General features: G+C 43.4%; 67 protein-coding genes and 2 pseudogenes (2 of these 69 running past the window's edge). 51 read left to right on the top strand and 18 right to left on the bottom strand.

Going from position 1 to position 54,727, the window contains the following annotated elements; genetic code table 11:
- The 3 genes from FZD51_RS00950 to FZD51_RS00945 form a co-directional block, all read left to right on the top strand.
- On the top strand, positions 1-716 hold the 3' portion of the coding sequence (locus FZD51_RS00950) for a DUF2268 domain-containing putative Zn-dependent protease (protein WP_148973031.1). 163 nt of this gene lie to the left of the window's left edge; only the last 716 of its 879 coding nucleotides appear in the window; the start codon falls outside the window, past its left edge; the stop codon is at positions 714-716.
- Between the two features lie 23 nt (positions 717-739).
- Positions 740-916, top strand: coding sequence for a hypothetical protein (locus FZD51_RS25980; RefSeq protein WP_009793391.1), 177 nt, complete (start codon positions 740-742; stop codon positions 914-916).
- A gap of 145 nt (positions 917-1,061) precedes the next feature.
- Complete coding sequence (locus FZD51_RS00945; RefSeq protein ID WP_262380595.1) at positions 1,062-1,901, top strand: GNAT family N-acetyltransferase; 840 nt, start codon at positions 1,062-1,064, stop codon at positions 1,899-1,901.
- A 193-nt stretch (positions 1,902-2,094) separates the two neighbouring features.
- On the opposite strand, the gene FZD51_RS00940 is transcribed toward FZD51_RS00945, so the two are convergent.
- Positions 2,095-2,292: a hypothetical protein gene (locus FZD51_RS00940; RefSeq protein ID WP_022543968.1), complete on the bottom strand. Its 198-nt coding sequence runs from the start codon at positions 2,290-2,292 to the stop codon at positions 2,095-2,097.
- A 654-nt stretch (positions 2,293-2,946) separates the two neighbouring features.
- Between FZD51_RS00940 and FZD51_RS00935 the strand changes: the two genes are divergently transcribed.
- Both FZD51_RS00935 and FZD51_RS00930 read left to right on the top strand, forming a co-directional pair.
- Positions 2,947-3,501, top strand: coding sequence for a GNAT family N-acetyltransferase (locus FZD51_RS00935; protein ID WP_148973029.1), 555 nt, complete (start codon positions 2,947-2,949; stop codon positions 3,499-3,501).
- 146 nt (positions 3,502-3,647) lie between these two features.
- A complete protein-coding gene (locus tag FZD51_RS00930) occupies positions 3,648-4,034 on the top strand; it encodes a hypothetical protein (protein ID WP_148973028.1) in 387 nt (128 codons plus the stop codon).
- Between the two features lie 177 nt (positions 4,035-4,211).
- On the opposite strand, the gene FZD51_RS00925 is transcribed toward FZD51_RS00930, so the two are convergent.
- Positions 4,212-4,724: a CBO0543 family protein gene (locus FZD51_RS00925; protein WP_262380593.1), complete on the bottom strand. Its 513-nt coding sequence runs from the start codon at positions 4,722-4,724 to the stop codon at positions 4,212-4,214.
- 171 nt (positions 4,725-4,895) lie between these two features.
- Between FZD51_RS00925 and FZD51_RS00920 the strand changes: the two genes are divergently transcribed.
- Both FZD51_RS00920 and FZD51_RS00915 read left to right on the top strand, forming a co-directional pair.
- A complete protein-coding gene (locus FZD51_RS00920; RefSeq protein WP_148973026.1) occupies positions 4,896-5,396 on the top strand; it encodes an NUDIX domain-containing protein in 501 nt (166 codons plus the stop codon).
- Between the two features lie 195 nt (positions 5,397-5,591).
- Positions 5,592-6,245 (top strand): hypothetical protein, encoded by a 654-nt coding sequence (locus FZD51_RS00915; RefSeq protein WP_148973025.1) that lies wholly within the window; start codon positions 5,592-5,594, stop codon positions 6,243-6,245.
- Positions 6,246-6,288: 43 nt separating this feature from the next.
- Here FZD51_RS00915 and FZD51_RS00910 read toward each other — a convergent pair whose 3' ends face one another.
- Positions 6,289-6,714, bottom strand: a complete 426-nt coding sequence (locus FZD51_RS00910) for a hypothetical protein (RefSeq protein ID WP_148973024.1) — start codon at positions 6,712-6,714, stop codon at positions 6,289-6,291.
- 96 nt (positions 6,715-6,810) lie between these two features.
- Between FZD51_RS00910 and FZD51_RS00905 the strand changes: the two genes are divergently transcribed.
- From FZD51_RS00905 to FZD51_RS00890, 5 genes are all read left to right on the top strand, one after another.
- Entirely contained in the window at positions 6,811-7,254 is a 444-nt protein-coding gene (locus FZD51_RS00905) for a hypothetical protein (protein WP_148973023.1), read from the top strand.
- A gap of 228 nt (positions 7,255-7,482) precedes the next feature.
- Complete coding sequence (locus tag FZD51_RS00900) at positions 7,483-7,665, top strand: hypothetical protein (RefSeq protein WP_022543964.1); 183 nt, start codon at positions 7,483-7,485, stop codon at positions 7,663-7,665.
- Positions 7,666-7,691: 26 nt separating this feature from the next.
- On the top strand, positions 7,692-9,359 hold the full coding sequence (locus FZD51_RS00895) for a ribonuclease J (RefSeq protein ID WP_148973022.1): 1,668 nt from the start codon (positions 7,692-7,694) through the stop codon (positions 9,357-9,359).
- A 70-nt stretch (positions 9,360-9,429) separates the two neighbouring features.
- A complete protein-coding gene (locus FZD51_RS25975; RefSeq protein ID WP_009793403.1) occupies positions 9,430-9,588 on the top strand; it encodes a hypothetical protein in 159 nt (52 codons plus the stop codon).
- A gap of 54 nt (positions 9,589-9,642) precedes the next feature.
- Positions 9,643-9,996, top strand: a complete 354-nt coding sequence (locus FZD51_RS00890) for a hypothetical protein (protein WP_148973287.1) — start codon at positions 9,643-9,645, stop codon at positions 9,994-9,996.
- A gap of 95 nt (positions 9,997-10,091) precedes the next feature.
- Here the strand turns inward: FZD51_RS00890 and FZD51_RS00885 are convergent, their stop codons facing one another.
- Complete coding sequence (locus FZD51_RS00885; RefSeq protein WP_148973021.1) at positions 10,092-10,943, bottom strand: pentapeptide repeat-containing protein; 852 nt, start codon at positions 10,941-10,943, stop codon at positions 10,092-10,094.
- A gap of 231 nt (positions 10,944-11,174) precedes the next feature.
- Between FZD51_RS00885 and FZD51_RS00880 the strand changes: the two genes are divergently transcribed.
- From FZD51_RS00880 to mgrA, 9 genes are all read left to right on the top strand, one after another.
- Positions 11,175-11,783 (top strand): alpha/beta hydrolase, encoded by a 609-nt coding sequence (locus FZD51_RS00880; RefSeq protein ID WP_148973020.1) that lies wholly within the window; start codon positions 11,175-11,177, stop codon positions 11,781-11,783.
- Positions 11,784-11,892: 109 nt separating this feature from the next.
- Positions 11,893-12,474, top strand: coding sequence for a GNAT family N-acetyltransferase (locus tag FZD51_RS00875; protein ID WP_148973019.1), 582 nt, complete (start codon positions 11,893-11,895; stop codon positions 12,472-12,474).
- Positions 12,475-12,600: 126 nt separating this feature from the next.
- Positions 12,601-14,040: a glycoside hydrolase family 1 protein gene (locus tag FZD51_RS00870; protein WP_148973018.1), complete on the top strand. Its 1,440-nt coding sequence runs from the start codon at positions 12,601-12,603 to the stop codon at positions 14,038-14,040.
- Positions 14,041-14,395: 355 nt separating this feature from the next.
- Positions 14,396-15,706, top strand: coding sequence for an ABC transporter substrate-binding protein (locus FZD51_RS00865; RefSeq protein ID WP_148973286.1), 1,311 nt, complete (start codon positions 14,396-14,398; stop codon positions 15,704-15,706).
- A gap of 67 nt (positions 15,707-15,773) precedes the next feature.
- Positions 15,774-16,739, top strand: coding sequence for a carbohydrate ABC transporter permease (locus tag FZD51_RS00860; RefSeq protein WP_148973017.1), 966 nt, complete (start codon positions 15,774-15,776; stop codon positions 16,737-16,739).
- On the top strand, positions 16,736-17,578 hold the full coding sequence (locus FZD51_RS00855) for a carbohydrate ABC transporter permease (protein WP_148973016.1): 843 nt from the start codon (positions 16,736-16,738) through the stop codon (positions 17,576-17,578). The genes FZD51_RS00860 and FZD51_RS00855 overlap by 4 nt, the downstream gene beginning before the upstream one ends.
- Positions 17,579-17,669: 91 nt before the next feature.
- On the top strand, positions 17,670-18,686 hold the full coding sequence (locus tag FZD51_RS00850; protein WP_148973015.1) for a LacI family DNA-binding transcriptional regulator: 1,017 nt from the start codon (positions 17,670-17,672) through the stop codon (positions 18,684-18,686).
- Positions 18,687-18,733: 47 nt separating this feature from the next.
- On the top strand, positions 18,734-19,657 hold the full coding sequence (locus FZD51_RS00845; RefSeq protein ID WP_148973014.1) for an ROK family protein: 924 nt from the start codon (positions 18,734-18,736) through the stop codon (positions 19,655-19,657).
- Between the two features lie 127 nt (positions 19,658-19,784).
- A complete protein-coding gene (gene mgrA, locus FZD51_RS00840) occupies positions 19,785-20,777 on the top strand; it encodes an L-glyceraldehyde 3-phosphate reductase (RefSeq protein ID WP_148973013.1) in 993 nt (330 codons plus the stop codon).
- A 32-nt stretch (positions 20,778-20,809) separates the two neighbouring features.
- Here mgrA and FZD51_RS00835 read toward each other — a convergent pair whose 3' ends face one another.
- The 4 genes and pseudogenes from FZD51_RS00835 to FZD51_RS00820 all read right to left on the bottom strand — a co-directional run bounded on the left by FZD51_RS00835 (position 20,810) and on the right by FZD51_RS00820 (position 24,189).
- The gene (locus FZD51_RS00835) at positions 20,810-21,370 is read right to left on the bottom strand and encodes a DUF2238 domain-containing protein (RefSeq protein ID WP_148973012.1); all 561 of its coding nucleotides are present in this window, start codon (positions 21,368-21,370) and stop codon (positions 20,810-20,812) included.
- Positions 21,371-21,988, bottom strand: coding sequence for a DUF421 domain-containing protein (locus tag FZD51_RS00830; RefSeq protein WP_148973011.1), 618 nt, complete (start codon positions 21,986-21,988; stop codon positions 21,371-21,373). It lies immediately after the preceding gene.
- 282 nt (positions 21,989-22,270) lie between these two features.
- Positions 22,271-23,483, bottom strand: a pseudogene (locus tag FZD51_RS00825) (Bcr/CflA family efflux MFS transporter).
- 226 nt (positions 23,484-23,709) lie between these two features.
- Positions 23,710-24,189, bottom strand: a complete 480-nt coding sequence (locus FZD51_RS00820; protein WP_148973285.1) for a DinB family protein — start codon at positions 24,187-24,189, stop codon at positions 23,710-23,712.
- 146 nt (positions 24,190-24,335) lie between these two features.
- Here FZD51_RS00820 and FZD51_RS00815 point away from each other — a divergent pair, with 146 nt between their 5' ends.
- The 6 genes from FZD51_RS00815 to FZD51_RS00790 all read left to right on the top strand — a co-directional run bounded on the left by FZD51_RS00815 (position 24,336) and on the right by FZD51_RS00790 (position 29,909).
- Positions 24,336-24,806: a GNAT family N-acetyltransferase gene (locus FZD51_RS00815; RefSeq protein WP_148973010.1), complete on the top strand. Its 471-nt coding sequence runs from the start codon at positions 24,336-24,338 to the stop codon at positions 24,804-24,806.
- Positions 24,807-24,842: 36 nt separating this feature from the next.
- Positions 24,843-25,412, top strand: coding sequence for a GNAT family N-acetyltransferase (locus tag FZD51_RS00810; RefSeq protein WP_148973009.1), 570 nt, complete (start codon positions 24,843-24,845; stop codon positions 25,410-25,412).
- Positions 25,405-25,980 carry a histidine phosphatase family protein gene (locus FZD51_RS00805; protein ID WP_148973008.1) on the top strand — a complete coding sequence of 192 codons (576 nt, stop codon included), beginning with the start codon at positions 25,405-25,407 and terminating at the stop codon, positions 25,978-25,980. The genes FZD51_RS00810 and FZD51_RS00805 overlap by 8 nt, the downstream gene beginning before the upstream one ends.
- A gap of 56 nt (positions 25,981-26,036) precedes the next feature.
- Entirely contained in the window at positions 26,037-26,237 is a 201-nt protein-coding gene (locus tag FZD51_RS00800) for a hypothetical protein (protein WP_009793428.1), read from the top strand.
- Positions 26,238-26,476: 239 nt separating this feature from the next.
- Entirely contained in the window at positions 26,477-28,090 is a 1,614-nt protein-coding gene (locus FZD51_RS00795) for an aminotransferase class V-fold PLP-dependent enzyme (RefSeq protein ID WP_148973007.1), read from the top strand.
- On the top strand, positions 28,047-29,909 hold the full coding sequence (locus FZD51_RS00790) for an LTA synthase family protein (protein ID WP_262380586.1): 1,863 nt from the start codon (positions 28,047-28,049) through the stop codon (positions 29,907-29,909). Before FZD51_RS00795 ends, FZD51_RS00790 begins: the two co-directional genes overlap by 44 nt.
- A gap of 17 nt (positions 29,910-29,926) precedes the next feature.
- On the opposite strand, the gene FZD51_RS00785 is transcribed toward FZD51_RS00790, so the two are convergent.
- On the bottom strand, positions 29,927-30,784 hold the full coding sequence (locus FZD51_RS00785; protein ID WP_148973006.1) for a hypothetical protein: 858 nt from the start codon (positions 30,782-30,784) through the stop codon (positions 29,927-29,929).
- 111 nt (positions 30,785-30,895) lie between these two features.
- On the opposite strand from FZD51_RS00785, the gene FZD51_RS00780 reads away from it, so the two are divergent.
- Positions 30,896-31,375, top strand: coding sequence for an NUDIX hydrolase (locus FZD51_RS00780; RefSeq protein WP_148973283.1), 480 nt, complete (start codon positions 30,896-30,898; stop codon positions 31,373-31,375).
- Between the two features lie 292 nt (positions 31,376-31,667).
- Here the strand turns inward: FZD51_RS00780 and FZD51_RS00775 are convergent, their stop codons facing one another.
- Both FZD51_RS00775 and FZD51_RS00770 read right to left on the bottom strand, forming a co-directional pair.
- Positions 31,668-31,991 (bottom strand): hypothetical protein, encoded by a 324-nt coding sequence (locus FZD51_RS00775; protein ID WP_009793433.1) that lies wholly within the window; start codon positions 31,989-31,991, stop codon positions 31,668-31,670.
- Between the two features lie 784 nt (positions 31,992-32,775).
- On the bottom strand, positions 32,776-33,891 hold the full coding sequence (locus FZD51_RS00770) for a serine hydrolase (RefSeq protein ID WP_148973005.1): 1,116 nt from the start codon (positions 33,889-33,891) through the stop codon (positions 32,776-32,778).
- A 126-nt stretch (positions 33,892-34,017) separates the two neighbouring features.
- On the opposite strand from FZD51_RS00770, the gene FZD51_RS00765 reads away from it, so the two are divergent.
- From FZD51_RS00765 to FZD51_RS00755, 3 genes are all read left to right on the top strand, one after another.
- Entirely contained in the window at positions 34,018-34,440 is a 423-nt protein-coding gene (locus tag FZD51_RS00765; RefSeq protein WP_148973004.1) for a cytidine deaminase, read from the top strand.
- Positions 34,441-34,640: 200 nt separating this feature from the next.
- The gene (locus tag FZD51_RS00760; protein ID WP_148973003.1) at positions 34,641-35,294 is read left to right on the top strand and encodes a prolyl hydroxylase family protein; all 654 of its coding nucleotides are present in this window, start codon (positions 34,641-34,643) and stop codon (positions 35,292-35,294) included.
- Positions 35,295-35,476: 182 nt separating this feature from the next.
- Entirely contained in the window at positions 35,477-36,253 is a 777-nt protein-coding gene (locus tag FZD51_RS00755; RefSeq protein WP_148973002.1) for a sulfotransferase family 2 domain-containing protein, read from the top strand.
- A 51-nt stretch (positions 36,254-36,304) separates the two neighbouring features.
- Here FZD51_RS00755 and FZD51_RS00750 read toward each other — a convergent pair whose 3' ends face one another.
- From FZD51_RS00750 to FZD51_RS00735, 4 genes are all read right to left on the bottom strand, one after another.
- Positions 36,305-37,582: an FtsW/RodA/SpoVE family cell cycle protein gene (locus tag FZD51_RS00750; RefSeq protein WP_187445575.1), complete on the bottom strand. Its 1,278-nt coding sequence runs from the start codon at positions 37,580-37,582 to the stop codon at positions 36,305-36,307.
- Positions 37,583-37,586: 4 nt separating this feature from the next.
- Positions 37,587-37,994 carry a PadR family transcriptional regulator gene (locus FZD51_RS00745; RefSeq protein ID WP_148973282.1) on the bottom strand — a complete coding sequence of 136 codons (408 nt, stop codon included), beginning with the start codon at positions 37,992-37,994 and terminating at the stop codon, positions 37,587-37,589.
- Positions 37,994-38,530 (bottom strand): sigma-70 family RNA polymerase sigma factor, encoded by a 537-nt coding sequence (locus FZD51_RS00740; protein WP_148973000.1) that lies wholly within the window; start codon positions 38,528-38,530, stop codon positions 37,994-37,996. Before FZD51_RS00740 ends, FZD51_RS00745 begins: the two co-directional genes overlap by 1 nt.
- A 134-nt stretch (positions 38,531-38,664) precedes the next feature.
- Positions 38,665-38,853: a DUF4083 domain-containing protein gene (locus FZD51_RS00735; RefSeq protein WP_187445574.1), complete on the bottom strand. Its 189-nt coding sequence runs from the start codon at positions 38,851-38,853 to the stop codon at positions 38,665-38,667.
- Between the two features lie 76 nt (positions 38,854-38,929).
- Between FZD51_RS00735 and FZD51_RS00730 the strand changes: the two genes are divergently transcribed.
- From FZD51_RS00730 to ltrA, 7 genes and pseudogenes are all read left to right on the top strand, one after another.
- Positions 38,930-39,136 carry a hypothetical protein gene (locus FZD51_RS00730; protein ID WP_148972998.1) on the top strand — a complete coding sequence of 69 codons (207 nt, stop codon included), beginning with the start codon at positions 38,930-38,932 and terminating at the stop codon, positions 39,134-39,136.
- A gap of 63 nt (positions 39,137-39,199) precedes the next feature.
- A complete protein-coding gene (locus FZD51_RS00725) occupies positions 39,200-39,619 on the top strand; it encodes a VOC family protein (RefSeq protein WP_148972997.1) in 420 nt (139 codons plus the stop codon).
- A gap of 53 nt (positions 39,620-39,672) precedes the next feature.
- Positions 39,673-40,227: an AAA family ATPase gene (locus tag FZD51_RS00720; RefSeq protein WP_148972996.1), complete on the top strand. Its 555-nt coding sequence runs from the start codon at positions 39,673-39,675 to the stop codon at positions 40,225-40,227.
- 17 nt (positions 40,228-40,244) lie between these two features.
- Positions 40,245-40,694 carry an NUDIX hydrolase gene (locus FZD51_RS00715; protein WP_148972995.1) on the top strand — a complete coding sequence of 150 codons (450 nt, stop codon included), beginning with the start codon at positions 40,245-40,247 and terminating at the stop codon, positions 40,692-40,694.
- A 114-nt stretch (positions 40,695-40,808) separates the two neighbouring features.
- Positions 40,809-41,626 (top strand): annotated as a pseudogene (locus FZD51_RS00710) (YitT family protein).
- A gap of 279 nt (positions 41,627-41,905) precedes the next feature.
- Positions 41,906-42,490: a GNAT family N-acetyltransferase gene (locus tag FZD51_RS00705; protein WP_148972994.1), complete on the top strand. Its 585-nt coding sequence runs from the start codon at positions 41,906-41,908 to the stop codon at positions 42,488-42,490.
- 878 nt (positions 42,491-43,368) lie between these two features.
- Positions 43,369-44,802 (top strand): group II intron reverse transcriptase/maturase, encoded by a 1,434-nt coding sequence (ltrA, locus tag FZD51_RS00700; RefSeq protein WP_148972993.1) that lies wholly within the window; start codon positions 43,369-43,371, stop codon positions 44,800-44,802.
- Between the two features lie 89 nt (positions 44,803-44,891).
- Here ltrA and FZD51_RS00695 read toward each other — a convergent pair whose 3' ends face one another.
- The gene (locus tag FZD51_RS00695) at positions 44,892-45,272 is read right to left on the bottom strand and encodes a hypothetical protein (protein WP_148972992.1); all 381 of its coding nucleotides are present in this window, start codon (positions 45,270-45,272) and stop codon (positions 44,892-44,894) included.
- Between the two features lie 329 nt (positions 45,273-45,601).
- Here FZD51_RS00695 and FZD51_RS00690 point away from each other — a divergent pair, with 329 nt between their 5' ends.
- The 7 genes from FZD51_RS00690 (at position 45,602) to FZD51_RS00660 (ending at position 48,536) form a co-directional block, all read left to right on the top strand.
- Positions 45,602-46,078: a DUF2975 domain-containing protein gene (locus tag FZD51_RS00690; RefSeq protein WP_148972991.1), complete on the top strand. Its 477-nt coding sequence runs from the start codon at positions 45,602-45,604 to the stop codon at positions 46,076-46,078.
- A 9-nt stretch (positions 46,079-46,087) separates the two neighbouring features.
- Positions 46,088-46,300, top strand: coding sequence for a helix-turn-helix domain-containing protein (locus FZD51_RS00685; RefSeq protein WP_009793451.1), 213 nt, complete (start codon positions 46,088-46,090; stop codon positions 46,298-46,300).
- A 122-nt stretch (positions 46,301-46,422) separates the two neighbouring features.
- Complete coding sequence (locus FZD51_RS00680) at positions 46,423-46,629, top strand: helix-turn-helix transcriptional regulator (RefSeq protein WP_022543949.1); 207 nt, start codon at positions 46,423-46,425, stop codon at positions 46,627-46,629.
- Complete coding sequence (locus FZD51_RS00675) at positions 46,626-47,063, top strand: hypothetical protein (protein ID WP_148972990.1); 438 nt, start codon at positions 46,626-46,628, stop codon at positions 47,061-47,063. Before FZD51_RS00680 ends, FZD51_RS00675 begins: the two co-directional genes overlap by 4 nt.
- 64 nt (positions 47,064-47,127) lie before the next feature.
- On the top strand, positions 47,128-47,595 hold the full coding sequence (locus FZD51_RS00670) for a nucleoside 2-deoxyribosyltransferase (protein ID WP_148972989.1): 468 nt from the start codon (positions 47,128-47,130) through the stop codon (positions 47,593-47,595).
- 166 nt (positions 47,596-47,761) lie between these two features.
- Complete coding sequence (locus FZD51_RS00665) at positions 47,762-48,217, top strand: DUF4064 domain-containing protein (protein WP_187445573.1); 456 nt, start codon at positions 47,762-47,764, stop codon at positions 48,215-48,217.
- A gap of 40 nt (positions 48,218-48,257) precedes the next feature.
- Positions 48,258-48,536, top strand: coding sequence for a hypothetical protein (locus FZD51_RS00660; protein WP_148972987.1), 279 nt, complete (start codon positions 48,258-48,260; stop codon positions 48,534-48,536).
- Between the two features lie 119 nt (positions 48,537-48,655).
- Here FZD51_RS00660 and FZD51_RS00655 read toward each other — a convergent pair whose 3' ends face one another.
- Positions 48,656-49,297 (bottom strand): cupin domain-containing protein, encoded by a 642-nt coding sequence (locus FZD51_RS00655; protein WP_148972986.1) that lies wholly within the window; start codon positions 49,295-49,297, stop codon positions 48,656-48,658.
- A gap of 192 nt (positions 49,298-49,489) precedes the next feature.
- Between FZD51_RS00655 and FZD51_RS00650 the strand changes: the two genes are divergently transcribed.
- The 6 genes from FZD51_RS00650 (at position 49,490) to FZD51_RS00625 (ending at position 54,021) form a co-directional block, all read left to right on the top strand.
- Complete coding sequence (locus FZD51_RS00650) at positions 49,490-50,002, top strand: SRPBCC family protein (RefSeq protein WP_148972985.1); 513 nt, start codon at positions 49,490-49,492, stop codon at positions 50,000-50,002.
- 147 nt (positions 50,003-50,149) lie between these two features.
- Positions 50,150-51,154 (top strand): DUF3231 family protein, encoded by a 1,005-nt coding sequence (locus tag FZD51_RS00645; protein WP_148972984.1) that lies wholly within the window; start codon positions 50,150-50,152, stop codon positions 51,152-51,154.
- Between the two features lie 252 nt (positions 51,155-51,406).
- The gene (spxA, locus tag FZD51_RS00640) at positions 51,407-51,802 is read left to right on the top strand and encodes a transcriptional regulator SpxA (protein WP_148972983.1); all 396 of its coding nucleotides are present in this window, start codon (positions 51,407-51,409) and stop codon (positions 51,800-51,802) included.
- 59 nt (positions 51,803-51,861) lie between these two features.
- Positions 51,862-52,278, top strand: a complete 417-nt coding sequence (locus FZD51_RS00635; protein WP_148972982.1) for an RrF2 family transcriptional regulator — start codon at positions 51,862-51,864, stop codon at positions 52,276-52,278.
- A gap of 401 nt (positions 52,279-52,679) precedes the next feature.
- A complete protein-coding gene (locus tag FZD51_RS00630) occupies positions 52,680-53,252 on the top strand; it encodes a CBO0543 family protein (RefSeq protein WP_148972981.1) in 573 nt (190 codons plus the stop codon).
- Positions 53,253-53,430: 178 nt separating this feature from the next.
- Positions 53,431-54,021 carry a hypothetical protein gene (locus FZD51_RS00625; protein ID WP_148972980.1) on the top strand — a complete coding sequence of 197 codons (591 nt, stop codon included), beginning with the start codon at positions 53,431-53,433 and terminating at the stop codon, positions 54,019-54,021.
- 178 nt (positions 54,022-54,199) lie between these two features.
- Here FZD51_RS00625 and FZD51_RS00620 read toward each other — a convergent pair whose 3' ends face one another.
- Positions 54,200-54,727 carry the final stretch of a metal ABC transporter solute-binding protein, Zn/Mn family gene (locus FZD51_RS00620; RefSeq protein ID WP_148972979.1) on the bottom strand. The gene runs 657 nt beyond the window's last position, so the window shows 528 of its 1,185 coding nt (coding positions 658-1,185); its start codon lies beyond the right edge, outside the window; it ends in the stop codon at positions 54,200-54,202.

The raw sequence follows: 54,727 nt of genomic DNA, 5'->3' as shown, positions 1-54,727 counted from the left end.
TTGTCGGGCACTTGAATTTTCAGGATCTGCTCTTACAGTCTGAAAAAGGGCGGATACAATTTCCACTCAAAAAAATAGAGGCGATTTTAAAGAAATGCTGTACCTATTTTGACTTTCACGAGGATTTTACTGTCTACCTGCTGACTGGGGTTGGTTACAGCGACGGTGCAGCTCTCCCGTCCAGTGATCCGTTTATTTACCTTGGACTTGAGCTCCTGGAAGAAAAAGATCCCGAAATCCTCATACCGCATGAATTCAGCCATATGGCCCGCTTTTACCGTCTGAAAGGCAAAGAAGATTTCAATGCACTGACTGCAGGGCAGCTGGCGGCTGCTGAAGGTCTGGCTGTGTGGGCATCCTTGGAATTATCAGGAAGGGATCCTGATGATGCATCAATTGCCGAAGCTTTGATGATGAGTCCATATCATTATCGGACCTTGCAATTATCTTTGCCAGAATTAGAAGAAGAAATTCTTAATGATTTGGACCGACCTCTCGATAGGAGGATGCTTGAGAAATACTTCACAGGTACAGAGGCTGAGGGCAGGAGCGGCTATTTCGCCGGGGCTCAAATCATCAATAGCCTGATGTCAGGCGGGATGAGCCTTAAGGATTTGAATTTTATGGAAACCGACAAGATTATGAAGGCTTTTTATTCTTACAAAAAATCTCATTGTTTTAAAGGAATGATGGCTGAAACAGAGAATAATATGTAGAAAGAGCGAAGGGGGATGGCATAATGGCTGGAAAAGAACCGATGAATGATGCAGTGGATCATATGAAAAAGATTGAGGGGCTGCCGGATGCAGCAGATGTGCGCAGCCTTCCGAAACCGATTAAGATCATAAAATATGTCATTATCGGTTTTTTCCTGTTTTCAATTGCTGCCGTCATCATTATGTCCTTCTTTAACTGATGGCTTGGTGAAGGGTGAAGCAGAGTTTAATAAGACTGAATCCAGCATTCACATGAACACTATTCAAAGCCTGACTGAAAGATAAGCAGCTTAGAAAGAAGGTAGGGAAAAGGAAATGAAGCAAATTGCAGGAGATATTTCCCTCATGCAACTGAGTGAAGATGATATTCAAGGGTTGATCACGCTTTCCGCAGGGGTCGGCTGGGACTATGAACAGGAAGAAGTCTTAACGGTCCTTAAATCTGGAACTGTTCTGGGCCATAAGACTATGGCAGGGAAGCTTGTTTCCTGTGCCGCACTGATCTCATATGATAAAAGCCTGGCATGGCTCGGGCTGGTGATTACAGATCCCGGCTTCAGGGGAAAAGGTCTCGCCAAAAAGGTGGTGCAGGGCTGCCTGGAATTGGCCGCTGATGAAACAAGCATTTTGCTTATTGCCACTGAAGAAGGCAGGCCTTTATACCTTAAAATGGGCTTTTCAGAAGTTGACACCATACATAAATATCTATGCCGGGATTATAATCAGCCATCAGTCTCTGAGAAAGCGAAAGTTTCGGTCATCAAGGGATTCAGCACTGATTATTTTAATAGTCTAATAGAGTTCGATAAACCAGCCTTTGGGGACGGGAGGACGGTTTTTCTGAAAAATAGAATAGCACAGGCTAAACAATGCCTGCTTGCTTTTGATTCAGAAGGAAAGCTGATTGGTTATGGTCTTTCGATTCAGGGCCCAGTCAATCTCATTATTGGCCCCATTGCAGCAGATGATCCTGAAACTGCCTCCCTTTTGCTTGACCGGCTTGCCAACGGCCATCAGGGACAGCTGAGGATTGATTTGCCGTCAGGTCAGGATGATTTTATGGAAATGATTGAAAACAGAGGGTTTACGCTTTCTGCTTCACCTCCTGTCATGGTGTTACATGCGGAAGCCATGCCTGCAAGAAATGGCCGTTTGTTTGCTTTGGCGGCACAGGCATTTGGTTGAGGGATAGAGAAAAAGCAAACAAACAATAGAACATGAAGCAGGATGGCCTGTACAATAAGAGAATATCATGTCAGGCGGAGAGTAAGAGGAAATAATGTTCCGTTTTAGTAAGGGGAACGGTAAACTCTTGTCAGTGATCCTTTACTGTATAAAGAAAGGTGGAGAGTCAAATACGGCTCTCCACCTTTTTTATTTATTTTTTTCCGATTAACCGGATCGATTTATGTCCGCTGTGGGGATGTGAAGAGGCAGAGAAAAGCTGGCTTAAATACAGCCCCTCAAGCTCTGTGCAAGTCATTTCCCCCAGTTCTTTATTGTCCTGGAATGGTGCAAGTGCCATCAATTTATCGAGAATAAGGTTTCTGCGAGATTCTTCCTTTGTCATCATCAAAATGCTCATCCCCCTCAATTATTCTGCTATGGCTAAAGAATGTGAATTAACATATTATGTACAACTATAATCCCTATATATCCGATTTGTCAAGTTGGTATTAAAACTCTTTTAAAGAGGCTATTTCGTAAAGGTTGTTGATTCAAAATATAATACGGAATTATTTACTTTATTTGATATTTTATAAGAAGAGGTTTACTCAGCTAAGGGTATTGAAGGAAAGGTATTGAAGAAACAGGTTGGCGAATCCTTATTGAAGTGTATGACCAGGAGCATTAAAATAAGCGGAGAATTTCCGGTTAAGCTGCTAGATATGGCTCTGGCGGGTGTAAATAAGGGTAGATTTTCCGGTTAAGGAGAGCGAAATTGCTCATTTTCCTTTTTTTTGAATTCATAGCCGGAATTTCTCCGTCTATTTGAGCTATTTTTAGAGATTTTTCGAGTTTAGGGGGAATTTCTCCGCTTATTTTTTCCCTGTCATAGATTCCCTCACTCTGATTGACGGTTATGCTGTTTGAATGTTGAGAGGATGAGCAGCATTTGTCTCCTAACTTCTTAAAAAGATAGCACCATTTTAAGCGAATAGAGCCAGCAGAAAAGAAGGATTCTTCCAATCTTTCATTGAAGTGGAAGGGATGAAAGGGGAGATAAGCAATGGATTTGCAAATAGCATCTATCGAGACAGAAAGATTAGTCATACGCCCATTCGAGCTTTCTGATTATGAAAATTGGTATAAGGGATTCTCGGACAGAAGCCCTTCATTATATAAGTATGATGAAGGAAGGCCAATCACTATGGAGCATAACACTAGAGAATGGTTTGAGAAATGGATCATAGGTTTTGCAGAAGCAGCCATGAAGGACCAGATGACAAACCTTGGCATATTCAGGAAAAAAGATGGCCTTAATGTTGGTAAAGTTGAGCTGTTCACTATCCTGAGAATGGATTATCAGTGGGGAATGATGGGCTATTCCCTTCATAACCAATTCTGGAAAAAAGGCTATGCTACAGAAGCGGTGTCTGTGGCAGCTGAGATATTTCATGAAAAACTCGGCTTCCACCGCCTTGAGCTGCATATCAACACCGATAACCGCCCATCCATATCCCTTGCCGAAAGAAGCGGCTTCCATTATGAAGGCACACGAAAGAAGTTCGCCTTTGAAAATGGAGAATGGACGGATTTTCTGATTTATGTGAGGTATTTTTAGGCATTGGAGGAAACCGAAAAAGATGTATTGGTGGTGCAGGATAACATTGTAAAGGAAGCTTGACGTAAAGTGTCCTTTACAATACACTTATTGTACTGGAGGAAAAATATAGAAAACTTCAAATAAATGATGAAGGAGAGAAAGTGATGGCAACAAGAAGAAATTATATGCTGCTTGCCGGATTATTTGTATGCATTTTTCTTTTAAGGCTGCTAGTACTGCTCTTGGCTGGATCCAGCTTTGGAAGTACGGATCTGATTGAGCTTTCCAACTGGGGAGCGCTGGCATTTATGGGATGCAGCATTGCTTATTTGTTACCGCAATTCAAGAATAATGATGAACGCGTTAAGATGATTAAACAAAAAGGGCTGTATTATGTCATTTTATTTTCGCTTCTATGTCTGGTTATTTTGAATATCTTCATTCAAACAGAAGTTCTCGCACTCACGTCATTGGAGGTCGTTCGACTTCTTCTCTCAATCATTATTATCGCTGTCTGGACATCTTGGATAATTCTTTCTAAAAGATTATAAACAGTCCGTGTCAGGCACTCTTTATAGACAAAATACAGCAAAGTGTCCATTTGAGGTGCCTGGCACGTTATTTTTTTCTGTTGAGATAGATGGCCATGGAGAGGTAGATGAAGATCACCATAATCAGAAAAACTGGTGTAGGTATTGGGTTTGGTTCCATCATTAGCACCCCAATTTTTACTTTAAGTCTTTTAAGTCCGGGTGAAAGAAGCATAGCAGTAAGATGATTATAGGCAGGGATAAGGCTAATGCAAGTTTTGGTTTTTTGCTGTGAAGCCTGATCATTGTGAAAAGGATGATATTAAATACTCCAGACCATATGATACTCCAGCCATTTTCGTAGATAAAAAGCCCTTTTTTGTAAAAGACATATTCAAGAGCCGTGAAGTAAGCGATCCATATGGCTATATAAGCAAAACTCTTTTTGCCTTTAGGATAAAACCGGAGGTAAATCATTAAGACAACGGGCAGTACAAAAAAAGTGAAAGCCAATTCAATCAGCGTGTGGTTAAGCCAGTCAACCGTTACTGCATGATAACTCCAAAGAGTATGATTATAGAAAAGGAAATTATATAAAAGATTGCAGATGATGAAATACTGGATGGTCGGATAAAATTCATTCCAGCGCTTCCAGTCGACCAGATAGACCGCAAATAAGATATAGACAAGAATAACCAGTAAAAGGTACATATGATAAGCCTCTCCCAAATAGTAGTAACATTATATCCACTATAGGAAACACTCAATCAGAAAAGCCAAATCTCACCAATCAAGCATGATTATTGCAGCAGCGTGTCGAATACATTCTACAGGAGAAGAAATAGAAGAATTATCGTCATTCCTATATCAAGGGGGAAAAATATGCCGCACCATATAAGAGTCAGGGCAGGAGCCGTCATTATGGAAAATGACTCAATCCTGCTGATTGAATTTAATGATGAAAACGGCCTCCATTATAATCTGCCGGCAGGCGGCGCTGAACCGGGAGAAACGGTCAAGGAAGCTGCCAGAAGGGAAGCAATGGAAGAGGCATCAATAGATGTTGAAGCAGGTCCGCTTGCATTTGTTTATGAATATGCTCCGCATACAGCTGAAGGCAGGTTCGGTGAGACACACTCACTCTGTCTGATGTTTGAATGCATAATAAAAGAAGGGTCTCATGCTAAAATGCCGGATAATCCGGATCCGCACCAAACAGGAGTCAGGTGGGTAAAGCTATCAGAGCTTCACAAAATTATCCTTTATCCAAATATGAAGGAACATATATTGGAATACGCCCATAATAAAAGGAATCTGGAGCTTATTAAGGAACAAAAGCTCGAGGAGTATGCAGCAGATCCTGCGGGGAATAGTTTGTATTAAAATTGTACTCATAAATAGATTAGTAAAGCCTTAATCAATAACGGTCAACAAAACCTCTGGCAAAGCATAACAGCCTTCACATTGAACCATCTCTCAAGAGGCAGGCATCTGCCTGAGAAAACAGAAGGCAGAATTGAAACATTTTCCTTATTTAATCGTATATAGATTAGATGATAAACGCAGCGGGGGTCATTTATGATTAATAATAAGAGAATGTATACAGCGGCTCTCGTCCTTCTGGGTACGGTCATGGTTTTGAATTTCCCCTTTCCTCATAAGTATCCGCTCGGAGAGGGCTTACTCACCATTTTCAATATCCCGGTCACTTTGGAAAGCGGAATTCATTTGCCAGGTATTTTAGTCCTTATATTGCTCCTTGGAAGCTTTTATCTGCTGGCCAAGTCATTGGATATGTTTAAGGGCCGGGCCATTCTGGCAGCTATTCTGGCTGTTTCCCTGGTGCCGCCGTTCCTGGCAGATATGTATCAAAGAACAGCAGCAAGCGGGATATACGCAGTTAAGTATGAAAAAGAATTGAGTACTTGCTCTTTTGAAATGGGAGAAAGGAAACACTTACATGGAACCTGTACAGTACCCTTAAAAAACTATAGCAGCCGCAATGCTGATTTCCGTCTATCGTTTAGCGATTATCCCGACACTGAAATACCTTTTGCTTCACTTATGAATAAGGCAGGTCCTTTCAGCATACATCTTGATCCAGATGAGGAGCGTTTCATTGAACTTACAGCTGATATAGATGTCTCGGGAATGGACCATTATACAGATAGCGGAGAAGGAAGCTACATTAATATTGTGATTGAGGCGGAGGGGAAGGAAAGGCGGCTTTGAGCTGCCTTTTAAATTCATGATAAAAAGAATGCTGCATCGGGATTTACTTTTCAGCAGCTCTCTTATTTTTCCGTGACCAAACGGAAAAAATCCATCGCCGCTTTCTGGTGTCGAACAGGATATCCAGCAGGAAAAACAATATTGAACAGGTGATGACTGAACCCCTTAGCAGTGGATTCTCTTCCGCCAATAAAAAGGCCAGAAAAGTAAAAGCACCATAAATGAAGACTGAAAATAAAGTCTGCAGTGCAATATTTCCTTTAAAAAGAGCGGCTGGAGCAGAAGCAAGCAGGGAAACAGGCAGACCGTAAAACAAGGTGCCGGCAAGCGAAAACATAATGGTAAGAAAAAGTCCCAGCAAAGTATCAAGCAGGGGTTCCCGGCCTGTTATTATAAAGCCTATCAGATATATAGATAGAGAAAAAATCAAAGAAACTGCAATGGCAGTAAGAAATTTTTGATATAACATAAGATACCTTCCCGTTATTGAATTCAATTGCCATTATAAACAATTTTCCTTAATATTGCCCAGCCAAATAAATCCACTCCCGGAGAGATGCTGAACATGATGTTTTTTAAAATTTTATTGATTCTGTTTTCATTGTCCGTATCTTTCTATAAGATCTTCTTAGCCTTCACTGCTGACCAGGGTACAGCTGCTTTTGCAATTCGGCTGACAGCAGGCATAATAATGGCCATTCTAGCCTGGCTGGTCTATAAAGAGCGTCATATAACCAGAAAGCAGCGTCTGCTCATATGGCAGAAAAAAGAAGCGCCTAGAGGTATGGCACTTTATGTGTTTAAATGGGCAATAGGCTGGGGGATATTGGTCGGCTTCATCGTTTTTTCCAGCATGGCTGAATTTAAAGAAAACGAAGATTTATTTGGAGAATACTTAGTTTACATGTCTGCCAATATATTGGCTGGTGTTATTGCCGGCTGGCTTACTTGGCGGAATAACCAAAGTGAAACAAGGAATGTGAGTATTATGAATGAGGACTGCTCCTAATTGGAGCAGCCTTTTTTTTAGGAGATATAAAAAATCTGAATAATAATAGTAAAAAGCAGGCGTTCCAATACACACGGGATGCTTTCAAAAACTATGTGTAATGACCAAACAATATTTGCAGTATGTCCAGATTCTAACTGCATATGTTTTTTACTGATGTATGGAAATAATATCAGCATGTTCAGGTCATATTAACGATGTAAAACGTTTTGACAAGGGGGGCGCATCATGATGCATCAATCAGAGACCCGATTGGAAAAACTGCTAGGGCAGAATATAACAGCAAGGCATCAGGGAAAGGAATACTCTTTGGACCATTATTTCCAGCAGCCAATCGTACATAAGCAGATCAATGGAGAAAAGGTGTATGTCCCATTGGACCTGGACAGAATCTGGAATCAGCCGAGTTAGGGCTGAATGAATAGGAGGGTTTGAGCATGAACGAAGGTGCGGTGTCTATTTTCGCCCTCGGCGGCGTAAATGAAATCGGCAAGAATATGTATGTCCTGCAATCCGGTGATGATATCATAGTCATCGACTGCGGAGGGAAATTTCCTGATGAAAGCCTGATGGGCATAGATTTAATCATTCCTGATATTTCTTATCTTGAAGAAAACAGATCAAAGATAAAAGGTTTGATCATTACACATGGGCATGAAGATCATATTGGAGGCATCGGCTATTTTCTGAAGAGGGTGAATGTCCCTGTCTATGAAACAAGGTTTACTCTGGGCCTGATTGAACTGAAATTGACGGAGCATGGGATTCTTGCTGATACCGAACTGATTCAGATTGACTCTGACACTGTTCTGGAACTCGGCAGCATCAGGGCAAGCTTTTTCAAGGTCAACCACAGCATTCCGGACTGCCTCGGGATTGCTTTTCAAACTCCGGAAGGATTGGTCGTCCATACAGGCGATTTCAAATTCGACCTGACCCCTATGAATGAGCAGTATGCGGATATCCATAAGATGGCGGAATTAGGGACAAGCGGTGTGCTGGCTCTTCTTTCTGAGAGTACAAATGCGGAGCGGACCGGTTTTTCTCCGTCCGAAAGAATTGTTGGTGACCATATTCTGGAGGCTTTCGTTAAGGCGGAGAGGAAGGTCATCATTTCCACCTTTGCTTCTAATGTGAACAGGGTCCAGCAGGTGGCAGATGCCTGCTTCAAAACGGGGCGCAAACTGGCTCTTCTAGGCCGGAGCATGATCAATGTAGTAGGCGTCGCAATGGAACGAGGCTATCTGACTATACCTGAAGGCATGCTGATCCAGGGATCGGATACCGATTCGCTGCCTCCTGAAAAGGTGTGTATTTTGTGTACAGGAAGCCAGGGGGAGCCAATGGCCGCTCTTGCCCGGCTGTCCACGAATAATTTCAGGGATGCCGAAGTGCTGCCGGGAGATACGGTCATTCTTGCAGCAGGTCCTATACCCGGGAATGAACGTGGTGTTACCAAGATAATTGACAATCTTTATATGCTTGGCGCAAATGTCATATACGGCTCTGGCAGTTCAACCGGAATGCATGTTTCAGGCCACGGCTACCAGGAGGATCTCAAACTGATGCTCACTCTGATGAAGCCTAAGTATTTCATTCCTATACACGGAGAATACCGGATGCTTCATCACCACAGGCTGCTGGCTGAGTCTGCAGGTGTAGAAGAGGGACATACATTTATTGTGAAAAACGGGGATGTCGTGGATATTGAAGATGGCACAGCCCGCCAGACCAGGGAGGTGCCATCAGGCAATACCCTTATTGACGGAATGGGTGTTGGAGATGTCGGCGAGGTTGTCCTCCGCGACAGGAAGCAGCTGTCAGAGGACGGAATGCTTGTCATCGTTTTCACCTTCAGCAAGAAGGAAAGGAAAATTGTTTCAGGGCCTGATACTATATCACGGGGCTTTGTCTATACCCGCGAATCTGATGATCTGCTGAGAAAAGTGAACAGTATTGTCAAAAGTACAGTGAATGATCTGAGGCAGGAAAATTACTACCAAAGAAATTCAACCAAGCAGAAAATCAAGAGAGCAGTCGGGCAATATTTATTCTCCGAAACGAAACGGAAGCCGATGATCCTGCCGATCATCATTGAGATTTAAAAAGGCCCAAGCTGCATTGCCCAGCCTCCCTGCATATATTGCCCATATGCTCAAGCAGGGAGGCTGAATCATGAGGATTGAAAAGCTGAAAACCTATTACGGCTATGATCTGCTGATTGACCGGGTGCTGTATAAAAGATGCTTGAACTGTGAGTCCTGGTTTCCATATGAAGACGAAATGGGTTTTTGCCGTTCATGCATCCGCAAGGCACACAGGCATCAAAAGTGATTATTTGGTTATAGAAGGAAGGAAGAATGGTTGAACAATAATCTAATCGATACAATGGATGAAGAGACTAAGAAAGAAGTCAGCACTGCAATAGCAGGACTATCATTCACAAAAAATTTCCGGTCCCCTACTGCTGAGGAATGGTATGTGTTCCTGCCGGGATACCAGGATCCGCAAACGGGCGGAGCAGCAGGGAAGGCAATCATCCATTACAATATATACGATACAAAGCATTTTAACATCAATACGACGATTATTTGGGATGATCCGGCACTTTGCATAGCAGGCAGGCATAAGTTTGTGTACGCTGTCTGCGATGAAATTGTCAATCGTCTTGTAGGCTATGCCAATACACTGCTTTCAGTCCATTCAGGTGAAAATTCATATAATGCAGAATACAGGCAATAGGGAAATTCACAAAAATGAATCTCCCTTTTTGTTTATTATAAATTTATTATGTTAACAGAATAGATATTTTCTTACTTTGCATCTTGTGCAAAAAGTTACCTGCTCCAATGGGCAGGTAACTTAAGGGCGGGTGGCAGCCTAGTCGAAACGTTTCCAATAGAAGCATTCACTTGTGCCTGCGTCAAAAAAAGGCATCCTCTCAGGTCTGCACCGCCAATATTGGCATCCCTTAAATCAGCGCCAAGCAAATCGCATTTACGCAAATCGGCATTCTGCAGATTTCCTGCAATCAATAGCGCCCCTCGCAGGCTGGCCCCTCTGAGATCTTCCCCTTTTAAAGAGGCACCAATAAAATCACTGCTTCTTTTCAATTTGGATATTAACTTGGGGGACCTATTGTAAGGGACATTTTTTCTATATAGTTCACTGCTTTTGTTCAGCAATTCACTGACCATGATTCTGTGTGAATGGACATCAAGGTTCAGAATGGACTTAGACTCCAGCAGTGTCAGCAGCTTTGTTGTATCCAAGGCAGATTGCAGTTCATTTTTAATAACAAGTGTTTCTTTCAGGCTAAGTGCCTCTGTCAAATACAGAAGCATTTCATGGAGCTGCTGCATGACTGGGAATACCTTGAACATCTCAGTTGCCACCTCAGGATTTCTACGCCAGTCTCTGCCTGCGAAAGTGAGCTGAGAGACCTTCTGCCCGGCTCCAAAACACTCGTATACAGTGCAGCCTTTAAATCCTTTCTCTCTTAGTGTTTCATGCGTCCTGCACCGGTAGTCATCCTGCAGATTCGGGCAGGGAGCACCGCTGCTTTTATCTAAGGCAAAATCCGCAGACTTTGCAAACGGGAGAGCCACGCAGCAGAGGCCGAAGCAGCTTTCGCAGTCAGAGGAAAGGTCTTTGTATGAATTCTTAGGTTCGGTTGATTGAGCAGCCAAAACGCACACTTCCTTTGAGCTTGTCTATAGGAAATTATAACATGGTGCCAGGCACCAGAGTGGAGGATTTTTACAATTGAAATATAGAGAGAATACGCAGCTGTTGACAATATGAAAGAAGCATCTTAAAATTATCTCGAATTAAAGATAAAGATCGGAAGGTTAAATACCCTAAAAATAGGGGAAATCAGAGAAAGATAATACAATTAATAATTTTGGAAGGTGATTGGGATGGAACATATTTTTCGAAAAGGTGCGAATCCGGATAAACCGACTCTCCTGCTCTTACACGGGACGGGGGGAAATGAGAGGGACCTGATTCCGCTGTCTGTCATTATAGATGAAGAAGCCTCTGTGCTGAGCATAAGGGGAAATGTGCTGGAAAACGGGATGCCGCGCTTTTTCCGGAGATTATCGGAAGGTGTATTTGATGAAGAAGATCTTGTATTCCGCACAAGTGAACTGAATGAATTCCTGGATGAGGCAGCTGCCAAATATGAGTTTGACCGCAGCAATATCTTCGCCGTCGGCTATTCTAATGGAGCCAATATAGCTGCCAGTTTGTTATTCCACTATAAAGATGCCTTAAAGGGGGCAATCCTTCATCATCCGATGGTGCCGAGAAGGGGTGTCGAGCTGCCTGACCTGACAGGTACCTCCGTATTCATTGCCGCCGGCAAAAACGATCCGATCTGTCCGTCTTCAGAATCAGAAGAACTGACATCCCTTCTGGAGGATGCCAATGCTGATGTTGAGCTGCACTGGGAGAATTATGGACATCAGCTGACATCTCAGGAAGCGGAAGCTGCGGCAGAATGGTATAAGAGCAAAGTAAAATAATAATTACTTAACAGATGCTGGCCATTTTTATGGTCAGCTTTTTCCTGTTGAATCTATATATAGAAAGAGAATTATGGTAAAATAATGAAAACTCAAGGGGGGAGTATTCATGTTTAACATGGAATTGGGTGACGAAATTTCACTTAGGCTTTATCAGCCTGAGGATGCTGAAGAACTTTTTAATTTGACAATCGAGTCAAAGGAATATTTAAAACAATGGCTGGGCTGGCTGGATTATACCAGGACAGTAGAAGATTCAGCCAGCTTTATTCAATCTTCTCTTGATGCGTTTGAGAAGAATGGAGGGCATCCCCAGGCTGCCGCCATCGTTTACAAGGGGAAAATAGCCGGCACGATAGGATTTAATGAAATCAGCCCGCTTCACAAAATCGGCGTAATCGGCTACTGGCTTGGTGAGAAGTACCAGGGAAAAGGAATCATGAGCAGGGCTTTTTCAGCCCTGGTAGGCTATGGATACGAAAAAGCAGGTCTAAACAGGATAGAAGTAAGGGCTGCTGCCGGCAATTTGAAAAGCAGGGCTTTACCGGAGCGGTTCGGTTTCACGGAAGAAGGCGTAATACGAGAAGCAGAATGGCTCTATGATCATTATGTAGACCATATAGTTTACGGTTTATTGAAAAAAGAGTATTCAGGAAGAGAAACAGATGTATTACATAGCACAACCATTTAATAGCCGCCTTGTGCGGTTTTTTTATTTTAAAAGGGTACAAAAGTATATTTCTGAATATATTGTTTATCAGAATTTGTTATACTGTTTAAGGAAACCGGTTTCAATATTAAGAAAGGGGCAGTGAATATGATACATAAAGAATTGAAGGCTTTTCCGCAGAATTTCCTTTGGGGGGCTGCTTCTGCGGCCTATCAGGTAGAAGGGGCCTGGAATGAAGATGGCAAAGGCCTCTCCAATTGGGATCAGTTCGTCCGGATCCCCGGCAAGACATTTAAAGGGACGACAGGCGATACAGCTGTTGGCCATTACCAGCGCTATAAAGAAGATGTGCAGCTGATGGCTGAAATGGGCTTGAAGGCATACCGTTTTTCGGTTGCCTGGACGAGAATCTTTCCTGAAGGAAAAGGAAAAGTGAATGAAAAGGGCATCGAGTTTTATGATTCACTGATCAATGAACTGATCAAGCATGATATTGAACCTGTCGTGACTCTATATCACTGGGATTTGCCGCAGGCGCTCCAGGAGGAATACGGCGGCTGGGAATCCCGGCAGATCATTGAAGACTTCACAGCATACAGTACAGAGCTGTTTAAGCGTTTCGGCGATCGGGTCAAATATTGGGTCAGCCTGAATGAGCAGAATATCTTTACCATGTTCGGCTACCGAAATGCTATGCACCCGCCTGGAGTCAAGGATGACAAGCTTTTTTACCAGGTGAACCACCATGCAAACTTAGCCAATGCAAGTGTCATAAAAGCGTTCCGTAATTATGTGCCAAAAGGTAAAATCGGGCCGAGCTTTGCGTACACGCCTTCGTACCCGCGCTCTCATGAACCAAAGGACATCATTGCCAGCGAAAATGCAGAAGAGCTGAACAGCCACTGGTGGATGGATGTCTACGCATGGGGCAAGTATCCGAAAGCTGCGTGGGATTACTTAGAGAGGGAAGGGCTGGCACCATCGCTGGAAGCAGGGGATTTAGAGCTCCTGCAAGAAGGAAAGCCGGACTTTATGGGACTCAATTATTATCAAACCGCTACCTTTGAAGCCAATCCGCTTGATGGGGGAGTGTCTGAAGGTGAAATGAATACCACAGGCAAGAAAGGGACCACTAAGGCCTCAGGTGTGCCTGGACTATACAGAACAGCTGACAACCCATCCCTGGAAAAAACGAACTGGGACTGGACAATCGACCCGCAAGGCCTTCGTGTGGCACTCCGCCGGATCACAAGCAGATACCAGCTTCCAGTACTGATCAGTGAAAATGGGCTGGGTGAGTTCGATAAGCTAGAAGAAGATGGAAAGGTGAATGATGATTACAGAATTGCTTTTATCCGTGCTCATATCCAGTCCATGCAAGAAGCTATTTCAGATGGAGTGGAGCTGCTTGGATATTGTGTCTGGTCCTTTACCGACCTGCTGAGCTGGCTTAATGGATTTCAGAAGAGATATGGCTTTGTATATGTTAATCAGCATGAAGAAGGCGAGCATGACCTTAAAAGAACAAAGAAGAAGAGTTTTTATTGGTATAGCGAAGTAATAAAAAGCAATGGAGAAACGTTATAGGCTTATAAAGAAAAAAGGGAGCGTAATGCTCTCTTTTATTTTGGAAATCGGTTTCTGTGACGGTGAAAAACACTGGAAATCAGTTCGATATCAGGACTGATCAACTGATTTTGAAGAAAATATTATTATATTAGTCTAATTTCAATAAAAAATATAGACTAAATTTTCAAAAATATAGTTGATTTCTGAAAAATAGGCTCTTATAATAACAAATGAAAGCGGTTTCCGCTCATTACGGAAACCGGTTTCCGTACTTATTTAATTATAGACAGGTCCTGGTATTCTTTTGGAGGGGGTGGCTTAAGGCAGGATTGGGCAGGTTCTCAAAAGGATGGTTCAAATTTACTTAATAATAATGGGGGAGATTCACTTGAAATGGAATAGCCTAAAAAAAATAGCGGCATTTGGAGCATCATCTGTTCTTGCGTTATCACTTGCAGCGTGCAGCGGCGAAGAAACTTCATCCGGAGGATCAGATGGCGGCGGAGACGTAACCCTGAGCTTCTGGACCTTCGGAGCTACCAATTATGAGGAGCTTGCAAAGAAATATACAGAAGAAAATCCGAATGTCAAAATCAAAGTGAAATCATCAGAGACCGCAGATCACCATGATGCCTTATTTACTGCTCTATCAGCCGGCAGCGGGGCGCCGGATATCGCTATGCTGGAAATTGACCAGTTCGACCGCTTTAAAGTTGCCCAGGACCGTTTCGAAAACTTATACGATTTAGGTGCCAAGGATGTTCAAGATCAATATCTGGATTGGAAATGGAAGGGCGGAGAAAATGCAGATGGAGACTTCCTGTTCGGTATGCCGACCGATATCGGGCCCAAGGCTTTGTATTATCGTGTAGATCTATTCGAGGAAGCCGGTCTTCCGACAGAGCCTGCCGAGGTGGAGGCGCTTATCAATTCTCCTGAGGCTTTCCAGGAAGCTGGCCTCCAGTTAAAGGAGAAAACAGGAAAGCCCTTTGTGGACAGTATTGAAATGGCCTTCCGGGCATATCTGGATGCAGCGGAAGCCACCTATTTGAATCCGGATGGAGAGCTTCTGATTGAAGAAGAAGGAAATGCAGTTAAAGAAGCTTACGATTATGCTGTTAAGCTCAATGAATTAGGAATTGTAGGAAAGTATGACATGTGGTCTCCCGAATGGTCCAATGCTGTCAATAAAGGCGAATTTGCAGCAGAGCTTGGAGCCGGCTGGCTGAAGGGCTGGATGGAAGGCAATGCGCCGGATGCAGTAGGCAAGTGGAGAGTAGCCACACTGCCGAAGGAGTTCGCTGCAAACTGGGGCGGTTCTTATATAGCTGTTCCAAAGGAAACAAAAAATGCACAGGCTGCCTATGATTTCATCGAGTGGCTTGTCGCACCTGAACAGCAGCTTGAATCTTTCCAGAGTAAAGGTCTTTTCCCATCTGCACCATCTGTTTATGACATGGATGCCTTCAAGTCAAATGAAGACGAATTCTTCGGCGGCCAGGTAACATCTACTGTATTTGCCCAGGCAGCACAAGATATCCAGGGAGCAGTCTATAAGGGTGAAAAATATTTCCCTGTCCATCAGGAGGTCGAGAATGCCCTGAAGAATGTCCAAAACGGCAAAGATCCTGAAAAAGAATGGAAAGCAGCCGTCAAACGGGCAAAAGACTTATTAGGAAGATAAAGAATGAAAAGGGGAAATGGCTTTTTTGAGCCATTTCCTGATTTATGCATAGAAAAGAGGCGGAAACATGCAAACAGCTGCCAAAGAAAGCAAAACAAGTACAGGCGGCATGACTGGAAGAAAAAAGCGTCTGTCTGAATCAAAGAAAGATATGATATCCGGCTATTTATATATAGCACCTTTTTTTATCATCTTTGCCATCATCGGCCTTTATCCGGCCCTATTCAGTTTGTATCTGGCTTTTCAGAAATGGAACGGGCTAAGCCCAATGACGTTTGCCGGCCTGAATAACTTCAAGATTGTACTGGAGGATCCGCTTTTTTGGAAGTCGGTTTACAACACAATCGTAATGGGACTGATGGGAACAGCTCCACAGCTGATAGTCGGGATTATCCTGGCATTCCTGCTCAATCTAACATTCATCCGGTTTAAAAATTTCTTCCGGGTAACGATTTTTATGCCTTATATTACTTCCATGGTGGCAGTGGCCTTAATCTTCAGCGTCCTCTTCAGCAATCATGAAACCTCACTGGCCAACTATGTATTGGGTCTTTTCGGCTTTGATCCGGTCCATTGGGGAGCTTCCGAATGGGGGACAAAAATCGCGATTTCCATTATGGTTTTCTGGAGGTGGGTCGGCTATAATACGATCATTTTCCTGGCGGGGATCCAAAGTATTCCGAACGACTTGTATGAGGCGGCTACAATCGATGGAGCAAGTAAAACGCAGCAGCTATTTTACATTACACTTCCGCTGCTGAAACCTTTCATTCTCCTTACTGTATTCTTTTCTACTGTCGGTGCGCTCCAGCTGTTCTCAGAGCCTACTGTATTCCTTGGTGCAGGGGCATTTTCGAGGGATGAAGCAATGACGATTGTTATGTATTTGTACCGTGATGCGTTCAAGCTTCAATCATTTGGTACAGCATCTGCAACAGCCATCATCCTGCTTGTCATCATCGCTGCTTTCGCAACCATCAATACGATGCTGACATCCGGATATGGGCGGGGCAAAAGGAGGGCAGCGAAATGAGCATGAACACTGTCAAAAAGAAACCCGGAAAAGGGAATCTGCCGATCTACTTGTTTCTGGGCATTGCTTCTTTAGTCTCCCTTTTCCCTTTTTACTGGATGTTTGTAATGGCGACCAGTCCAAGCTCTGCATACAACACAATTCCGCCTACTTTGACACCTGGGAATCTGCTGGTGGACAATTTCAAGAAAGTTCTGAGCAATATTGATTTTTTCAACGCAATGTGGAATTCCTTTATCATCTGTGTGGTTGTTACGCTCGTGGTTCTGGCCATCAGTTCCCTGGCCGGCTTCGCATTTGCTAAATTCAAATTTCCCGGGAAGAATGTGTTATTCATCTCAATCCTGGTAACCATGATTATTCCTCCGCAGCTCGGCCTGATCCCTCAGTATTTCCTGATTTCCAAAGCTGGACTTCTGGATACGCTTTCCGGGGTGATGCTTCTGTTCTTCCTGAATCCTCTTGGAATTTTCCTGATGAGGCAGTATGTGAACGAAGCTGTGCCGGATGAATTGATAGAAGCGGCCAAGCTGGATGGGTGCTCTAACTTTAGGATCTACCGCAGCATTGTCCTGCCCATCATCCTGCCTGCCTTTGCCACGCTGGGGATTATCGTGTTTACGGCTGTATGGGGAGAGTTCCTGTGGCAGTTTACTGTGCTGAGGGACCCTGAAATGTATACAATTCAGGTGGCTTTGGCCAATCTCAGCAACACCCATAATATTGATTTTGGAATGATCATGTCAGGTGTTTTCTGGGCTACCGTGCCTCTTTTGGTCATATTCCTGCTGTTTAACAAGCTTTTCATTTCCAGCATTACAGAAGGGTCTGTAAAATAATCGGGCCTTTCTGATTCTGGAGATTGAAAGGAAAGGGAACAGCTAGTAATCTAGTAACAAAGAACATAATTTGGAAGCAGAAGGGATTCTCATGAGCCTAACGATAAAGAATATTGCGGAAATTGCGGGTGTGTCTGCTGCAACCGTTTCTAAAGTCATCAATAATTACGGAGGCATCAGCGAAAGAACAAAGAAAAAGGTAATGGATGTCATTCTTGAGATGGATTATGAACCAAATTTCTCAGCACGGTCGCTCGCCACGAAAAAATCCAATCTGATTGGCCTGATTTATGCCGGCAAAATCAATGTTGACATGACCCACCCATATTTCAATGAAGTCATTTCTTCTTTTAAAAAGAATATCGGCATGCTCGGCTATGATATCCTCATGTTCTCCAATGAAAACTTCCGGCAGGACAATGGCAGCTATATGGCAAGATGCAGGCATTTCAATGTGGACGGCTGCCTCGTCATTGCCGGGGAAGAAGTGGAGGAAGCAGTGCATGAGCTTGCTAAGGCTGATTTTCCATGCATCGGGATTGACATTGAACTGTCAGGCCCGAAATCTGCCTTTGTTATGACAGATAACGTGAATCTTTCCCGAAAGGTTATTGAACATCTTTATCTCAATTCTGTCAGGGATGTTGGTTTTATAGGAGGAATGAAGGGATCTGTCATTTCCAATTTGCGGAAGAAGGGATTCCTTGAGGCCATGAACCAGTTCGGCCTGGAAATAAAGGAAGACTGGATTCAATATGGAGATTATCATGAAGACAGCGGATATGAGTGCATGAAAAGGATCCTTGAGGGGAAAAGGAAGCCAGAGGCTGTCTTTGCGGCCTCTGATTTAATGGCGCTTGGAGCATTAAGGGCCATTAAGGAAGCAGGGCTTTCAGTCCCTCGTGATATAAAGGTGATTGGCTGCGATGATATTGCCGCCTGCCGCTACAGCGATCCCAAGCTATCGACTGTAAAACAGGATAAAGAGAAATTCGGGAAATTGTCAGCTTATATGCTGAACGATCTCATCAACGGCAAATCCCAGCCGCGGCCTGCCCTGATCGACTCTGAGCTGATCATCAGGGAATCCTGCGGAACACAGCCGTAATAGAAGGAAATTGATCCTTTGGCGAAAGGATATATGGGGGTAGGAGCATGCGAAATTATGCAGCATTTGATGTAGGGGGCTCATCCATAAAATATGCGTTGATGGATGAAGCGGGCAGCATTATAAAAAAGTCATCAATCCCGACTCCAAAGGAAGGTATTGAAGCATTTATTGAGGCAATCGGAAACGCTGTCGAGGAAATAAGGTTCATCAGCCCTGTTGAAGGAATAGCGATGAGCATGCCCGGGGCCGTAGATGTAGTGAGCGGAACTATTCATGGCGCCAGCGCTGTCCCTTATGTTCATGGCCCCAATATCAGGGAACTGGTGGAGAAAAGAACAGGGCTGCCGGCAGAGCTGGAAAATGACGCCAACTGTGCAGGGCTGGCAGAAGGCTGGATCGGTGCTGCAAAGGATGTCCGGGATTATATCTGCATCGTCATCGGGACAGGAATAGGCGGGGCCATTGTCCTGGACAAAAAAGTCAGGCATGGAGCGAGCTTCCATGGCGGAGAGTTCGGCTATATGATCATGGAGGATTATTTAGAGGGTCCTTTAGGAAGAAGCTGGAGCGATCTGGGTGCCACTGGGGCACTGGTCAATATTGCAGCAGCCAAAAAAGGATTGGATCCTGAAACACTGGACGGCCGTATAGTATTTGAGATGGCAGAGAGCGGAGATAAAGAAATTCAGGAAGAAATAGACCGCTTCTACAAACGCCTGGCTGTCGGCATTCTGAATCTGCATTATATCATTGACCCGGAAAAAATCCTGATCGGCGGTGCGATTTCGGCCAGGCATGATTTTTGCGAGAGAATCAATATGGTGCTATCAAGCATGAAATCGGATATCCATTCTCTTGATGTAAAAGCCGAGGTGTGCAAGTTCGGAAACGACTCTAATCTGATTGGAGCACTGTACCACTTTCTGCAGAGCCAGAAGACAAAAGATAAAGTAATGGACTTAAGATAAAGATTAGTTTGCGGCTAATCTTTATTTTTTCATTTAAGAAGATATCATGCTATGGGCAGTTTCTTTGTACAGCCCCGTGAAAGCGTTTAATATGGAAAAGAACGCATTACTTGAAGGAGGAAGATCGATGGTATACCTTGCAGAAGAAAAACGCTATGAAACGATGAAATACAATCGAAGCGGGCGCTCTGGCCTCAGGCTCCCGGCCATCTCCCTTGGCTTATGGCATAATTTTGGGGGAACTGATACATATGAAAATGGGAGGGAAATGCTCAGGAGGGCATTTGACCTTGGCATCACTCATTTCGATCTGGCCAATAACTACGGCCCTCCTGCAGGCTCGGCTGAGGAAATGTTCGGCCGGATGATGCAGTCGGATTTTGCTCCTTACAGGGATGAAATGATCATTTCAACGAAGGCTGGCTATTATATGTGGCCCGGGCCCTATGGGGAGTGGGGAAGCAGGAAGTACCTCATTTCAAGCCTCGATCAGAGCCTAAAGCGGATGGGGCTGGATTATGTGGATATTTTCTATTCTCACCGCCCTGACCCGGATACACCTTTAGAAGAAACAATGGGTGCTCTGGACACTATTGTCAGACAGGGAAAAGCCTTATATGTCGGCATCAGCAGCTACTCGGCAGAGCAGACGGAAGAAGCTGTCAAAATACTTAACAGGCTGGGCACGCCGCTTGTCATACACCAGCCAAGCTACTCTATGCTGAACCGCTGGATTGAGGACGGCCTCCAGGATGTTCTGGAGAAGAATGGTGTGGGATCGATTGCCTTCTGTCCGCTCGCTCAGGGGCTTTTGACGAATAAGTATATCAACGGGATTCCCGAGGACAGCAGGGCTGCCAGCAAGACCGGTGCGCTTCAAGGGGACCAGGTAACAGAGCAGACAATTGAAAAAGTCAGGAAACTCCATGAACTCGCATCCGAACGCGGGCAGAGCCTAGCACAAATGTCGCTGGCATGGGTCCTCCGCGGAGGCAGGGTGACATCTGCTTTGATCGGTGCAAGCAGGGTTTCCCAGATTGAAGAAAATGTCGCTGCGCTGGATAATCTGGAGTTTACATCTGAAGAGCTCAACAGAATTGAAGATATTTTAAAAAGCTGAAAATAAGGGCCGGTTCCATGGGGAGCCGGCCGTTATAGTTTCCTGAATCTCAGGATATTATAGATGCCTGCTATTAATGCGCCTGAAGTGCCTGCAATGAGATCTATCATGGTATCTTTATTGCCGCCGCGCTGCATCGTTTCAGTGACAAGCTGGTCGCCGGCAAACTCATAGATTTCCCAAAAGATGCTGGATGCAGCCGATAAGGAAAAGCTGAACAAAAATAGTAGTGTTCGGGAACGGCCTTTTCCTCCAGAAAAAACCTTGAAGACAAAGACGGCAGCTATGCCGACAAAGATTCCCTTGTATAGATGAAGGGACGTATCCCACCAGGCATATTTGCGATAGAAGCTTGTGATCGATCCCAGGTAGATGGAGCAGAATACAAACAAAAAGTAGCCGATGACCAGGGCAGTGGGAAACGGTTTTTTTAGAAAGATGAGTAGTAAGGGCAGGGCGCTTACGGTGATTCCTCCGAGAGATACCTGCCAGCGGGAGGAATCGTCTTTCAAAATATAAAAAATAAATAACGCCGCAAAAAAGACCATAAAAACAGTGGAAAAAACTATTAAAAGCCTATTTTTTACCTCCATCTACTGAAGATGCTCTGGCGGCTCTGTAATATGTGATTTCTTCGCTACTTCAGCAAAAAGGTCCTGCTTTGCTGAGTCATTGGCAGGCATAGGTACTCCATTACCCTTCAGGAGCATGATCACTTGGTTCATCTGCTGCTGGAGGAGCTGGATATCTTTCTTCAATGCCGGCTTGGCATCTTCCTTCAGCTCGAATCCAACCTGTCCGTTTGGCTCTAACGTTGCCCAGTTTACATCCTGCAGGCTGGACACATTATTCTGCCGGAGCTTCATCTCCAGCTGGTCGACCGTCAGCCTTACCTTTTTCATGCTTTCTTCATCGATGTTCCCATTATTAATCAATATTTTTGACCTTCCTGTGATGAATTTCTCAATCTTATCGGATTTCACCTGTAAGAACTCCATAATGACCAAAGTAAATACAAGAATGCCTCCAACAAAGATAGTGGTCCAGATGTTTTTCCCGGCGAGCGGCTGTATCAACAAAGAACCGATTCCAATCATGATCACAGTCTGGGCAAGTGTCATCTGGGATATTGATTTTCTGCCGGCAATCCTGAGGAGCAGGGTTCCAGCCAATACAATCAATATTGATTTCCATATCCAATTTAAATCCATTAACATCACCCCTCAGAAAGATCTTTTAACATAGTCATCTGCAGTTAAACAAGAAACTATTCATTTGTGCCGGGTAGACGGGATGGAGGATTCAAAAAGTTGAGTTTTTTGGTAATAAATGTATTTTTGGTAGAATAACGGTAAATTTATGTAGAATCTTCTCTCTTTTATGTAGAATCCTTTAATTATATTGTAGAAAGATTGAAAATTTATGTAGAATTCCGCTGCAGAAGCACTGTCCCAACAAGTAACACTAATAAAATCCTATAAAAAAGGAGGGAATTACCCCTCCGGATGCAGCTTTAGATGAGACTGTTTTTCTTTCGTCAATGTAAAGAAAAGAATGAATCCGATGAATGAAGTGGTGAACTTCCCATCGGTACGGCGGATGCTTCATTGATTCCGACAAGAGGGGAAACGATGCTGCCCAGGAGGAGCGGCATCATGCCAATGACGGCGCTGGCGCTTCCGGCACGGTGCCCCTGATTCTTCAGCGCCAGTGTAAAGGAGCTGGTAAGGATCATCCCCATGGACGTCATATAGATGAATATCGGGATGACCAGCGTAAACAGCGGCCCTTTAATGATGGTCATAGTCAGCAATAATGCAGTCGCGCTGACAGCGATGCAGACGGCTGTCCGAAGCAGGGTCCTTTCCTGTACAATGCCGGCAAGGCGGCCGATCAGAAAGCTCCCGGTGATGATGGCAATCCCATTGATACCGAACAGGATGCTGAACACCTGAGGAGAGACGCCATAAATTCCCTGGTAAACAAATGGTGTTCCGGATACATAAGCAAAGCTTCCTCCATGTACAAAACCGACAATCAGGGGCCGATGAATGAGCGATCCTTGAATAAGCCGCCCATTGCCTTGACTGTGCCTCCCAGACTGCTGGGAATGCGCTTTTCAGCAGGAAGCGTCTCAGGCAGGCGTATGGAAATGAGTGTAACGATGGCCAGTCCAAGCGCACATAAAAAGTAAAAAATGGTGTGCCAGCTGGCGAATGGCAGTAAAAGGAGCGCGCCGCCGGTCATAGGGGCAACCATCGGAGCGGTAGCATTTATCACCATTAATAGTGAGAAGAACTTCGTCAGCTCTGTACCGCTGAATACATCCCTCACAACTGCACGCGACAGGACAATCCCAGCTGAAGCGGTTAGCCCCTGAAAGAAACGGGCAGCTATAAACGCAGTGATATTTGGTGCAAGCGCACAAAATAATGAAGCGATGCTAAAAAGCGAAATCCCGATCAGAAGCGGTTTTCTCCTGCCTTGTCCATCACTGATCGGCCCAACGATCATCTGCCCGGCAGCGAGCCCCATCAGACAGGCTGTCAAGCTGAGCTGTACAAGGGACGCAGTGGCATCAAGGTCTCTGCCGATATCGGGAAAGCTTGGCAAGTACATATCGATGTTAAATGGCCCTAAAATTCCTAATGAACTAAGGAGAAAAGCAAGGGCAAGCCTTTCTCTTCCTGTTGGATTTTGAAGCATGATCTCAAACCTTTCTTTCCAGCCTTCTGCTATTTCCTGCATAAATATCGCTAGTATACGCCAGCCTGGCGGGTATGTCCAACAAAGAATCATAAACTCCTATAGGAGCATTTATTCCTTGCAGACAAAGAATGGTTGGGGAGCTGGGTTAATGTAAAACCTTACCGAAAAATGAAACCCTTCCTCTATTTAAAACGTACAATAAAATATATGGTTATTGTCACATTTACTCTATGAAGCTGGCAGTTTTCAGATCCCTGCCTAAAAAATTCGCACTGACCGGCGCAAGTCCCAGTTCCCGTGCCCAGACAGAAAGCTGTCCAATATGATGGATTTCATGTGCAACGATATGATGGAGGATTTCGTTTTTACTAAATTCATCATCATCCCATGGAATGGAAACGGTAAAGTCTGGCGCATCAATAAGACCCTCGCCAAAATAGCTTTTGATATCTTTCCGGAAAGAGTCAGAGAGCTGCTTGGCCTCACTCAGACTGCGATATTCTTCAAAGTCAACGATCGTATCGCCCAGGCCTTTGATAGCACGGATCCAGCTGTATTCTACATCCGCTATGTGGAGCAGTGTATGAAGTATGCTCCCCGCTCCTCCCGCCCGCTTCTTAAGCAGTTCATCCTCATTTAGCTGCTCACACCATTGAAACCACTCATCCCTGACCTGCCAGTTATAGGTGAAAAATTGAATCATCATTTGCCGCCTTTCTATATTAGTATCATTCGAATGAAATTAATTTTAGCATAAAATTGCCAATATTCACTGCAGTTTTTTAAAATAAAGGAAAACCATGGCAGGCTGCAGAAGGATTACTTAATGAAAATATGGAGGCTTTAAAAATGCAAATAAGGCTCGCAGAAAGAAAGGATATAGATAGGCTGATTAGAATGAGATGGGACTTCACGCTTGAAGATTATGAGGAGGGCACTTTTTCAGAAAAAGATTATCCGGAATTCGAGAAAGAATGCAGATCCTTTCTGGAGGAAGCTATTAAGGGAGGCATTTGGTATATCTGGATCGCTGAAGATCATGGAAAAGTTGTATCACATATGTACATAGAAAGAATACAAAAAGTTCCAAGGCCCGGCCGGATCACCTATCCCTTCGCCTATATGACCAATGTCTATACTGTGCCGGAATATCGCGGAAAAGGAGTCGGAAGCAGGCTGATCACTGCCATCAATACATGGATTGAAAAGAACCATTATGAATTCGTCATCGTCTGGCCGAGTGAGGAAGGGGTAGAATTTTATAATAGGAACGGTTATAAGCATTGCAATGAGCCGATGGAATATTTTCCGCAGAATTAGAGCAGGATTGCTTGCCTGAATAATGGAGGTTGAGGCATGAATACCAATAAAGACAAAATTCATCTGAAGAAAATGGAAACTAGAGAAGGGTGCCTGGCCGAAGCTGCAAGCCTGTATAATCTGGTCTGGAATAAAGAAGATCAATCTTTTCTGGAAAGACTGATGCGACATGGCAGCTATGATGGCTTCCAGGGGGAAATGGCGTTTGAGGGTGATGCCAGACTGGCAGGTTTCGTTTATGGCTATAACTCACAAAAGGGTCAATATTATAGAGGTTTGATTGAAAAGGAGCTTTCTGAAGAAGAGGCGCTGACTTGGCTGGAGGATTGCTTTGAAGTGGTGGAGCTGGCCGTCCATCCTGAAAGCAGAAAGCAGGGGATCGGCCGCCTTCTTGAACAAAGAATATTGGCGCAGCTGCCAAATAAGACAGCTATTCTCACAACTCAAAAGGATAACATCGCAGCCCGGCAGTTGTATTGGTCTCTTGGTTGGACAACAATAAAGGAATCCTTCTTTCCTGACCAGACAGGAACTGCCTACGTTATTATGGGGAAGAGACTCTCGCATAATAAGAGTCCAATAGGAGGTGGCAGTGTACATGACTGAAATCTGCCTTGTACGCCATGGCCAGACAGAATGGAATGCTGAAGGCAGGATCCAGGGAAGAACAGATATTGAGTTAAATGAGATGGGTGTCCGCCAGGCAGCAGCGTGCAGGGAACACCTTGCCAATGAAAATTGGGATATTATCATTTCCAGCCCTCTGCAAAGAGCCAGACAGACTGCAGAAATCATTAACCAAAATATCCAGAAGCCTTTGGTGTTAATGGAGGAATTTATTGAAAGAAGTTTTGGCAGAGCTGAAGGTCTTACAGCTGAGGAGAGGCACGCTCTTTTTCCAGACAGGGATTATCCAGAGATGGAAAGCAAAGAGGACCATCATATACGGCTCAAGGAAGGGCTTGATAAAATCAGCATGCTCTATAGCGGGAAAAGAGTTATCCTTGTTTCACACGGAGCATCCATAAATGCTCTGCTGGCACTGCTTTCTTCAGGCATGATCGGCTCAGGCAAAACGAAGCTTGAAAATGCCTGCTTATGCAACCTTAAATTGAATGAAAAAGGGTGGCTTGTAGAGTACTATAATGAATCTGGCCACTTAAAAGCACTTTAAACAAGAAGTTTTTTGAGAAATATGATATGGTATATTAAGGAAAAGGAGGGCGGAGGATGGGTAAAGTTTTCTTGTCTATTCTGCTGGTTCTGCTTGCTGCGGCAATTGTCAGCTTTGTTTCGGGATTCCATTCCGCCGGCTATTTATTCGGCTTTATGTTCGGCACATTTGCGATGGGGATAAGCTTTGTGTATTCTGCCAGGGATGATGACCGGTACAGGCCGAATTATCTGAACAACGGAGGCGGGAAGAAATAGACCGCTGTCATAAGCAAGTCCTGGAACCCGGATTTAAATAGGGTTCCTTTTTATTTTGCGGGTTTGCCATATTAATAGAAGGGCTAAAAGAAGAAATATGTTAGAAAATGAAACTTTTTACTCTTTTTAAACGTTAAATTATATATAGTATTACGAGGTAGTCTATACTTTAATTAACATATTATCCATTAGCTCAGCCAGTTAAACCGGATCATCATGTCTGACATAGGAGGTTAACCGTGGAAAGTTTAACGTATAAGCTTGCCAGTGAGCAGAGCGAGTTTGAACAAATCCATCAGCTTAATTATCAAACATTTGTAGAGGAAATTCCGCAGCACAGCAAAAATGATGAAAATGAATTGATTGATAAATTTCATCAGGAAAATACATATATGATTGCCAAAAAAGGAGAGGAAGTGGTAGGTATGATTGCCATCCGTGCCAAAAGGCCATTTTCTCTCGACTATAAGCTTGAGTCACTTGATGACTGCCTCCCCGTAAAGGGAACAGCTTGCGAGGTGCGTCTGTTATCGATCAAGAAAGAATACAGAAGCAGCCGCGTTTTTTATCATTTATGCGAAAGGCTTGTACAGTTCTGTCTTGAAAAAGGGTATACGATGGCCCTTATTTCCGGTACGGTCCGGCAGCTGAAACTGTACAGGCGGATCGGCTTTATTCCCTTTGGCCCTTTAACAGGGGAAGAGGGGGCGCAATTTCAGCCCATGTACTTAACAAAGGAAAACTTTGAACGCTCGACTAAAGCTTTTATCCGCCTAATGAAGAAAAAGACTAAGCCTGCTAAGAGGATTTCTTTGCTGCCAGGGCCTGTTTCAATCCATCCGGAGGCTGAAAAAGCATTCAGAGAGCCTGCCATATCCCACCGAAGCGAAGAGTTTAAAAAAGAACTTCATCAACTCCGCAGCAGTCTATGCCACATGACCGGGGCTGCTCATGCAGAAGTTGTCGTCGGGACAGGAACCCTTTCCAATGACCTTGTTGCTGCACAGCTATCCTGCATACCGGGAACAGGGCTGATTCTGGCGAATGGCGAATTTGGCTTCCGGCTGATTGACCATGCAAAAAGGCAGGGGCTATCTTTTCAATCTATTGAAAAAGAATGGAATGAGCCGATCCATTTATATGAGATTGAACAGGCAATCAACTCCAGCTCTTCGATCAGCTGGATTTGGACTGTTCACTGTGAAACTTCGACAGGCTATTTATATGATTTAGATTCACTAAAGGAGCTATGCGGCAGCCTTGGGATTAAGCTTTGTGTGGATGCCTGCAGCTCGGCAGGTACAGTGCCCCTTGATCTGAAGGAAATCTATCTTGCATCAGCGGTCAGCGGAAAAGGATTTGGATCATATCCAGGCCTGGCGATTGTTTTTCACAGGGAGAGGATTCTGGGCGGCAATCATATACCAAGATATTTGGACTTGAAAATGTATCAGGACCATGAAAGCATCCCTTATACCCACTCTTCCAATCTCGTCACTGCGCTTAACAAAGCTTGCGGTCTCATTGATTATGAAAAAACATCAAGGATTGGAGAGCAGGCAAGGGAAAGGATGGAGGCAAACGGGTGGATAGTTCTTGGGGATGAGAGCTATTCTCCCGGCATCATCACAATACTCGTGCCAGAAACTATATCAAGCAAAAAAATAGGTGATTATTGCAAAAGTAAAGGTGTGCTGATCAGCTATGAAAGTGACTATCTGCTGAAAAGAAATTGGATTCAGGCCGCTTTCATGGGGAGCATAAGCGAGCAAGAAGCAGCAGAGGCATTGAAGATCCTGGAGCAGGCTTTTGAAATACAGAACGAAAAACGGTATCAATATGAAACAGTTTAAAAAATTGACGCCGGTATGGGTAGCCGTTTTCTTTATGTGGCTCAAAACAGCTGCAGTATCTTTCATCGGCTTTAATCTGCATGCTGCAAGCCTGCTTGAAGTAATGCTGCTCACAATTTCGCCATTGGGGCTGCTGATGCTTTTGATCGGGGGCGGCCTATTTTGGAAAAAGAAAGTGAAGCCTGCTGGAATATGGCTGATAATGCTGGTCTTGACGGGCATCCTTTATTCAGATCTTTTATATTACCGTTTTTACACTGATTTCGTCACGGTGCCGATTCTTTTCCAATTCAAAAACGTCGGTGGCCTGGGACCGAGCACCCTGGAACTGATCAGTCCCTGGGATTTGCTGCTTTTCATTGATTTGCTATTGTATTTTCTTTTAATCAGGAAAAAGAAGCTGACAAAAATGACGGTGACCGGAAAAACGGCATGGCAGTATGGTGGTGCCTGCATCGCTCTTTTTCTCTTGACTGGGGCGATCGGGCTTGTAAATGCGCCGCATCTTTTCACAGAATCATACAACCGCCCTCAGCTTGTCAAAAATATTGGACTGTATCCGTATCATCTTTATGATATTGGATCAGCTGCATCATATCCCCTGCAAAAAGCATTTGCGGATGCATCTGATGCCAAGGCTTCTGCCGAGTACGTAAACGGCAGGACAGCGGAGCCTTCCGATTATTTCGGAGCTGCCGAAGGAATGAATGTTGTCCTCATCAGCATGGAATCGACCCAGGGCTTCGTCCTTAATCAAAAGGTAAAGGGTGAAGAAATAACCCCATTCCTTAATTCGCTGGCAAAGGATAGCTTTTATTTCAATAATCTATATGACCAGACCGCACAGGGGAAAACATCTGATTCAGAATTCATGGTCGATAACGGATTGTATCCCCTGTCGAGCGGATCGGCTTTTGTCCGGAAATTCGAGAATACATACAAAAGCCTGCCGCATATTTTGAAAGGTGAAGAAGGCTACAAGGCTGCGGTCCTGCATGGAAACGAGCCCACCTTCTGGAACAGGGAAGTTATGTATAAGTCTCTTGGTTATGACCGTTTCTTCTCTAAAGGCGATTATGAAGTGACAGAGGAAAATTCAGTGAATTATGGGATCAAGGACATACCGTTCTTCCAGCAGTCAATTCCGCACTTAAAGAGCCTTGAAAAGCCGTACTACACCCGCTTCATCACATTAACGAACCACTTTCCATTCCTGCTCGAGGAAGAGGACCGGCTTATTCCTGAGGCTGAGACAAGCGAGATGGTGGTAAACCGCTATGTCACAACAGTCAGATACCAGGATGAAGCGATCAAGACCTTCTTCCAGGAAATGAAAGACAGTGGAGAATACGATAATACGATGTTTGTGCTGTACGGAGATCATTACGGCATTTCAGACAAATATGAACATGGTGTGCTGGAGCTTTTGCGGCAGGAAGATACTCTTGTTAACAGGATGAAGCTGCAGAAGATCCCGCTGATCATCCATATTCCGGGGCAAGAGGGGAAGGTTATATCAACAATTGGCGGCGAAATCGATATAAGAGCAACTCTCCTCCATTTGCTTGGCATCAATCCCGAAGATCATTACAGCTTCAGCCGCAATCTTTTTGCCCGCAATCCCGATCAGCCAGTTGTTTTCCGGGATGGAAGCTTCATTGCTGAAGACTATCTTTATAAAAGCGGCAGCTGCCTGAAAATAGACTCCGGTGAAGAAGCAGCTGTCAGCAAGTGCGAACCTTATCTGGAAACAGCCAGAAAAGAGCTTGGTATGTCCGATGATGTTGTGAATGGAGACCTGATGAGATTCTTGAAGTAAGAGCAACGAAATCACTTTCAGATTGGAAGTGATTTTTTGCTCTCCAGCCAGATCTGCACCTGTTCCAGAAAATCTGTCTTGCACCAGGCGATGATCGCTTTTTCTTCTCCCAGCCGTTGGATCTGGCTTTGAAAAAATAAGTCCCCAATATAGTAGCCAAATCTGCTGAACCCGAATGATTGGCCGCCTCTGATGGAAAACCATTCTCTGAATACCTCTTCATGCTGCAGCTTTTTGAAATCTCCATAGAACTTTCTTATGATTTCATTGGTGTGGGACTTGGCGAAGGATAACCAGGCATCTCCTTGATCATTGAAGCTGAAATAGGCGGAGGAGGGAAGGCCTGGAGCAATTTTTCGCGAAAAATGGATGGCGGCGCCTTCCTGGTTAAGCCAGATCAGGGGATGATTCCATGGAACGCTTTTCCAGTCCATTCCGGCCTGATCACTGAGAATATTTTGTGCAGCATGGCCGAATTCATGGGAAACGATGGCTTTTAAATGTTCCTTATCATCGGTCAGCTGCTCCAGAGCAAAAGTAATATTCGGGATGATTTGCCGCCAAGTATAGGCATTTGACCCATAAATGCCGGCAATCAGGCTGACTTCAATTGGAAACTCGACTCCATAAGCTGTTTTGAAACGTGTGCCCGTCTCGTGAATAATGGGAATAATGTTTTCCTGCACTCTTTGAATATGGCTTTTTTTAGACTCTAGCTGCTCAATGCTTTTTGGTATGCGTTCTTCATGATTCCGGCAGTGATACTGAAAATACTGTGCAAAAATATCAGGATACTGTCGATGGTATTCCTTGAAAGAATCAGCGGAAAGATGTTCTGTTTCGAGAAATAAAGGAATTGTATTGGTGATTTTCATAACAAGGTCCTCCTGCTTTTTTTTCAATATAACATAGAGGGGATCTCTCCTGTGGGAGTATTTTACAATAAAACAGCTTTAAGAAACAAAAACCATGAATGGGGGGCACTAATGGGCTATATAGAAGATTTAAGGAAGATTGTTGGCCACAGGCCGCTTATTCTGACAGGCAGTGTTGGGATATTGGTTAATAAGAGGGGACAGCTGCTGCTTCAGCAGAGGGTGTTTCCGGCAGGATCGTGGGGCCTGCCTGGCGGGCTGATGGAACTTGGGGAGTCTGCAGAAGAAACATGCAGGCGGGAGATATGGGAAGAAACAGGCCTGACAGCCGGTTCTCTAAAGCTGATTAATGTTTATTCGGGAAAGAATTATTTGGTGACGGCCGAAAATGGAGATCAATTTTACGCAGTCACTATTGCCTATTTTACTGAAGCGTTTAGTGGTGAGATGAAAATGGATCCACAGGAATCGATGAATATTAAATTTTACCACCCAGATGAGTTTCCGGAGAAAATGGTGGGCAGCCACAAAGTAATCATAGAAGATTATATATGTAATTTCTATAAAAAGGAAAAATACGCGAAAGAATAATTGCTGTATCTGACAGCTCGATTAAGGAAACAGGATTAAAACAGGCGTAAGAATCAGCAGCCTTGTAATAAATTCAAACATAAACTCCAGCCCCCTTTAAAGGATTGTCCCTGCACCTGGCTCCTCCTTCGCCAAATGCCATGGCAGCCACGCATGCTGCCCCCGCTGATTTCTATATTAATAGGGAAATATTAAGCTGGTATTTATGTTTTGTTATAAATGGTTAAGAAGAGAGCAAAGAGCTCATGGATCCCAAAAAAAAAGGACTCTGCCAGTCCTTTTTAGGCCTTCATTAGATGTCCTGTTCCTCCAGTTCTATCTCCATCCGGGTCTGTGGGAATCCATTGGCTACCCATTCTGCCCTTAAGGCTGAGTCATACTGGGTGAGTCCTTTTTCAGCATCCACTTTATCGGCATCCACACTTTCAATCTGGTCAATCCTCTCACTGTTCCGCATGCTCGTGTCTTCTATGACGCCGTCTTTGATTGTGTATGAAAAGGTACTTGTATTTGTGGCAGATTCTTCGCTGCGCTTCTTCATTGCCGCAATGGCCAGTGCAGCTCCGCCAGCAGATAGCAGGATTCCTGCAGCCATGTTCATTGTCGACTTTTTCATGGTCATTCCCTCCGGTATTTCAAATTTTTATAGAGTAAGTAATCTATTCATTTTATTCCCCGTTTTTGTTACTTTAAAAAGCATTTTATTTACAATTTGATTAAATTTATTTCTCTGGCTTCTGGGACGATTGAAAAGGGTTCGGAAATGTCGACCCTCAAACGAAATAAAGAAAGGGGAATTTTAGTGGTTTGAATTTAGGGCGATAAGGTAAGACCTTGATTTCTCTGAAAACAGTAACAGCGGAAGAAAGGAGTGAGCTGGGACTACTGTTTGATTGGAAAAACTATAATAATGGTTGCAGCGAGGTGAGCTGGGCCCGCTATTTCGCTGAAAAACTAAAATAATGGTTCCAGCGGAGAGGGCTAGGACCGCTATTTCACTGGAAAACTACAATAATGGTTGCAGCGAGGTGAGCTGGGACCGCTATTTCGCTGAAAAACTAAAATAATGGTTCCAGCAGAGAGAGCTCTGACCGCTATTTCTCTTAAAAAGAAAAATAATGGTTCCAGTAGAGAGAGCTATGACCGCTATTTCTCTTAAGATACAAAATAATGGTTCCAGCAGAGAGAGCTATGACCGCTATTTCTCTTAAAATACAAAATAATGGTTCCAGCAGAGAGAGCTAGAACCGCTATTTCTCTTAAAATACAAAATAATGGTTCCAGCGGAGAAAGCTAGGACCGCTATTTCTCTTAAAAAGCAAAATAATGGTTCCAGCGGAGAGAGCTAGAACCGCTATTTCTCAATTAAAAATAATAAGCGGCCACAGGCGAATAAATTGTTAGTTCAGGTATTTTAGTTCTTGACGCACTTTTTCCCTGAAATCTTCATCCTTCAGCAGCTTCAGCTGGAAGCTGTTCATATTGCGTGACAGTTTTTTCTGCTCTATGGGACTCAGGTTGTTTGAGAGAAAAGTGATTTCAGTTTGATTGTTATCTTTATCTGTAGCATACATGGCCATTGTAAGGACAAAAGCAGTAGAGCCGCCTTTCTGGCCTGCATGCAAAAGCCATTCCTGATTGCGGGGGTCTTCCATCAGCTGTTCGAGAACCGGGTCAAGACGTGTATGTATGTCTTCTGCCAGGTAAGTTTTACTGTTGAATTTTTCCATAAGAGAAGCATAATCTGCAGCCGTTGATCTCGGGAGCCTGTCAGACCAGATTTGCTGAAAGTCCATGTCTAGCTTTTTGAGGAGCTGGGACTTTTCTTCAGTTGTAGGGGGAGCGGACTGCCAGGATCTGTGAATGTCAATTGCCATATCGCGGTATTCCTGTAAAGGCATTTCCTTTAGCTTGGTTAGTGCTTCTTTTTTTGACAGATGATTTTCTTCCATAAGTTTCATTGGAATGAATAAGGAACTGGCCAGCGGGTACAGCGGTTCATGATTTTCTAAATTCATGCTTTCCAGATTAGAGTTGATTTGGTGGAGTCCAAGCATTTCAATTAAATAATCTGTGTTCGCATTCGAGCTGTAAGCAAGCATGCCTTTCGCCACCTGCTGCAGTGAAACACTATTCCCTTTTAATTCAGAGAGCCATGCTTCATGGGCGCCGCCGTCTGTTTTCGGCACATAGTATTTTTCAAGCTCCTTCAGACTGACTTGCTGTTCAGGATTTATTTTTCCTGCAGCTGCCTGCTTGGCGAATTCTAACGCCACAATATATTTGACTGTGCTTGCCAAAGGCAGGCTTGTTTCAGGATTGATATTGGCAATTTCCTCCTGATTGTATTTTATAACGAGTGCAGCATTTTTTGTTTTTGCCTTCTCTTTTATAAAAGAGACAAGATAGGCGGGTTCTTCATTTTTTAAATTCTTCCAATACATCCAAACTCCAATTCCAAATAATGCAGCTGCCAGCAGCACAACTCCAGCAAGTATCCATAAAATAATTTTCATTCTTTAACCTCCTGTTCTACTTTACGGAAATAAGCCTGTAATGTTTCAATTTTTTTGCAAAATAGAAAATTCCGCTTGTTTAAGATAAAATAGAATCAGTGAATGTTATTTGAGGTGAGAGGGCCCATGATTAAGACAAATTGTCTTGATGAAAGAGATTATGAACTGATACACGCCGCTGAGGAAGTCATCAAAAAAAACTACCGTTATGGACGGCACCATATCGGTTCTGCTGTCAGGTCATCGTCAGGCAATATCTTTGCAGCCGTCCATGTGGAGGCAAATGTAGGAAGGGTCACGGTTTGCGGGGAAGCGATGGCGATGGGGAAGGCTATTTCTGAAGGAGAGCATGAAATCAAGACGATTGTGGCTGTCGCCCATGCCCATCCTCACGAAGATATGGAAGATTGCTGGGTGGTCGCTCCATGCGGGATGTGCCGGGAACTGATCAGCGACTATGGAAAGGAAACGGATGTTATTCTCTCTTATCAGGGGAAACTCGTTAAATGCAATGTAATGGAGCTGCTGCCGGAAAAGTATGGAGTATAGAGTTGCCTGAAAGAATGCTATTTTGTCTAATTCAGCAATAAAATGATAGAAATTCTTTTATCCTCAGTGTAATATTAAGATGAAATTCAACGAATTTCGTGATTGGATCCCGATCACCAGCATTCCCATTTAAGCGGTTCCAGGTTTTGATTTATCAAATATTTCAGAAATTTAAAAATTGAATAAGAGGACGATGAAAGTTGAAAATAGATGCTAATGAAACACATGTAAAAGAACAGACTATTTTTGATCATATTGGTAACAAGATTCAAACGGAAGATAGAGAGATTCATATCATTGCCAAATTAGAGGAACCGCTAATTGTGATTTTAGGGAATGTGCTGAGCGATGAGGAATGTGAAGGTTTGATCCGGATGTCCGAGGATAAGCTGAAGCGTTCAAAAATCGGCAACACCCGCACGGAGGACGATATCAGGACGAGCAGCAGCATGTTTTTTGAAGAAGGCGAAAATGAGCTGGTGGCAAGAATTGAAAGAAGGCTGTCGCAAATCATGAACATTCCTGTGGAACATGGGGAAGGACTGCAGATGCTGAACTATCACATCGGCCAGGAATATAAGGCTCATTTTGATTTTTTCTCATCATCCAGCAGGGCGGCAAGCAATCCGAGGATCAGCACGCTTGTTATGTATCTGAATGATGTTGAGGAAGGCGGGGAAACCTATTTTCCTAAGCTGAACTTTTCGGTGAACCCGCAAAAAGGCTCTGCCGTTTATTTTGAATACTTCTATGATAATCAGGATTTAAACGATCTGACTCTCCATGGAGGGGCGCCTGTAATCAAAGGAAGCAAGTGGGCAGCCACCCAGTGGATGAGAAGGAAGAAGCTGTAAAACAATGAAATTGGTCCTGTCGTGGCATAAGGACTGCACCCATACATGTATCAAAATGAGAAAGCAATCTAAGCTTTCTCATTTTTTTATGGATAATTCTATTAATAACCGGGTTTTCGTCCAATCGCAGGGCGGCCGGCCTGCATTTATTAGTATAAAAAGAGGGAGGCAGAAGGATTCTTATGAATAAAAAAGAACAAAAGGTGAAGGATGTCCTCACCAACTCCAGGCCGCCTTTATTCGAGCAGGATTTTCCGATCATTTTTTTCTGGAGCCCGAAAAGCGGATGTACTTCGTTGATAAAGTGGTTTTATTACCAGATCGGAAAGCTTGATGAGGCGCTGAAACATAATCCATGGGTTCATACCTACAGGCTGCAGGTTTACCAGAAGCAGCCCAAGTATTTGTATCGTATAGCAGAACAGCTCCTTTTTAATAAAAAGGAATCCTATAAACTGGTCCGCAATCCTTATACAAGAGCGGTAAGTTCATATCTTGCCGCTATTTATAATGAAACATTGCTGGATCAGATCGCTCCCGGAGCAAAGGGTACCGGGATTTCCTTCAAAGAGTTTTTATATAAAGTTAAGGAAATCGGAGCTGATAATCCTAAGCTTGATCCCCACATTGCCCAGCAGTATATCAAGGATGAAGAGCTGTTTGTCAAAAATCATATCCGCCTGGAGAACTTTACTGAAGAAATACGTAATCTTGAGCAGAAATTTAAGCTGCAGAACTCGCCTTTGCATGAATTCGTAAAATCTCCCCACCATCTTACACAAGCGATGCAAAGCAATGGCCGGCAAACATTCTCTGATGTTAAATTTTCCAGGCAGACAATTAAAACGCCTCTCCCTGATTACACTGATTTCTATAATGAGGAAACAAAAAAGCTGGTCCAGGAGCTTTTTAAAAACGACTTCATCCACTATGGCTATGATGTGGAGCGAATAAAATAATCTTTCTTTAAATGGAAAAAGACTTCCGGAAAAGAAGTCTTTTTTTCAGTATTATTTGCTGGCAGCGGCAGTGAAATCCTTTCGCCTGTAGACGCTGAGGGCGAAGCCTATGACAAAAGCATTAAGGATTGCCGGTGTAAGGCCATAGCTTATGAACGGCAATGGCATAGAGATGATTGGGAGGACCCCTAATGTCATCCCGATATTATAAAGAAACTGGACAGAATAGAGGGCGATTGCCCCTGTGACAAGCTGTTTGCCGTAAGGGTCTTTAATCTGTCCGCCGACAGATACCATCCTGGCCAAAAGAAGGGCAAGAATGACAATTAACAGGCCAGCCATCAGCCATCCGTAAAAATAGGTGATATTAACAAAGGCATAATCGGAATGCAAATTTGGAATGGATGCTGTTTTTTCCGGATTGCCAAGCCAGCCGCCTTCAGCCAGCATTTCTTTTATCTTAATATACATAAATCCCGAAGTCTCTGAGTATTCTTTTGGGTTAAGAAAAGCGAATATGCGGACTTTTTGATACTCGTTGCTTGTGAACCACGCTAATATGCCCAATAAGACTAGGATGCCTCCGACAGAAGATGTGGTTGCGATGATGGTTTTCCGTGTTACAGCGCTTCTGGTAAACAATATCATGACAAGGAAGCCGTACATCATGGCAATCGGGAAGCCCGGCAAGGATAAGAATAGAAATAAAGTAATAGCAAATATAAGCCAGCCTATCCATAGATTTGGTTTTTCTTTTGAAAAAAAGCTTGCCCAGAAAAGGTAGAATAATGGCAATATTGACATTCCGCCGAATGCTCCAATTCCAGGGATCCTGTAATAGGGAAAACCGTTTACAGAGATAGATAAAGGAGACACCGGCAAAAGGATCAAGTATAAAATGCCTGCTATCAGGAAAGGCCAGCTCCATTTGTGCAATTTCCTATAGTCAAAAAGCATGGCAGCAAGTGCAACGAGCAAACCAAGAATAATATAGACAATTTGATTGCCTATAAAGTTTCCATCATATTCGTTATTAACACTCAACAATGGAAGCAGCCCCATCCCAAAAGCCGCAGCCAGCAGCCCTATCAGCAGCCAATCCACCCTCGGCTTATGTATTTTGTTCAGCTGCATCCCAAGCTCCGCCGGGCTGCCCATTTGCAGGACTGCCTTTTCTTCCGCATCTGTTTCTTCGATTCCCTCTGCCATCAGCTCTATTTTCGTTTCCTGGAGATGGTGCTCCAGCTCTTTATGGATAAAAGCCTTGGCTTCTTTGGATTTTATATGCTTTTTGACCTCCGAGAGGAAGTCGTCTTTCTCAGCTGCCACTATTTCAGCCCTCCCATAATTCCTGCAGGGCCGTACGCCTGCCGGCCGATTTTTTCTCTGACTGCTCCAGGAGTTTCCTGCCCCTGTCATTCAGCTGGTAGTATTTGCGTGAATCCTGCCAGCTGGACTGAAGATAGTTTTTCCGTTCCAGCCTGTGCAGCAGGGCATAGAGGAAGCCTTCGTTTTTTTCAAAGTTAGAAATTCCCCTTGCGATGATGCTTCTGGTCAATTCAAAGCCTGTCTTTTCATGGACAAGCAGCTGCAGGACAGCAAGGATAACATCTTCATCACTTTTTATCTGAAGATTCCTTGCTTTTGCCTTTATTTCTTCACGGCTTTTGCCGGTAAATGACAGGTCCTGGAAAACGGAATTTTCCATCGCTTTTTTTAATCTCTTCAAGCGCTCTTCCATCATAGCTCCTCCAGTCTTTCTTTTAATAGCTGCTTTGCCCGCTTTAGGTGCGTCTTGATTGTATTTTGGTTGATGCCAGTGACGGCCGCTATTTCCTTCATGCTCATCTCCTCGAAATAATGCAGGTAAATGACTTCTCGGTAGTGGTCCGGCAGGTTCATGACTGCCGCTGCGAGCTGTGAATCATCATCTTTTTTAATGACGGCTGCCTCGACTTCATCCTTCATGCCGCTGCCCGATTTTGCCTGTTCCTCTGAAAGGATGATATGGCGTTTGTGCCAGCTTCTGAGATAGTCTTTGCAATGATTGACGGCAATCCGCCAAAGCCATGTTTTCAGCATCGATTTTCGGTTATATTGATGGAGGTTTTTATAGCATTTAATGAAGATTTCCTGTGTCAGATCCTCTGCCACATCTTTTTGCTTCACATATGTATAGGCAAGCTGGAGAATATCCTGGCCATAAAGCTGCATAATCTGGTCGATGGCTGCTTCCCTGTCCATTGCCAATAATATTTCTGATAAAGTTTCTTCCACGGTTCTTTGCTCCCTTCCAACCATTAGACGGGGCACCCGCTGTTCAGGTTTGTGTTTTTTATAAAAAGTTTCAATTCATTTTAGCTTTTAACAGGAGAATAAGAAAACCCCCCGGATCAGGAGGGCATAGATAATTATTCATCTTTTTCCAGCTTTTTCAGCAATCTGATGATTTCATCCAGCTTGGCGTGCAGCTCCTGATCAGAAGAATAGGAGGCAGCCGAACGGGACACCATCCTCCGCATAAACAGGGTAAAAGAAAATACACCCAGCAAAGTCAGTAAAACAATGATTATCAAAATCAGCCAATCTCCCAGATACATACTATACCTCCAATACTGTTCCGACGACATAAGGGAAATTATGGTATAATACTATCAGTCAGCAGGAGGGATTGCAATGTTCAAACATATACAGCCTTTTCAGATTATTATCGGGTATTTTATGTCACTAGTTTCTTTTTCGGTGGCATACAGCAGCTATGCTGAAGGAAGAACTGCCTCGTTTTATTTGTTTCTGATCGGTGGAGTCCTGATCATCATTCTTCATACGGCAGCCTGGATATCAATTTCATCCAGAAAAAAGGCAAATAATGCAGCAGAATAAAAAGGGATCCTGCTTCTGCATGGAGAATCTTTGTATATACTGAATTTTCCAGGAGGGATTCTTATGAGCAAAAAGATTTGGAGAGTAGGTACTACTTATATTCCGGTTAAGGATGTCCAGGCATCTGCAGATTGGTATGCCGGAAAGCTCGGTGCAGAGCTGAACTATATTGATGAAGACAAAGCTATCCTTAATTTGGCGAACCAGAGCTTTTTCCTTGTTAAAGCAGCAGAATCACAAACTAGTAATTTCACAGATGCTTCGGGAGCGGAAAGGTTTTCTCTGACGTTTGAAGTGGATGGGCAGGCTGCCCTTGAAGCGGTTCATCAGGAGTTCAGTGAACAGGGAGTCCATACAGGCGAGATCGAGGAGAGGGGACATGCTGGCAGGAACTTTGTGTTCAGGGATCCGGACGGCAATCTGTTCGATGTATGGAGCGAGCTGAGTCCTTCATTCAAGGAGAAATTCATGGTATCGCAGTAAAAGGGCCTCCTGGTCCTTTTTTTGTCTGATTTTACGAGTGGGGAGCTGAAACTGTGAAACGAACTGTAATCATGACCGTCGGGAAGACACACAGCGGAAAAAGCACATTTGCGGGAGAATTGAAGAAAGAGCTGAAAGGCTCTTTTGTGATGGACCAGGATAACCACGCGGCATTTATCCATACATATTATGAAGCTCTTCAGCCTGTAAGCGGGCCTAATACCCTAAAGCACGGGCTGTCAAAATATATTGTCGAGTATGCAAAAGAAAATACCAGCCTGCATATGATCATCTGCAATTCTAATCTCAGCAGGAAAGACAGGGACTATCTGTTGAATGAACTATTTCCAAGTGAAGATTTCTTCCGGATTATGGTTCACTTCCAAATCCCGGATTCCATTCTGGAAGCAAGAGCTGCAGAAAGCACCAGGAACACTAATATTTTCAGGAGTGCAGCCACCTTTAAAGAGGTGCTGGAGTTTCAGCAGGCTGCCCGTAAGGAAGACCCCGCCGAAGATGAGGCAGATTACCTTTTTGTTATAAAAAATAATGAAGAGGCTGGTTCTGTCATTAGAGAAATTGTAAAGCTTACTGAACAATTTAATTGATGGGGAAGGAGAAAGAAATGAGAATCTGCGGCAGGGCAGTTATTGTAAAAGATGGTAAAGTGGCACTCATTAAGCGGATTCGGGAAAGTGAAGAATATTATGTGTTCCCCGGCGGAGGGGCAGAGCCTGGAGAGCTGCCTGAGGAGGCAGCAGCACGTGAAGTCCTTGAAGAACTGGGGATGGAAGTGAAGGTTGGCAGACTGCTGGTCCGCCATGATTATAATGGACCGCAATATTTTTATTTTGCAGAGATGATGGCTGGTATTTTTGGGAGCGGGACAGGAGAAGAATTCGATCTGGCAAGGGGCCGCGGCACATATGAGCCGCTTTGGGTGGATATTGGTTTATTGGCAGATTTGCCTGTAAGACCGGCTGAAGCGGCAAAACTGGTTAGGGAAATGCGGTTTTTTAAAATTGAAAGCATGCCCGGTGACCATTCAACCGATCCCCAAACACCTCTAAAATAGCAGACTTAAGGTATAATTTATAACAAATACAATATAGAGGTGTGCCACTTGGAAGAACTTATAACCTTAAAGAAGGGCCATAAAAAGCTTTCCTGGCTCAAGATTATCCAGCGCATGGTATTTATAACGCTTGGTGCTTTGCTGATGGCTACCGGGCTTGAGATCTTCCTGATTCCCAACCAGGTAATTGACGGCGGGATCACAGGTATATCCATTATGCTTTCTCATATAAAGGAATCAAGCTGGGTTTATTTTTATTCGTTTTGAACTTGCCCTTCATTTATTTAGGCTACAAGCAGATGGGCAAAACATTTTCGCTTTCTGCCATTTACGGCATCATTATGCTCTCCCTTTTCGCTTCATTCTTTCACCCAATCCCTCCTTTTACAGAGGATATTCTTTTAGCCACAATTTTCGGCGGCATTTTTCTCGGAATCGGCGTAGGGCTTGTCATCCGCAATGGCGGAGCGCTTGACGGGACCGAAGTTCTATCCATCGTCATCAGCAAGCGTGTCCCTTTTTCTGTCGGTGAAATCGTCATGTTCATCAACTTTTTCATTCTGAGCTCTGCAGGCTTTGTCTATACATGGGACCGGGCCATGTATTCTATACTTGCCTATGTCATCGCAGCAAAAGCGATTGATATTGTCGCTGACGGCCTCGAAGCATCCAAATCGGTCTGGATCATCAGCGAAGAAGCTGACATAATCGGCGATACCATCAATGACCGGCTGGGACGCGGCGTCACGTACCTGAAAGGGGAAGGCGCATACACAGGAGACGACAAGAAAGTGATATTCTGCATCATCAATAGACTTGAAGAATCCAAGCTTAACAGCATCCTTGAAGAACTTGATCCGTCCGCCTTTTTGGCGATAGCTGACATCACTGAGGTGAGGGGCGGACGTTTTAAAAAGAGAAGCATCCATTAAAAGCCTATGAGGCCCTCCAAATGTGAGGGTCTTTTTTTGTTTATAGAATATCCGTTATGTATACATTTCTTTGTTTTTAAATGAGTTTGAAGGATTTTCCATAACCGATAAAGAATCATTCTAGAGGTAAAAAGTCTCTCAATGTGAGAATGTAAAAATTTTGGAGGTGATGCCTCTTGAATAGCCAAAGAGGAATTTCAGAGACTTGTCATATCAGCCAAGAATATTTCTAAAGAAGGAATAAGGGCTTTGCTGTAAGCGGCCCTGAAGGAGGAATTTATGATTATCAGATCCTATCAGCCAGAAGATGAGAAAGGCTGGGTCCGCTGCAGGGTGCTGTCATTTTTGGATACGGATTATTTTGACAATGTCTTACGTGAAAAGGAACAATACGAAAATCCGGCGATTGAGCTAGTCGCCGAAGTGGACGGAATGATAGCAGGGCTGCTTGATCTGGAATATGAGGAAGAAGAAAGGACGGTTTGCTCACGCGGAACCGGGCTGGGCGGGATGATTTGGCATATTGCTGTCCACCCCGACTTTAGGCGGAGGGGGATTGGAGCAGCCCTGCTGGAGGAAGCAGAAAGGCTCGCCAGGGAACAGGGATTGAACAGGATGGAAGCATGGACCCGTGATGATAACTGGGTTCGCGCTTGGTATGAGAGCAACGGCTTCGTTCAAAAAGAATCGTACTTGCATGTTTATATGGAAGGAGATTCCGAGCTGAAAGGTGCTGTCTCTGCAAACTTGAAGAATCTGTATCCTATGCAGGTTTTTGCCCATTATACTGGGGAGGAAACCGCAGTAATTAAAAAGAGATTTAAACGGGTGCATGAATGTGTCTGCTTTGAAAAAGGTCTTTAGAATTGCTTGGTAATAGAAAGAACTGTTGCACGCAGTTCTTTCAAACTCATAAAAAGGGGAGCAATATTTTAATGTGTATCATGAGCAGCAATGCTGATTGTCAGCTTGATACTGCTGAGTGCGTATCCATATACCCTGGTTCCGGCTGAACAGTATGATGGATTGATTTTGATACAGTCTGTCTCGCCGGTGCAATATATACGGTAATGTTCTGGCAGATGTTATATCTGCCTTTTTGTGCGACGGGCAGTCGCATTGGACGTCGGCGAAGCCGACGTCCTTCACTTCTTTAAGGACAGAGACGACATTGAGATGTAACGACTGGATGAATGAATAGAAGCTGAATTCCAGATGGTGAAAGTCCATCCCTGAGGAGACTGACCTAGCTCAGGAAGCCTAATCTAGGGCGATATCGTGAGGTATTGTCTGAAGGAGATGCGGGAAATCGTGAGATCCGCAGGTGAAGAAATAGACCCTAATGCAAGAAGTGTGAAGCACGGCGGCAGGATAAGTTGGCGACTCTTCGAAAAGTGAGGAAGCCCACTAGAAGGCACTTCCCTAGAAGTCAGAACGGGGAAGTGTGACTTATCAGGTGATGGTGCAGGGTATGTTTTGAAGGAAAATGCGATGACCCCGTGAGGTCTCCGCCTTACCAAACAGGCAGGGTTCCAATCTATAAGGGTAATCCGAAGTGATTAGGAACGGGCGGAGAAGTCAGACATTCTCATAGTACGGAAGTAGTCCAGCGACCATAACGCAGGATGAACGGAAGGGGAATGACCTATGGCTCCAAGCCATGGACAAGATGTAATGCCAACAAATAAGCTACTGCGGTAAAACCATTTGAAAGTACATCAAGGAAAGGCGCGGAATATGCAATGAATCAAGAGTGGAAATTCAAGTTACACAGTGTGTACGGACAAATTTTGTTTGACCGTAAATTAACCCAAAGTTTTGAACAAGTGAAAGCGAACAAAGGCTCCGGAGGAATAGACGGAGAAACAATTGAAAGCTACAATGCAAACCTAGAAGATAACATCTTGTCCCTTCTAAACAGATTAAAAACGAAGAATTACCAAGCCAAACCGGTAAAAAGAGTATATATCCCGAAAAAGGATGGGAAGAAAAGACCACTAGGCATTCCCACGATCGAAGATCGGATTGTCCAGCAGAGCGTAGTAAACGTACTACAGCCAAAATTCGAGGACTCCCTGTTCCACAACTGGTCAGTTGGATTCCGTCCGAAAAGAGGAGTAGAAAGAGCTCTTCAAATCATCCTATGGAACATAGAACAAGGATACAACTACATTTATGACTGTGATATAAAAGGGTTCTTTGACAACATCCCCCATAAGAAACTCATGGTTATATTGAAGAAGTATGTATCAGACCGGACGGTCTTAGGCTTGATTGAACAATGGCTTAAGGCTGGTGCCTTGGAAGAAGGGAAACGAATACACTCTGACTACGGAACGCCACAAGGTGGAGTCATCTCACCCTTATTGGCGAATGTATATCTTAACGAATTGGACTGGGAATGGGACTTGCATGGTGTCCGCTTTGTCCGGTATGCCGATGACTTTCTTTTATTTGCCAAATCCCAAGAAGCTATAGACAAGGCAGCCACCTTGACCAAAGAGAAATTAGCCGAACTGGGATTGGAAATTTCCAAAGAGAAAACTAAAGTAGTTAACTTCAAAAAGGACAACTTCGACTTTCTAGGTTTCACCTTTCATCATTGGAGGCCAAGAAAGAAAGATACAAAGCTCGCCTTTCATGTCACCCCCAAGAAAGAATCGATCAAAGATTTCCGTTTGAAAATCAAGAATAAAACGCGGAAGACCTTAACCTTAAACAAAGAAGAATGGGTAAACCGTGTAAATCCAATTATTCGGGGGAAAGTAAACTACTATCTAACCATCGTCAAAGCGATTAAAGCAAATGAAGAGCTTGGGCAGAATAGCCACTGTACCACTCGTTGGATGCGAAGCATCCTTTTAGATTTAGATGGCTATATAAGGAGAAGGCTGCGAGTTGCCTTTATTCATAAACATCCCAACCAAAAGAAAGAACAAAAGATGAGATATAAGTGGAATAATAATTTCTTTGTAGGAATTAAACTGATACCCGCTTATTGGCTATATTTAAATAAAGCACTTGGCTATACACTCGAACAATATCTCGAAGAGATGAGAGAAAAAGGTAAGCGAAAACAACGAAATGCAATAAGACGAGCAAAAGAAAAGGGTGAGGAATATTACACTCCTCACCGACTCCAAAAGATGCAGAATGCCTGGAACGCATCCTCTTGATAATCATTGTAACATATGGGTAAGCCGTATGCCTTAATAGGGCACGTACGGTTTGATAAGGGGGAACCCATGAGAATGGTTTCCCTACTTTATTCATGTCCTTTACTGGAAAATCCTATAGCTGCTACACAGGAAATCGCTGCTGCGGCAGCCACAATCATTCCAAAGAAGAAACCGATGGCCCGCATGAAGGGATCATCACCAGGAAATTCAGGCTTTGCCGATGCAAACTGATAGAGAAAGATAACGAAAATAATCAGATAAAAGCTGCTTCCAATCAAGCCCGCTTTCAACCGCTCTTTTGCAGCGCCTCTCCAAGCCAGTTTTATATCAAGCCATAAGCGGATGCTGAAGGCTGCTGCCAGGAACATGATCAGCAGGTGTATATAAGGGATATTCAAAAACAGCAGCGAATACAAAATCAAGAGTGTTGCCGCAAATAGCAGTGCATTGGAAACAAATAAAAACAAACCAGCTCTCCAATGGCTTTGAAACCAGGAAGAATTACTTAAAAAATCTACCATTTTCCGATTGGCTGCACTTCCCTCTAGAGAGGGTTTTTTTTTGAACAGAATTAGCAAGAAAGCAATTCCGATGATACCCAAAAGTAAAAAAGATGTCACAATGAGCCGCCTCCAATATTGAAATGTAATGATAATTTATCGCAGATCAATAAATGAAGTCAATGGTTTTATATTAAAATTCATTTGATTTTTACTGAAATGTATTTGTTTTTTATTGAAATACGATAAAACCTGTATTAAGATAAATATAATAATTCATAAACCGGAGGTACCTTATGAACAAGGCCATAACGAGTTTCCTGAAAGCCGCCATCCTTATTATGGGGTTGATCGTGGCACTCCTCTGCATTTTTCTTCTGCCTGAACTTGCAGGGGATGCAGCTGCAGAGTACCCTGAATTTGCTTATTTGAAATGGCCGGTCCTTTTGGGCATGTATGCGGCCGCGATTCCATTTTACATTGCGCTGTATGAATCATGGAATTTATTAAGATACATTGAAGGGCAGACTGCTTTTTCCGATTTCTCTGTGCAGTCGCTGCGCCGCATCAGGAATTGCGGCATTGCTTTGGGGCTTATATATGCTGCCGGGATCATCGGAGTTGGAGCTGCCGGGGCCCTTCATCCAGGAGTCTTCCTTATGGGTGCAGCCATTGCTTTCTGTTCTTTTGTCATCAGTGTATTTGCAGCTGTCCTGAAGGAGCTTCTGCGGAGCGCCCTAACCATGAAAAACGAAAATGAACTGACTATCTGAGGTGAAGCAATGGCAATAATCATTAACATAGATGTTATGCTGGCAAAAAGGAAAATGAGTGTTACAGAGCTGTCCGAGCGGGTGGGTATCACCATGGCCAATCTCTCAATACTGAAGAACGGCAAAGCAAAGGCAGTCCGGCTTTCCACGCTTGACAGCATCTGCAGGGCGCTGGACTGCCAGCCGGGAGATATTCTCGAATACCGGGGAGAAGAACATTAGCAGAAGTTTGAAGAGACAGGGCGACCCTGTCTCTTTTTTTCGTAAGACGCCACATATGAGAATGGAATATATAATTTACAAAAGGGAATATATATATTACATTCTGGGTGGAGGAAAAATATATGAAAAATAATGTAAAGCAGGCCCGGCTGCAGGCAGAGCTGACCCAGCAAGAGCTGGCGGACCGGGTGGGAATAACCAGGCAGACGGTCAGCTTGATTGAAAAGGGCAAGTATAATCCTTCTTTAAAGCTGTGCCTGCAGATCTGCTATGCAGTCCAGTCAAAGCTGGACGAATTATTTTGGGTGGAAGAGGAGGAGCTGAGATGAAAAAAATGACCGATGAACGTTTGAAGCAAAGGAATTTGGAGCATGTACGGATAGTCTATATCGTCCAGACGCTGGGAATCCTTTGCATTCTTGCATACGATTTAATGCAAGGCGGCATGGAAGCTATGCGTGGGAATCCGCTTTGGCTTGTTTTTATCGGAACCTCGGTTGTATTTGCTTATCTATCCATGAGTGTGAGCGTAGAGCATGAGAGACAGGGAAAAAACCCGAAAAAGTCATTTATTTTAAGCATATCAGCCATTCTCGGAGGGGCTGCCATCATTTCATATTTGATCAGCATTACACCGGGCTATGGATGGGATGATGGCCTGATCCTAGGTGTAATTATCGCAGTTTGCGGCGGAATACCTGTCTTTTACATTTACCGGCTGCGGCTGAAACAGGCAGCTTTGTATAATGAGGAAGACGAATAAAAGGATTTAACATAATCACATTCCTTCGGCACATATATATACAAAAAAATGCGGAGGAATAACAATGGAAAATATTCAATTTTTCAGGACGGTAAGAGTTTTTATCGCCAGCCCCTTTTTTAATGAAGAGCAGCTGGAAAGGATCGGAAGGCTTGAGAATGCACTGAGGAAGAATCCATATGTGGCTGATTTCTTCTCGGCGAGATTTTACCAGTTCCCACAGCTGACTTTCGCTTCTGATCCCTGGAGGAAGACTGTTTTCCAAAATGATTTAAGATATTTGCGGCGTGCTGACGTGGTAGTTGCCATTCACGACTATGAAGAAAATTCCGTGGACAGCGGGACAGCCTTTGAGCTCGGCTATGCGTATGCACTGCAAAAGCCGATCATTTTGATAAAAGAAAAGCAAACCAGCATCCCGAATTTGATGCTGGTGGAAAGTCTGCATGCATACCTGACTAAGACAGATGAGATTGCCGGCTATGACTTTATCAATATGCCGAAAATTCCATATAAAGGTCCGCTTATTTAAAGGCAATGAATTTGCCTGCACAAGAATAACCGGAAGTATTGAATAATTAAGAGGCAAAGAATACAATAAAAAAGGTAAATGATTCCTGATAGGAAATGAAAAACTGAATTGGCCGAAATTCCAAGAAAGCAGAAAAAAATTACATGGTGAGCAGGGAGGGAAAAAGTTGGCAGATGAAACTTATAGGATTTCTAAACTGCTGGGATTTATTTCTTTTGGCATCACGGTCTTGGTTAACTTTACCGCAGGGCTCTTCTATTTCCTCGTTTCAAGGGGGTTTACGGCGAATGTTTTAACTGAACTTATCAGCAGCGATCCAAAATTCCAGCGGGAAATGTCAGGGCAGGATGGAACTGCAGCAGCCAGGGAGATGGCGGACGGTACTATGGATTTTGTCGAAATTGTGCTTATTATATTTCTCGTTTTTTGGCTCCTTATGCTGTTCCTTAACCTGGCCGGCATTTTAAGTATAAAGAAAAATCCTAAAGCCGCAGCTGTTATTTTTATTGTCGTTGGTGTATTGAGTCTGCCCACAATAATTATTCCCGGCCTCCTGATAACTTCCGGAATTTTGATCCTGACAGCCAATAAGAAAAAAGAACCTTCATATCCGGATTATTAAACAGGGACCGGATTTATCGAAATATAGAGAGGAAAATAGGATGTTTATAGCCATTCCATTAGCTCTGGGTCTTCTATTAGAGTTCGCAATAGAGCCTGTCTTTAAAATTCGTGAAAAACTTTTCAACAGATTAGGCACAATGGCTGCCGGGGCATTGGCGATCACACTCCCTTTTGCAGCATGGATGATGCTCACTGAGCTTGTCCCCATTGAAGACGAGAGAATCTATACCTTTTCCTGCATTATGTTTACTGCAGTTATAGCTTCTGGTGCCGGGAAAAGTACAGCAAATGTAAAGAAGAGAAACAACTATGAGTAAAACTATTCTTAACTCTGCCAAGGTGTCCGCCGCTTTCTATTCATGAAAGCGGCGGATTTTATTTATCCTCTTTTCGGGGATGCATTTAAATTTCGTAATCCTTTTGTGGAATGATGCATTCATCCTGGATATACGGGCCAGTATCCTGCTCTGCTATAAGCGGATGGCCGGGAAGTTGAACCTTGATGTCCATAAGAATATTGGTGCCTGCGCGCCATTTTATTGGATTTGCTGCAGCTATTGGAGGGTCCGATATAGGCTGTAGGCTGCACTTGGGCAACCGTCTCCTTCCACTGGTTTTCATCTATACAGTAGGTGTTTGCCATAATATTGGGCGGTGTAAATTTCAGGATATCAGAACCAAGTATCACTTCTGGCGTTGGTGCATTAAAAATAGCAAGAAGATGGGTGTTATCCTGCAGGGCTACTTCGTAATGCCACCAGCCTTGCGGTACATTGGCAACCTGTCCTGGTCCGATCGTATAATTTTGGATTTTTTTTGTAAAAGGATTCAGCAGGGAAACAGTGGCTGTTCCGGATATGCAGTAGACCAATTCTGCAGCGTTCTGGTGGTAATGGGGTTCTACAGCATTGCCGGTGCTTAGATATATATCAAGCAGGGAAACATTTTCAAGGGTATTCAGCTGGGCAATCCCCAGAATATTGATAAAGTTATGTTTGTCTTTTTTCATAAGGGGGCTTTTATTCACATCGAAAGCGTACGCAAGGGACGGGGAAGTGTAATCCAGATAAGCAGTCATGTTCATTTTCTCCCAGGGAATGTTATTTCCAATAAACTATGCAGCAATGAGCTGATTGTGCAGGTGCCATTTTGAGAGAAGAATGTCGAAATGTATTGAAGTCTGCCTAAAGGAAATGCTTACTGCCTGTTGAATATAAAAACGGACAGAAGTTAAAGGCAGCGCGGAACATACGAAAAGGAGGCAGAAAAAATGAGCGGAAAGCTGATTATGAGGGAAGAAGGCAATAACCTGGTAATGGAGTGGATTTTTGATGCGCCAAGGGAGGAAGTATTTAAAGCATTCTCAGATTCCAAACTGCTGGAAAGCTGGTGGGGTCCTGAGGGATGGGAAACGAAGAATAAGAAATTTGAATTTGAACCTGGCGGGATATGGCATTATGGTATGACCTGCAAGGACAAAAGCCAGGGTGAATTTTATGGGATGGAATCTTGGGGGCTTGCTGTCTATAAGGAAATCTCGGCACCAGAGAAAATTGTCCATATAGATGCTTTCTCCGATGAAGAAGGAAATATTAATGAATCATTGCCAAAAACCCTGATTACGGCAACATTTAGTGAAGAAGGGGGAAAAACCAGGTATGTGTCAGTCACTGAATTTCCTTCCAGCGGAGCTATCAGGCAGATCATCGATATGGGGGCTGCTGAGGGGTTCTCTTCTCAGCTGAAAAAACTGGATGCACTCTTGTCAGGAAATAAGGTTTGAGAATGAGCGGGGCCAGATCATGGGATTTGGCCTTTTTGTATGAATGGCAGCATAGAAATAAAAACCTGCACCCTCCCTTTATGTTTAAAGATAAATAATTTTATAAAAAAAGCTAAAAATAACTGATATAAGCAGGGAGGGAAATGCATGGAACAGATCCAGCACCAAACAAAAATGAATGCTTCTGAATATGCTGTCATATGGTCGCAATACATTAATGACAGTTTATCAAGCTGTGTGCTGCAGCATATGCTGAAAGATTCAGAAGACAAAAATATCCGGGAAGTGTTTGAGTTCGCCCTAGAACTGTCAGAGCGGCATTTAGAAAAAACTAAAAAGCTCCTGAAAAGTGAGAATCAGCCTCTGCCGATAGGCTTTTCTGAAGAAGATGTAAATCCAGAGGCCCCTGGATTATTTACGGATGCTTTTAAAATCGTTTATTTACATATCATGGCACTTCATGGGCTTACAAGATATGCAGGCGCGACGTCAGTGTGCTCACGGAAGGATATCAGGCAATACTTTATGCAATGTACCTCAGAAGCTCTGGAGCTGTATGACCGCACTACCGAGGTGGCTCTTCAAAAAGGTATAATTGATAAAGCTCCAACGCTCCATAATAAACAGAAAGTGCATTTTGTCAAAAACGGTTATATGAAGGGCTGGCTTGGGAAACGCAGGCCCATCAATGCGATTGAAATCAGCGGCGTCTTTCTGAATATGCAGAAGACGATGGTGAAGATGGTATTGGAGCTTGGCTTCAGCCAGGTCTGCAAATCCAATGATGTGAGGGCGTACATGGAAAGGGCAAGAGGGCTTTGTTTAAAGCACTTTGAAATACTTGCATCTTTACTGAAAGAAGAGAACCTGCATGTCCCCAAAGTCTTTGAATCGGAAGTGACGGATTCAATTGTGCCGCCATTTTCGGATAAGCTGATGCTTTTCCATATAACTGGCCTTTTGTCGGCAGCGATCAGTTATTATGGCGAAGCAGCCGCCCTCAGCCAAAGAAGGGATATTGTTTCTGCTTATACCAGAATGAATGTAGAAGTTGCCCTGATCGCTGAGGATGGCATGCAGCTTATGATTAAGAATGCCTGGTTTGAAGCGCCTCCTGCAGCTGCCGATCATGAAGCTTTGTCTAAAGAGTAATCCGTCAGAGCATGCTGCTTTTATGCTTGGTTAAAAAATTCCGCTGGGGGCTGGTAAAGAACATGCAAGGACCAGCTCCCCAAGCAAGAAACAGGTTGACTTTTTTAACTGTAAATATTAAAATTACAGTAAGGAATTCAATTCTGTATTTATTTTTTTGCTGCAACTGTAACTTTTTATTTTACACTTTATTTATGATCATAAAATAATCACTATATAACATTATATCTTCATTAAAGGAGTGCATGATTAATGGTCAATCTATATGTATCATCCAGCTGTACATCCTGCCGCAAAGCAAAGGCATGGCTTGAAGAGCATAATATTGAGTATACTGAAAGAAACATCATTAACGAACCGCTTTCTGTTGAAGAAATTAAATCCATTCTGCGCATGACGGAAAATGGGACTGAAGAAATCATTTCAACCAAATCAAAAGCTTATCAGCAGCTGGATATGGAAATCGATTCTCTTCCTCTTAAAGAGCTGTATCAGTTGATTGCTGACAACCCGCAGATGCTGAGAAGGCCGATCATCATTGATGAAAAAAGGCTGCAGGTCGGATATAATGATGAAGAAATCAGAAGTTTCCTTCCGCGGAAACTGCGTACATTCTCATTCATGCAAATGCAGAATATGGCCAACTGATCTGCTGATGAATAAAAAAGCAGAATGGCCGGGATCACTGCTTAGTTAGGAGGCTATCCATGAACAGCGACTTTACACTAGCCATTCACAGCCTGGCCTATCTTGCGCTGCAGCTGGACCGGATGTCTACAAGCGAGGCAATTTCCAAGAGCGCCGGGGTTCATCCTGTACGGATCCGTAAAGTATTGAGCCTGTTAAAAAGGAATGGCTTTATCAAGTCCAAGGAAGGCACCGGCGGCGGATTTATTTTTGCAAGGGAGCTGGATGAGGTCAACTTGCGTGATATCTATAAAATTACCTCTGAAGGCTCACTGCAGCCAAAATGTCCGGAATCCAACGAACAATGCATAGTAGGGGCCAATATGCGGAACGTCCTCTTCAGCATCTTCATCGGAGCAGAAGAGCATCTTGGCGAATATTTAAAAGACTATACGATTAAGGACATAGTTGAACTGGTCAATCAGGACAGCAATTAAATATGTTTGTACCGTTTTTCAGGGAAATGCCGGCTCATTGCAGCTGGCATTTTTTTCGTTTTATGATAAAGAAACATACTTTCAACTTAGTGACTGAACTGGCTGCTGTCTCTGCGCCTTGATGTCAAAGCAATCCCTTAAAAAGACATAAATTCATTCCAGGATGTATTTAAGGATTTTTGGAAAAAATCACAAGAACCTTGCCTTGGACAAGGCATTCTTAGTCTGCATTCTTTTGTGGGTGTGCTTTTCTAATGCTTCTTTGAATAATTTGTTCCGTAACACCAAAACCTATTCTTGTATCCCATTATCAGGCTGTGCTAAACAAAGTTTCACGGATGGGACAATAGCCAGCATGGCACGAATAACTGAACTAAATTTAAGGTAAAGGTGTGTATTTGATGGGTGAGAGACAGCGGGAGATGCTTAAGGATATAAGAGAAAAGGCAGGGGCTCTTTCCAGTGAGCAGATTGACTATTGGAAAGAGTATTCGAGCTTTAATGATTGGCAGCTATGGGCAGTAATTATTCTTCTTATTGTCCCGCTGATCCTTCTATATTTTAAAATTGACCGAAGTAAAATACTGCTTCTGGGTTTTTATGGACTGAATTATCATATTTGGTTTGCTTATACAAATTCAATCGGAATCAGGCTGGGTCTATGGGAGTACCCTTATGAACTGCTGCCTGTCCTCCCGAGCTTTGCCCTGGATGCATCATTTGTTCCCGTTATGTTCATCCTTCTTTACCAGTGGACATTGAATCACCAGAAAAACTTTTATTTATATTCATTGCTATTATCTGCTGTATTTGCTTTTATCATTAAGCCTATATTAGTCAGCTTAGATTTTTTCAGAATGTTCAAGGGCGTGAATTATTTCCACTTATTCATATGTTATATTGCTTTTTTCCTCGTCTCTAAAATCATCACCAATATATTCATTTCCATGCAAAAGAAACAAGCAGAAGTATAGCTCTGTTTTTGAAAAGGCTTTGTTAAACAGAGTTTCACACGAATGAGACCAAAATCAACAAGGTACACTAACATAGTCTTTGAAAAAAAACTGATATTAAAGGTAGGCAAGACTTAGATAAGAGTTTAAATATGCCAGCTGGATGAAATGGAAAGAACATTAATGAGGATGATTAATCTTGGAGAACAAAAGGGTCAAGGAATTCGATAAAATTGTAGAGATGAATGAAAAAGGGCAGGATGCACTTAATTCTTACTGGATGGATTATTCGCTGTATACATCCTTTGAATACTGGCTGATGGCGGCATTTTTTTTAGTTCCGCTAATTGTGCTTTATTTCAAAATAGATCGAAGCAGGATTTTTCTGCTTGGTTTTTACGGTTACAGCATTCATGTGTTTTTCAATTATACAGACTGGTACGGCAAAAACAGCGGCTTTTGGAATTACCCGTTTCCGCTGGTTCCGGTGACTCCCGGAATATCGATAGATTCGAGCTTAATCCCTGTTGTTTTTATGCTTGTCTATCAGTGGACATTAAACAAAGGAAAGAACTATTATGTATATTCCATCCTTACAGCCGTATTTTTAGCATTTGTCTTTAAGCCATTCTTAATTGCAGTTGGCCTTTTTCGGCTGTATGGAGATACTCATTATTTCCACTTGTTTGGAGGGTATTTGATTGTACTATTGACAGCAAAAGTGACAACAAATGTTTTTTTGTGGATGGAGAATCGGTACAAACAAAAAAATAAAAGTCCCCTCCCATAATAGGGAGGGGGCGATGTGTGATGCTGCTTATTAAGAACCTTGAAGAAATTGCTGTCTCTGAAGGTCAGTTTCCAGATAAGTAAGATTTATGCCGTTTTAGCAGGATGTAAAAAGAAGGAGAAGGGCGAACAGAAAGACGCCGAGCCTCCGTCTGCCATGATCTTCTTTTTGGAGAAAATTAATTTAAAACCGTTTCAAGCGTTTCTAAATTGCGCTCCATTATAGAGAAATAGTCTTCATTATTTTTAATGTCATCCTCGGTGACCGCTTCAAGATTATGAAGAGTCAAGCTTTTTGCACCGATTTCTTCCTGGATGACTTTTGCCACACGAGATTCAACATTCTGTTCAAACAGGATATAATTCAGTTCATGCTCCCGGGATTCTTCTATTATACTCGCAAGCTGCTTCTGGCTGGGCTCCTGTGTAGGGGATAGGCCTGCTATCGCGATTTGTTCAAGTCCATACCTCTCCTGCCAATAGCCATATGCTGCATGGGAAACAAGAATATATTTTGTATTGCTTTCTGCTATCGTTTGATTAAAGTCAGTGTCCAATGAAGTAAGCTGATCTTTCAAAGTATTAAAGTTTTTTTCAAACTGTTCTTTTGCTTCGGGTTTTAATTCAGCCAAACTGTTTTTTATATTTTCAGCCAGTGTTATAGCTTTCGAAGGATCAAGCCAAACGTGGGGGTCATGATCGCCGTG

Origin of the sequence: Bacillus infantis (assembly GCF_008180445.1) — a bacterium.
GTDB classification, from domain to species: Bacteria; Bacillota; Bacilli; order Bacillales; family Cytobacillaceae; genus Bacillus_AB; species Bacillus_AB infantis_B.
The sequence above is the reverse complement of the archived record's forward strand: the minus strand, read 5'-3'. Positions and strand labels throughout refer to the sequence as shown.

What these genes read in the sequence shown, in the direction of transcription:
- FZD51_RS25975 (WP_009793403.1), top strand. Translation starts at nt 9,430, where the DNA reads ATGAGGATTGAAAAGCTGAAAACCTATTACGGCTATGATCTGCTGATT.
- spxA (WP_148972983.1), top strand. Translation starts at nt 51,407, where the DNA reads ATGGTCAATCTATATGTATCATCCAGCTGTACATCCTGCCGCAAAGCA.
- ltrA (WP_148972993.1), top strand. Translation starts at nt 43,369, where the DNA reads ATGAATCAAGAGTGGAAATTCAAGTTACACAGTGTGTACGGACAAATT.
- FZD51_RS00755 (WP_148973002.1), top strand. Translation starts at nt 35,477, where the DNA reads ATGAATAAAAAAGAACAAAAGGTGAAGGATGTCCTCACCAACTCCAGG.
- FZD51_RS00785 (WP_148973006.1), bottom strand. Translation starts at nt 30,784, where the DNA reads ATGAAAATCACCAATACAATTCCTTTATTTCTCGAAACAGAACATCTT.
- FZD51_RS00820 (WP_148973285.1), bottom strand. Translation starts at nt 24,189, where the DNA reads ATGATTCAATTTTTCACCTATAACTGGCAGGTCAGGGATGAGTGGTTT.
- FZD51_RS00765 (WP_148973004.1), top strand. Translation starts at nt 34,018, where the DNA reads ATGATTAAGACAAATTGTCTTGATGAAAGAGATTATGAACTGATACAC.
- FZD51_RS00725 (WP_148972997.1), top strand. Translation starts at nt 39,200, where the DNA reads ATGAGCAAAAAGATTTGGAGAGTAGGTACTACTTATATTCCGGTTAAG.
- FZD51_RS00635 (WP_148972982.1), top strand. Translation starts at nt 51,862, where the DNA reads ATGAACAGCGACTTTACACTAGCCATTCACAGCCTGGCCTATCTTGCG.
- FZD51_RS00805 (WP_148973008.1), top strand. Translation starts at nt 25,405, where the DNA reads ATGACTGAAATCTGCCTTGTACGCCATGGCCAGACAGAATGGAATGCT.
- mgrA (WP_148973013.1), top strand. Translation starts at nt 19,785, where the DNA reads ATGGTATACCTTGCAGAAGAAAAACGCTATGAAACGATGAAATACAAT.
- FZD51_RS00660 (WP_148972987.1), top strand. Translation starts at nt 48,258, where the DNA reads ATGTTTATAGCCATTCCATTAGCTCTGGGTCTTCTATTAGAGTTCGCA.
- FZD51_RS00915 (WP_148973025.1), top strand. Translation starts at nt 5,592, where the DNA reads ATGATTAATAATAAGAGAATGTATACAGCGGCTCTCGTCCTTCTGGGT.
- FZD51_RS00675 (WP_148972990.1), top strand. Translation starts at nt 46,626, where the DNA reads ATGAAAAAAATGACCGATGAACGTTTGAAGCAAAGGAATTTGGAGCAT.
- FZD51_RS00880 (WP_148973020.1), top strand. Translation starts at nt 11,175, where the DNA reads ATGGAACATATTTTTCGAAAAGGTGCGAATCCGGATAAACCGACTCTC.
- FZD51_RS00860 (WP_148973017.1), top strand. Translation starts at nt 15,774, where the DNA reads ATGCAAACAGCTGCCAAAGAAAGCAAAACAAGTACAGGCGGCATGACT.
- FZD51_RS00910 (WP_148973024.1), bottom strand. Translation starts at nt 6,714, where the DNA reads ATGTTATATCAAAAATTTCTTACTGCCATTGCAGTTTCTTTGATTTTT.
- FZD51_RS00670 (WP_148972989.1), top strand. Translation starts at nt 47,128, where the DNA reads ATGGAAAATATTCAATTTTTCAGGACGGTAAGAGTTTTTATCGCCAGC.
- FZD51_RS00690 (WP_148972991.1), top strand. Translation starts at nt 45,602, where the DNA reads ATGAACAAGGCCATAACGAGTTTCCTGAAAGCCGCCATCCTTATTATG.
- FZD51_RS00655 (WP_148972986.1), bottom strand. Translation starts at nt 49,297, where the DNA reads ATGACTGCTTATCTGGATTACACTTCCCCGTCCCTTGCGTACGCTTTC.
- FZD51_RS00875 (WP_148973019.1), top strand. Translation starts at nt 11,893, where the DNA reads ATGTTTAACATGGAATTGGGTGACGAAATTTCACTTAGGCTTTATCAG.
- FZD51_RS00930 (WP_148973028.1), top strand. Translation starts at nt 3,648, where the DNA reads ATGGCAACAAGAAGAAATTATATGCTGCTTGCCGGATTATTTGTATGC.
- FZD51_RS00865 (WP_148973286.1), top strand. Translation starts at nt 14,396, where the DNA reads ATGGGGGAGATTCACTTGAAATGGAATAGCCTAAAAAAAATAGCGGCA.
- FZD51_RS00895 (WP_148973022.1), top strand. Translation starts at nt 7,692, where the DNA reads ATGAACGAAGGTGCGGTGTCTATTTTCGCCCTCGGCGGCGTAAATGAA.
- FZD51_RS00845 (WP_148973014.1), top strand. Translation starts at nt 18,734, where the DNA reads ATGCGAAATTATGCAGCATTTGATGTAGGGGGCTCATCCATAAAATAT.
- FZD51_RS00815 (WP_148973010.1), top strand. Translation starts at nt 24,336, where the DNA reads ATGCAAATAAGGCTCGCAGAAAGAAAGGATATAGATAGGCTGATTAGA.
- FZD51_RS00850 (WP_148973015.1), top strand. Translation starts at nt 17,670, where the DNA reads ATGAGCCTAACGATAAAGAATATTGCGGAAATTGCGGGTGTGTCTGCT.
- FZD51_RS00630 (WP_148972981.1), top strand. Translation starts at nt 52,680, where the DNA reads ATGGGTGAGAGACAGCGGGAGATGCTTAAGGATATAAGAGAAAAGGCA.
- FZD51_RS25980 (WP_009793391.1), top strand. Translation starts at nt 740, where the DNA reads ATGGCTGGAAAAGAACCGATGAATGATGCAGTGGATCATATGAAAAAG.
- FZD51_RS00770 (WP_148973005.1), bottom strand. Translation starts at nt 33,891, where the DNA reads ATGAAAATTATTTTATGGATACTTGCTGGAGTTGTGCTGCTGGCAGCT.
- FZD51_RS00735 (WP_187445574.1), bottom strand. Translation starts at nt 38,853, where the DNA reads ATGTATCTGGGAGATTGGCTGATTTTGATAATCATTGTTTTACTGACT.
- FZD51_RS00925 (WP_262380593.1), bottom strand. Translation starts at nt 4,724, where the DNA reads ATGTACCTTTTACTGGTTATTCTTGTCTATATCTTATTTGCGGTCTAT.
- FZD51_RS00730 (WP_148972998.1), top strand. Translation starts at nt 38,930, where the DNA reads ATGTTCAAACATATACAGCCTTTTCAGATTATTATCGGGTATTTTATG.
- FZD51_RS00890 (WP_148973287.1), top strand. Translation starts at nt 9,643, where the DNA reads ATGGATGAAGAGACTAAGAAAGAAGTCAGCACTGCAATAGCAGGACTA.
- FZD51_RS00830 (WP_148973011.1), bottom strand. Translation starts at nt 21,988, where the DNA reads ATGGATTTAAATTGGATATGGAAATCAATATTGATTGTATTGGCTGGA.
- FZD51_RS00870 (WP_148973018.1), top strand. Translation starts at nt 12,601, where the DNA reads ATGATACATAAAGAATTGAAGGCTTTTCCGCAGAATTTCCTTTGGGGG.
- FZD51_RS00680 (WP_022543949.1), top strand. Translation starts at nt 46,423, where the DNA reads ATGAAAAATAATGTAAAGCAGGCCCGGCTGCAGGCAGAGCTGACCCAG.
- FZD51_RS00705 (WP_148972994.1), top strand. Translation starts at nt 41,906, where the DNA reads ATGATTATCAGATCCTATCAGCCAGAAGATGAGAAAGGCTGGGTCCGC.
- FZD51_RS00775 (WP_009793433.1), bottom strand. Translation starts at nt 31,991, where the DNA reads ATGAAAAAGTCGACAATGAACATGGCTGCAGGAATCCTGCTATCTGCT.
- FZD51_RS00685 (WP_009793451.1), top strand. Translation starts at nt 46,088, where the DNA reads ATGGCAATAATCATTAACATAGATGTTATGCTGGCAAAAAGGAAAATG.
- FZD51_RS00945 (WP_262380595.1), top strand. Translation starts at nt 1,062, where the DNA reads ATGCAACTGAGTGAAGATGATATTCAAGGGTTGATCACGCTTTCCGCA.
- FZD51_RS00905 (WP_148973023.1), top strand. Translation starts at nt 6,811, where the DNA reads ATGATGTTTTTTAAAATTTTATTGATTCTGTTTTCATTGTCCGTATCT.
- FZD51_RS00835 (WP_148973012.1), bottom strand. Translation starts at nt 21,370, where the DNA reads ATGGAGGTAAAAAATAGGCTTTTAATAGTTTTTTCCACTGTTTTTATG.
- FZD51_RS00650 (WP_148972985.1), top strand. Translation starts at nt 49,490, where the DNA reads ATGAGCGGAAAGCTGATTATGAGGGAAGAAGGCAATAACCTGGTAATG.
- FZD51_RS00645 (WP_148972984.1), top strand. Translation starts at nt 50,150, where the DNA reads ATGGAACAGATCCAGCACCAAACAAAAATGAATGCTTCTGAATATGCT.
- FZD51_RS00900 (WP_022543964.1), top strand. Translation starts at nt 7,483, where the DNA reads ATGATGCATCAATCAGAGACCCGATTGGAAAAACTGCTAGGGCAGAAT.
- FZD51_RS00780 (WP_148973283.1), top strand. Translation starts at nt 30,896, where the DNA reads ATGGGCTATATAGAAGATTTAAGGAAGATTGTTGGCCACAGGCCGCTT.
- FZD51_RS00855 (WP_148973016.1), top strand. Translation starts at nt 16,736, where the DNA reads ATGAGCATGAACACTGTCAAAAAGAAACCCGGAAAAGGGAATCTGCCG.
- FZD51_RS00715 (WP_148972995.1), top strand. Translation starts at nt 40,245, where the DNA reads ATGAGAATCTGCGGCAGGGCAGTTATTGTAAAAGATGGTAAAGTGGCA.
- FZD51_RS00800 (WP_009793428.1), top strand. Translation starts at nt 26,037, where the DNA reads ATGGGTAAAGTTTTCTTGTCTATTCTGCTGGTTCTGCTTGCTGCGGCA.
- FZD51_RS00935 (WP_148973029.1), top strand. Translation starts at nt 2,947, where the DNA reads ATGGATTTGCAAATAGCATCTATCGAGACAGAAAGATTAGTCATACGC.
- FZD51_RS00920 (WP_148973026.1), top strand. Translation starts at nt 4,896, where the DNA reads ATGCCGCACCATATAAGAGTCAGGGCAGGAGCCGTCATTATGGAAAAT.
- FZD51_RS00810 (WP_148973009.1), top strand. Translation starts at nt 24,843, where the DNA reads ATGAATACCAATAAAGACAAAATTCATCTGAAGAAAATGGAAACTAGA.
- FZD51_RS00745 (WP_148973282.1), bottom strand. Translation starts at nt 37,994, where the DNA reads ATGGAAGAGCGCTTGAAGAGATTAAAAAAAGCGATGGAAAATTCCGTT.